Raw genomic sequence first — 53,087 nt, 5'->3', positions numbered from 1 at the left:
CTCGACAATCCAAAAATAATTGAGAGGCTAGGACTTTTGTCCCAGCCTCTTTTGTGAGGAACAGCAAGTAACAAAAGGAAGAGACTGAAAATAGATGTTCGGAAATCAAGCGTTTTCCAATAAAATTGTAAGAGTTTACAGGAAAATATTGAAGTAAAACCGAAAAAATAGTAAAATGGAAGAGCTGATTTCAGCAATCAACTGTTCTGCGTTCTCTTTTTTGGAGAAGTGTCCTACATTAGAAAATGGAGTATTCTATGAAGAAAAAAATTATCTTGAAAAGCAGTATCCTAGCGGTCGCTGCGGGTCTTAGTGTTTTTGCGATCAATAGCGTTTTTGCAGACGAATTGCCCGTGCAGTTCATGGGCATCAATGACTTCCACGGTGCCTTGGAACAAACAGGGACAGCTCGTTTAGAAGGCGAAACTGTGAAAAATGCAGGAACAGCCCCACTTTTGGCAACCTACTTGAACGATTCACAAAAAGACTTTGAAACGGAGAATGCCGGAACGCCAAATGCCAGCATCCGTGTGCAAGCGGGAGATATGGTCGGAGCTAGTCCAGCCAATTCTGCCCTCCTTCAAGATGAACCAACTGTAAAAGTCTTCAATGAAATGAACTTTGAATACGGAACTCTTGGTAATCACGAGTTTGACGAAGGACTTGGTGAATTCAACCGGATCATGAAGGGGGAAGCCCCAACACCTGGTCAATTCAACAAGATCGTCGATGAGTATCCTCATGAGGCTTCTAAACAAGAAGTCGTAATTGCCAACTTGGTTGACAAAGATACCAACAAAATCCCATTTGACTGGAAACCTTATACCATCAAAGAAATCCCAGTCAATGACAAGACAGTTAAGGTCGGATTTATCGGGGTTGTTACGACAGAATTCCCAAATCTTGTCTTGCGCAAAAATCATGAACAATACCGGGTTTTGGATGAAGCAGAATCGATTGCTAAATATGCGCGTGAATTAAATGACCAAGGGGTTCATGCGATTGCTGTCTTGGCTCACGTTGCTGCCACTAGTAAGAATGGTGTAGCAGAAGGTCCGGCTGCAGACATGATCAAAAAATTAAACCAAATCTATCCTGAAAACTCAGTGGATATCGTCTTTGCAGGCCACAACCACCAATATACAAACGGGATGGTTGGAAATACCTTGATCGTTCAAGGTACGTCTCAAGGGAAAGCCTACTCGGATGTCCGTGGAGTCCTAGATACAGATACAGCTGACTTTGTTAAAGCTCCAACTGCTAAAATTATTGCAGTAGATCCATCTAAAGGCAAATCAAAAGATGCCAAGGTTCAAGCGATCATCGATGATGCCAATGCGACGGTTAAAAAAGTAACAGAAGCAAAAATCGGTACAGCAGAGAAGGCTGAAAATATTACCCGTGAATTGAATGCACAAAAAGAAAGTGCTGTTGGAGATTTGGTCACAGCAGCGCAACTAGATATTGCCAAAAAATCAGGTTATCCAGATGTTGACTTTGCCTTCACCAACAATGGAGGAATCCGTGCAGACCTCGTGGTGAAACCAGACGGAACAGTAACTTGGGGTGCAGCTCAAGCGGTGCAACCATTTGGAAATATCCTCCAAGTAGTAGAAATCACTGGGGATCAAATCTACAAAGCTTTGGACCAACAGTATGATGAGAAAGAACTCTACTTCTTGCAAATGGCAGGGATCAAGTACACCTATACGAAACCAGCCGATGCAACAGAAGAAAATCCTTATAAGGTCGTGAAAGCTTACAAGGCAGATGGAACTGAAATTGATCGTAACAAGACCTACAAGGCGATTATCAACGACTTCTTGTATGGTGGCGGAGATGGTTTCTCAGTCTTCCGTGATACAAAATTGATCGGTGCGATTAATCCGGATACTGAAGTCTTTATCCAATACATCGAAGATGTGAATAAGGCAGGGAAAAAGTTGTCTGCTTCAATCTTGGGCAACAAGACCTTTGTGGAAAAAGTGGAAGAAGAAACACCGACTCCAGAACCACAACCAACACCTCAACCAACTCCAGAACCACAACCACAGCCAGCGCCAGTTGATCCAGTAAGTCCTGTAAATCCAGTTCATCCTGTAGCTCCAGTAACTCCGGCTACCCCAACTCCTCAACCTGAAAGCCCAGTAACTCCAGCTCAACCAGCTGCAAGCGAAACAAAAGAAGTGGCAACAAACAAACCAGTCGCTGTCACTTATCATACGGGTGGTCAAGCTGAAGTAGTTGCTACACCAGCAACTGGTCTTCCAAAAACAGGTCAAGAAGAATTGGCTTCGACCGTCCTTAGCCTCTTTGGCATGACCTCACTAGCTTTAGCAGGATTTGTAGCCAGCAAAAAACGTGAAGGCTAAGTCGTTCATCCGTTAACTTACTCCAAAAAAACGTCCGTTCTATAAAGAAACGGACGTTTTTGATCTTAGGCTGTTTTCTCTACCCAGACACTGCGGACAAAGAAGAGGCTGATCAGAGCTAGTGCTAGAAAGGCAACTCCAAGGTAATAATAGGGTTGATCCATTGTAGTAGATCGACCAGAGAGGTTGACAATCCCTCGGTAGAGGGCCCCGGCTGTGAGCGTAGCCACTCCTGAATTCCAAAGATTGAGGCTCAGGCGAGAGAAGCCTTTCACCATCAACTGTAGAAGCACTAGTAAGGCGCCACCGATCAAAGGAATCAAGAGGAGGTAGTGCATGAAGGCAGAGGTTTCGCCAAAACTAAAGTGTTCGTAGATGCGACTTCCGACAAAGAAGAAAGCCGAGATAAGAATGTACCATAGGATGGTCTTTTTCAACCGTTGTTTAATAGGATTAGTAACCGATGTAGACAATGTCACTCACCGCCCTTTCTGAGATAGTACCATTTGTTGTTGGTTTATTAATAACTTGGCCATTGAAGTAAAGGGTAGAAGATCCACCCCCGTCCAGGTTGTAGGCTGTTTTAACGCCATAAGACTTCATCACTTCTGCTAATTGGTAGAGAGACAGGCCTTGGCTTTCTGAAGTCCGTCCGTCTGACACGACGATAATGTAGTGGTTTTCATCGATGATCCCAATCGCTGTCCGTGGATTTGACGCCATAGATTGCCCGACCTCTGAGTTGGTATCGACAGTTATTTCCCCATTTTCAACTAAGGAAGGACCGAAAGCGAGGAGATTGACGACCCCGTCTTTGACCAATTGATCCGCAGAGATCTCATCTTCATAGATAATTTTGAAGGATCCATCCTTGTAAATGGCTAGGTCACCATTGCTTGAATCTTCCCGAACGGTATCGCGGTAGACCACTCCATTTCGGATGACGTATCCTGTACTGTTAGCCCCGTAATAGTCACCATTCACTGCCAGAATGGCACTGTTGTTGGCAGCTGTGACAGAGGTCTTAGCAGTCACGTTGGTTCCGTATGTGTTTTGTGCAAAGGCTGTTTTGAGGTAGTCAGATGAGCTGACTGTGATATCTGCGATGTAAACCTGGGTATTTTCAACCGTTTTTTCTGTTAGGCTCACCTGGATATTGTCATCTGAATAGCTAGTATCAGTCGTTGTAGCCGATGCAGCTGCTTTTTTGGCTGCCTTGGTGTCCGTAGTCGTAGCTTTTACGGTTTGGATGGCATCGGATAATACAAAGGTTTTGAGCATCGAGTAGCTAAAACTGCTGGTCAAAAGAAGGCCAAAGCAGGCAGCATAGGTATATGATTTTTTAAAGAATTTCATGGTGGGTAGCAGTCCTTTCTTTGAAGATCACTTTTTTCTGGATCACCCATGAGACCAGAAAGAGGAGGAAGCCGACGACAATCTTACTGATCAGGAGATTGAGCCCGAAAGCAGTATAGAAGAGTCGAATCAAGAGCGTATCGAGAATAAAGAGGCCGAGGGCTAGGCCGAAGTAACCACTCCCGGTTTTAGCGACGCTGTCCTTATTCTTAAAGACCAGGTGCTTATTGGTCGAGTAGTTAAAGATGGAACTCGTCACACGAGCGATCCCATTCGCTAGGAGAATGCGAAGACTAATGGGCACGGCCATCATCACGAAAAGGAAGAAGGCGTAGACCAGATAGTCAACGATAAAACTACTCAGAGAGGAGAGGGCAAACTTGAACATGTCCTTGTAGATCATGAGGCCGTCTCGAATAGGTCGGAAGTGGGAGCCTTCGTTGTCATTGATGTAGACCGTCTCGATGGGAACTTCCACGATGGGGAAGGACTTGCTTGCTGCGAGGAGCACATTCATTTCGTACTCATACCGTTGTCCTTCAACCTTAAGCATGAAAGGCAAGAGATTCGTAGTGAAAGCCCGTAAGCCCGTTTGGGTATCGCTGACTGCCACTCCGGTTTGTTGTTTGAAGAGAAAGCGGGTCAATTTATTCCCGAAAGCAGAACGCAAAGGAACTTTTCCAGAGAAGGCGCGTGCTCCTAGAATAAGTGTTCCAGGATGCTCTTGAGATTGGTTAACAACCCTGAAAATATCCCAAATTTTGTGCTGACCGTCTGCATCAGCTGTAACAATGCTTCCATAGGTGCCTCTTTCTAGGATGTAGGCATAAGCAGTCTTGAGAGCTTGCCCTTTTCCTTGGTTGTGCTCATGGGTCAGAACTGTCGCAAGACCCTCTAATTTGTCAAAAATCACTTTCTTGTCAGCGTCACTCCCATCGTCGACCACGATGATGTGGAGATCGCTCTTAGCGTGGACCAAGCGAACCAGTTTAACAAGATTCAGATCCGGTTGATAGGCGGGGATGATAAGATAATTCATAATCGTTCCTCGTTTCTTGAGATTTGTTGTAGCTAGTATAAAGACTCAAGCTTAAAGCTAACTGATATCAGTTTTCTTTAAGGAAAGGAGAGGAAGAAGGGGAGTAGTTTCTACTATAAAATGTCATTTTTTTGGGATGTTTCTTTCCTCTCGAAGGGGACGTCCAGAATCATTTTTTAAATCCTAAAGATAATTCTTGCCTTTGTTCGAGAAGTCTGGTATAATAGTTTCTTGTGAGTAAACCTCACTTACCCCTTGCAAAGACAGGGGGTCATTAGTCCAAAAGGAGGAACATTATCAATGGCTAAATACGAAATTCTTTATATTATTCGTCCAAACATTGAAGAAGAAGCTAAAAACGCTTTGGTAGCACGTTTCGATTCTATCTTGACTGACAACGGTGCAACTGTTGTTGAATCAAAAGATTGGGAAAAACGTCGTCTTGCATACGAAATCCAAGATTTCCGTGAAGGACTTTACCACATCGTGAACGTTGAAGCGAACGACGCTGTAGCTCTTAACGAGTTCGACCGTCTTTCAAAAATCAACGGTGACATTCTTCGTCACATGATCGTAAAAGTTGACGCGTAAGAAATCATCAGAGGTGACTTATGATTAACAATGTTGTACTTGTCGGTCGTATGACCCGTGATGCTGAACTTCGTTACACTCCAAGCAATCAAGCAGTTGCTACTTTCAGCCTAGCTGTCAACCGCAACTTCAAGAGTCAGAATGGAGAGCGCGAAGCCGATTTCATCAACTGTGTGATCTGGCGTCAGCAAGCAGAAAACTTAGCCAACTGGGCTAAGAAAGGTGCTTTGATTGGGATTACCGGTCGCATTCAAACACGTAATTACGAAAACCAGCAAGGTCAACGTGTTTATGTCACTGAAGTCGTAGCAGACAGCTTCCAACTATTGGAAAGCCGTGCAGCACGCGAAGGGCATGCAGCTGGTGGCTATTCATCAGGCAACGGTGGTTTTGCTGGAAATGCAGCCCCAAGCTTTGGTGGATCTGAACCAAGCAATGCAGCGCTAAACTTTGGTCGTGAAGAAAATCCATTTGGAGCTAATCCAATGGACATCTCAGACGACGATCTTCCATTCTAAGAATGGGTTTAACGAATTAAAACTATAAAGGAGAATTAAACATGGCTCAACAACGTCGTGGCGGATTCAAACGCCGTAAAAAAGTTGATTACATCGCAGCAAACAAAATTGAATATGTTGATTACAAAGATACTGAGCTTCTTAGCCGTTTCGTTTCAGAACGTGGGAAAATCCTTCCTCGTCGTGTAACTGGAACTTCAGCCAAGAACCAACGTAAAGTAACAACAGCTATCAAACGCGCTCGCGTAATGGCTTTGATGCCTTTCGTAAACGAAGATTAAAAAAAGACCCACTCGGGTCTTTTTTTCAGGTCCGGTGGACCTCTTTTTTTTACGAGCCTGGAAATATAAGAGTGAGTTGAGGTCTGGTGGACCTCTTTGACCTTTCCCTAGCTCTAATCGTGTTATAATGTGGGAAGAAATGTATCAAGGAGGGAACTATGAAGGAAGGTGTAATCATCAGGAGGATGATAAAGGCAGATATTGAGCACATCTCTCAAGCCTTTATCCACCAAGGGTGGCCGGGTAGAAAGGATATCTTGACCAGCTATTTTCAGGATCAGGATAATGGAGAAAGGGACGTATTAGTAGCTGAGTCGGATGGATTTGTGGCAGGCTATATCACTATATTGCCTGCTGCCAAGCACGGACCTTTCGTGGGAGTCTATCCTGAACTATCTGATTTTAATGTTTTTGAGCCATTTAGAAATCGAGGGATTGGGAATCAACTCTTAGAGGAGGCAGAAAAAAGAGTCTGGCTACTATCAGAGATTGTTACTTTAGGGGTTGGTTTACACTCGGGTTATGGCCCAGCTCAAAGACTGTATGTTAAACGAGGCTATATCCCAGATGGATCTGGGGTTTGGTTTAGGGATCAGCCCTTGGCCCCTTACAGTTCTTGTGAAAACAATGATGACTTAGTCCTCTATTTTTCAAAAAGGTTGAACAGGGAAATACAGTAAAACAAAAACGGATGAAAACTTCATCCGTTTCTTTTTAGCGACGAGTTGCAGGTGCTGTGCTCGAACTTTTAATATTAAAGCGTTTCTTGAGGTAGAAGCGAAGGACAAGCGCTAGAGCTCCTAAAACGATGGCAAAAACATCTGGAATAGTTGGGTTGAGGACTTGTGGAAGTAAGGAGGTAAAGGACAAGACGATGACCCAAAGGAACATGACTCCGACAAGAATCGGCATGGATTTCCAAAGAGAAGGACGCTCACTGCGATCTTTTGTGCCATCCATATACTGATAGAAGAAGTAGTACATGAGATACAAGAGCAGAGCCCCTGTCAAACTTCCAAGGATCAAGGTGATCAACCCATAGCCAGTACGACGCGGTGCGACCAAGTTCATAAAGGCGCTAATCGCAGCAAAGACACCAAAGATAAAGAGGAAGGAATCCAAAATCATAAGAGAGGGAGCATCGTTTAATTTCGGATGCTCTTTTTCATAGCGTTCTTTCTCGCTGAAAGAATTCGCCCAAACAGTTGGAGCTCCAAAAAGAGTCCGTGCCGGAATCCCTTTTCCTTGGTTTTCATGGATAGCTGGAAGGATTTCTTGGATGAGGCTTTCTGCTTCTTCCTCTGATTTCCCGTTTTCAAGCAATTGGTGTTTGGCGATGCGGATAAATTCGTGGTTTTTCTTGCTGAGTTGATTCAAATCAAATTGAGACATAAATACTCCTTAGTGTTATTAGTAGGTGTTAGAACCATTTTTTATGAATGAGGTAGACGACAAGAGACCCAGTCAGGGCAAAGGCGATGAAAATAATCAGCCAGAAGGCATGGGGCTCGCCGTTGAGTGGAAGCTCATTGTCCTTGAAGTTCATCCCGTAGGCCGAAAAGATCATGGTCGGAATGGACATGACAATGGTAACGAGAGCCAGAGTTTTCATGATGTTGTTCTGGTTGTTGGAGATAATCGATGCGAAGGTATCGGTCATGGAGTGCAGGATATTTCCATAAATATCTGCCATCTCGATGGCCTGCTGGGTTTCGATCAAGGTATCTTCCAACAGATCCTCGTCTTCTAAGTATTTCTTGATGTTACTTGTAGCGCTGGTCAATTTCTTGATCACGCGCTCATTGGTTTTTAGAGAGGCCTTAAAGTAGACGATGGTTTTCTCCAGCTCCATCAACTCAATCAGCTCTTCATTACGCGTTGATTTGTGCAATTGACTTTCAATCTGCTCGCTTTTGCGATCCAAGGTACGAAGTGCAGACAAGTAGAGTTCAGCGTTGCGATAGAGGATCTGAAAGATAAAGCGTGACCTCATAAAGGTATAGAAATTCCGCAAGCGTCGGTTGATAAAGATATCGAGAAGCGGCAATTTCTCCAAGCAAGTCGTGATGATAGCCTCTTCTGTTAGGATGATTCCCAAAGGGATGGTGACATAGTAGGTCTGATTGTTCCGCTCTTCCTTGATGGGAACGTCGACGATGATCAAGGTATACTCATCTTCGATGGTCATACGGGACATTTCTTCCGCATCGAGTGGTGCCCGCAAGTCTGCAATATCAATATTAAAGGCAGAGGCGATTTCCATCGATTCACTTTGAGAAGGGTTGACAAGGTTGATCCAGCTACCAGGTTCCAGCGTCTCTATTTCTTTAAATTCAGTCGTTGTCGATAAAAAGACCTGTTTCATGGTGCCTCCCCTTGTTTTTTTACACCTTAACATTATATCAGAAAAAGGACAGTTTTGGATAAAAGAATACTAAAAAATTTGTTATAATGGAGGTTAACAAAAAGGTGATTAGAGTAAGAACATGCAAGATAAAATTGTCATTCATGGGGCACGCGCCCATAATTTAAAAAATATAGACGTGGAAATTCCACGGGACAAATTAGTCGTGGTGACGGGGTTGTCTGGTTCTGGAAAGTCCAGTCTGGCCTTTGATACCCTCTATGCAGAAGGTCAGCGCCGCTACGTGGAGAGCTTATCGGCCTATGCCCGTCAGTTCTTGGGAAATATGGAAAAACCAGATGTGGACTCCATTGACGGCTTGAGTCCAGCCATTTCCATCGACCAAAAAACGACCAGTAAAAACCCCCGTTCTACAGTGGGGACGGCAACAGAGATCAATGACTACCTGCGCTTGCTCTATGCGCGTGTAGGGACGCCTTATTGTATCAATGGGCATGGAGCGATTACCGCTTCTTCGGTTGAGCAAATTGTCGATCAAGTCTTAGAATTACCAGAGCGCCAACGCCTGCAAATTCTAGCTCCTATTATTCGCAAGAAAAAAGGCCAGCACAAGAATATCATTGAAAAGGTGCAAAAAGACGGCTATGTCCGGGTGCGGGTCGATGGTGAGATCTATGATGTGACAGAGGTTCCAGAACTATCTAAAAGCAAGCAGCACACGATTGAAGTGGTTGTGGACCGAATCGTGATCAAAGAGGGCATTCGCTCGCGGCTCTTTGATTCGATTGAAGCAGCTCTTCGGATTGCGGATGGTTATGTGGTGATTGATACCATGGACGGCAAGGAGCTACTCTTTTCTGAGCATTATGCTTGCCCAGTCTGTGGCTTTACCGTTCCTGAATTAGAGCCCCGCCTCTTTTCTTTCAATGCACCTTTCGGATCTTGTCCAGACTGTGATGGGCTGGGTATTAAGCTAGAGGTGGACTTGGATTTGGTGGTGCCAGATGATCGCTTAACCCTTCGCGAAGGAGCACTTGCTCCTTGGAATCCGATCTCCTCCAACTACTATCCACAGATGTTAGAACAGGCCATGATCCACTTTGGCGTTGATATGGACCAGCCTTTTTCCAATCTTTCTCAAGAAGAAAAGGACTTGGTCCTCTATGGTTCAAATGGCAAGGAATTCCACTTCCACTATGAAAATGAGTTTGGTGGGGTTCGAGATATTGAGATTCCTTTTGAAGGGGTCGTAAACAATATTCACCGTCGTTTCCGTGAGACCAATAGTGATTTCACCCGCAACCAAATGCGCTCTTATATGAACGAATTGACCTGTGCGACCTGCCATGGCTACCGTCTCAATGACCAAGCTCTTTCTGTTCGTGTCGGAGGAGAAAAGGGGATGCATATCGGGGAAGTGTCAGATCTATCGATTGCGGACCACTTAAAAGCCGTGGATCAGTTGGTCTTAACAGACAATGAAGCCACGATTGCAAGACCGATCTTAAAAGAGATTAAGGATCGATTGACCTTCTTAAACAATGTGGGTCTCAATTACTTGACCCTGTCACGATCGGCTGGGACCTTATCAGGTGGAGAAAGCCAGCGCATTCGTTTGGCAACCCAGATCGGTTCCAACCTCTCTGGTGTCCTTTATATTTTGGATGAGCCGTCTATCGGCCTCCACCAAAGGGACAATGACCGCCTGATCGCCAGTCTCAAGAAGATGCGCGATTTAGGCAACACCTTGATCGTCGTCGAACATGATGAAGATACCATGAGAGAGGCAGACTACCTGATCGACGTCGGCCCAGGTGCCGGTGTCTTTGGGGGAGAGATCGTTGCAGCAGGAACTCCAAAGCAGGTAGCACGCAGCAGCAAATCCATCACTGGCCAGTATTTGTCCGGCAAGCGCAAGATTCCGGTTCCGACAGAGCGTCGTTCGGGGAATGGTCGCTATATTGAAATAACAGGAGCCAGTGAGAATAACTTACAAGACATCGCAGCGCGCTTTCCTCTGGGCAAATTTATCGCAGTCACTGGAGTTTCCGGTTCTGGGAAATCGACCTTGATTAATGGCATCTTGAAAAAAGCCATCGCTCAAAAGCTCAACCGCAATTCGGAAAAACCAGGGAAATACAAGACGATTCAGGGGATTGAGCATATCGATCGCTTGATCGACATTGATCAAAGCCCGATTGGCCGGACTCCTCGTTCCAATCCAGCGACCTATACAGGCGTCTTCGATGACATTCGTGATCTCTTTGCTCAGACCAATGAAGCCAAAATTCGGGGCTATAAAAAAGGCCGCTTTAGTTTCAATGTCAAGGGCGGGCGTTGTGAAGCCTGCTCAGGAGATGGGATCATCAAGATTGAAATGCACTTCTTGCCAGATGTCTTCGTTCCTTGTGAGGTCTGCCATGGACGTCGTTACAATAGTGAGACCCTTGAAGTCCACTACAAGGAAAAAAATATTGCAGAAGTGCTGGATATGACGGTCAACAAGGCAGTTGAATTCTTCAAGCACATTCCAAAAATTGAACGCAAACTCAAGACCATCCAAGATGTGGGCTTGGGCTATGTAACGCTGGGGCAACCAGCGACCACCCTTTCAGGTGGGGAAGCGCAGCGGATGAAGTTGGCTTCTGAATTGCACAAGCGCTCTACAGGGAAATCCTTCTATATCTTGGATGAACCAACGACCGGACTCCATACCGAAGACATTTCTCGCTTGATCAAAGTCTTAGAGCGATTTGTGGATGATGGCAATACGGTCCTTGTGATTGAGCACAATTTGGATGTCATTAAGACAGCAGATCATATCATCGATTTAGGACCCGAAGGCGGTGTCGGTGGCGGAACTATTATTGCGACCGGAACACCAGAAGAAGTAGCAACAAATCCTGCTAGCTACACAGGACAATATTTGAAAGGAAAATTACAATGAATCAACGGATCAGCAACTTAAGAAACAAAATGAAAGCCCAAAACCTCAAAGCGGTATTGATTAACAATTTGAAAAATGTTTATTATTTGACCAATTTCTGGGGTTCAAACGGGACTGCTTTGGTGACAGAAGAACGCGTGGTCCTCTTTACGGATTCGCGCTACACCATCCATGCTCATGCGACTTGTTTCCCCTTTGTAGAGATTGTGGAAACTCGCGATGAGTTGACTACAGCTGCAGAGATCGTTAAGGATCTTGGAATCAAAGAACTTGGTTTTGAGGACGAAGTGACGGTAGCCTACCATGCCCGTATGGCTTCTGTTTTCAGTGGCATCAGCCTTCAATCCCTAGCGAACTTTGTCATGGAATTGCGCTTGATTAAGGATGAAACTGAGATTGCGGCCATTAAAAAAGCTTGTAGCATCTCTGACCAAGCCTTCCATGATATTTTAGACTATATTAAGGTAGGGAAAACGACAGAGTTGGAAGCAGCGACTTTCCTCGATTTTAGAATGCGGGAGTTGGGATCTTCTGGTGTATCTTTCGATATTATTTCAGCAGCTGGTGAACGTTCTGCGATGCCTCACGCGACTCCAAGTGATCGAGTGATTTCAGCAGGAGATGCCTTGACCCTTGATTTTGGTTGCTTGTATGACCACTATGTCAGCGATATGACACGGACTATCTATGCGGGTCATGTCAGCGACAAGGAAAGAGAAATTTACGAAACGGTTTTGAAAGCCAATCAAGCCTTGATTGCTGCTGCTAAAGATGGACTTGGCTTCCGTGATTTTGATAAAATCCCACGTGATGTGATCGAAAGAGCCGGCTATGGTCAATACTTTACTCATGGAATCGGTCATGGAATTGGGCTAGATATCCACGAAGAACCATATTTCAGCCAAACGTCTAAAGAAGCGATTCAAGCAGGGATGGTCTTAACAGATGAGCCAGGTATTTATATCGAAGGCCTCTCTGGTGTGCGGATCGAAGATGACCTCTTGATCACAGAAACTGGCTGTGAAGTCTTGACTCTTGCTCCTAAAGAATTGATTGTCCTATAAAATAGACAGTATTTTCTTAACCCCTGTGTAACAAACAAAGATAAGAAAAGAGGCCTATGAAAAAACGAAGTGTAATTGTTGGAATTCTTCTAGTAGTCCTGCTGTTTGTATTTGTTCCTTCTGCCCATGCAGGTGTCGGTAATACAGATAGTGGTGGCAGTAGCTTGATTGATTCAGGTGGCGGTAGCAGTTGGTCCGATAGTGGCAGTAGCTGGTCCGATGGCGGAAGTAGTTGGTCTGGTGGCAGCAGCTGGTCTGGTGGATCCAGTAGCTACAGTTCTAGTTCTGGAACAGACTCTGGTGGTGTAGTGGCAGTTTTTGCTATCGTTGGATTGATTGGATTTATCTATAATATTGCAAAAGAGGCTAATGATAGTGATGAATCATTCTCTTCAAATAGTGGTCCAAAACGGACAACCGAAGAGCGGGCCGGTCGACCAATTGAAAACAACTATGAAGCGATTCGCCGCATCCGTAAACTGGATCCAATGTTTGATGAAGACCGCTTCTTGTCGCAAGTCAAGCTGGTTTATCTTCAATTGCAGTCTGCTTGGACAGAAAAAGATTGGAATTCCGTACGGAATTTAGAAAGTACGAGTCTTTATGAGCAGCACTTGACGCAGTTACAAGAACATATTCGTGCCAAAACAACCAATGTTCTAGAGCGCGTGCGTGTGGAAGATTCCAAGATCAAAGACTTTATCGAAAATCCAGAAGGCAATGACCGCATCGAAGTCATTCTGTCATCGACGATGAGAGATTACATCCGAAATGATGAAACGGGTCGTGTGATCGAAGGGGATCCAACCAAAGATCTCTTTACCGTTTACCGCATGGTCTTCCTCCGTGAACATGGAGCGCAGACAGAGATCATTAAGAATTCAGAAGTCGTTAGTGATCATTGTCCGAACTGTGGTGCGCCATTGACGATTGATTCAATCGACAAGTGTGAATATTGCCAAGCATCCTTGAAGCACAATCCAAAAGATTGGGTCTTGGATGTCTACGAAGTTGTGGATGAAATTGAATTCTACAGATAGGAGAATGTATGGGATTTATTAAAGCAGCCCTTTCAGCGGGCATTTCAAGTTTTCAAGATAGTAAATTTAAGGAAGCCATTACCTTGCCAGAAGCTGTTCCAGCAACAGCTTTGGCCATTAAGGGACAGCTCTTGACCAAAGATCCAGATGGGCGCTCTCGCCAGAGCAACCAAAATACAGGTCTATTGACAGATGGATCTGTTGTCATTGTTCCTCAAGGCTATGTTGCTCTCTTGGTCAATAATGGAACGTTTCTAGGAGACCTTCTAGAAGCAGGGAGCCACGAATGGCAAGCCGGTGAAAATGCCTGGTTGTTTGAAAAGGGTGGTGTGAAAGGAACGTGGGATCAGTTCAAGAATCGTTTCTCATTTGGAGGCCAAGTGGTCACCCAACAAGAAATTATTTTTGTGCGGATGCAACCTTTTACAGGAAATAAATTTGGCACTCAAAATCCAGTCGAGTATTTTAGCGACCGTTACCAACAACTTCTTAGCATTCGTTTTTATGGTCTTTATGATGTTAAAGTAGCAGATCCTGTACTCTTTTACATCAGTGCAGTCAGTCGCCAAATCACTGCAGATAAGCCGTTTACCTTGGAAGATGTGGCTCAGGGAACCTTGCGCCAAAATCTGGCACCAAAAATTGCAGTGGCCATTTCAAAATATACAGCAGAAAATAAAGCAGACATTTACAATATCAATGCGGACCAAGATGTCTTCAATGAAGTTGCAAAACGCGAAGTCAATAAAACTTGGACAGAATTATATGGTATCGAATTAACCAATGTCCTCATCGAAGATTTGAGCTACGATGCAGACAGTATGGCCAAGGTCAATAAACTGGACAGTGAATTGGCAGCGATGAAGTACAATACCATTGAAATCGAAGAACGTCGTGCTCGCAATGAGGCCTTGGTGGCAGCTGCTAAAAATGAAGGTGGCAATGGCATGAACATGATTATGGGGATGAACTTGGGTCAAGCCCTTGGCAATGACCTTCAAAAACAAGCCTCTCCAGCGCAAGACAAGCCTCATACCTTCTACATCGAAGTAGATGGAAAATATGTCCATGTCACCAAAGATGCTGATGGCAATATTGTGCCTGTGGACCAATAAGGAATAGTGAAGATGGAGTTGGAGTTATAGAGATTCTAAGGACTCGTTCCTGCAATCGCTCTCCACCTTCTAGCCTTCCTAAAAAGAGAAAATTGCTGTTTGAGAAAAATCAAATAGTGTGTTACAATAAAGAGTAATCTATTTTTAAAAAAGAGGTAATAAAACATGATCGAAGCAAGTAAATTGAAAGCTGGTATGACTTTTGAAACAGCTGACGGAAAATTGATCCGCGTTTTGGAAGCTAGCCACCACAAACCAGGTAAAGGAAACACTATCATGCGTATGAAATTGCGTGATGTCCGTACTGGTTCAACATTTGATACTAGCTACCGTCCAGAAGAAAAATTTGAACAAGCGATTATCGAAACTGTTCCAGCTCAATACTTGTACAAAATGGATGATACAGCCTACTTCATGAACACGGAAACATATGACCAATATGAAATTCCAGTTGTGAACGTAGAACAAGAATTGCTTTACATCCTTGAAAACTCAGAAGTAAAAATTCAATTCTACGGAAGCGAAGTCATCGGTGTAACAGTTCCTACAACTGTTGAATTAACTGTTGCAGAAACTCAACCATCTATCAAAGGTGCTACAGTGACTGGTTCTGGTAAACCTGCTACAATGGAAACTGGTTTGGTCGTAAACGTTCCTGATTTCATCGAAGCTGGACAAAAATTGGTCATTAACACTACTGAAGGAACTTACGTTTCTCGTGCATAAGAGACATCTCAGGGTGTCAAATAGAAAGGAACTTCTATGGCAACTGAACAATTTGGTGACATCGTTATTGCACCACGTGTATTAGAAAAAATTATTGCGATTGCGACAGCAAAAGTAGAGGGTGTCTATTCGCTTGAAAACAAGAGTGTTTCAGATAGCTTATCCAAACGCTCCCTTGGACGTGGCGTCTACCTTCATACAGAAGAAGATGGTCAAGTTTCAGTAGACATCTATCTCTATTTAGAATACGGAGTGGCTGTACCATCTGTCGCTGTAGCCATTCAAAAAGCGGTCAAGTCTGCAGTTTATGATATGGCAGATGTAACCTTGGATGCTGTCAACATTCACGTTGTTGGTATCGCAACGGAAAAATCTCCAAAACCAGACTTGAAAGATTTGTTTAATGAGGACTTCCTCAATGACTGATGAAATTTTATTAGAATCACGTCGAGATTTGCGTGAGCGCGCCTTCCAAGCCTTGATGGCCTTGGAATACGATGGAGACATTGTTGAAGCTTGTCGCTTTGCTTATTTACATGATAAGGACCTAGCAGAAGACAAAGAAGTCGATCTTCCTGCCTTTCTCATGAATCTCGTGACGGGCGTCTACCAATCCAAAGATCAACTGGACCAACAAATCGGTCAACATTTGAAAACCGGCTGGACTGTTGAGCGCTTGACCTTGGTAGAGAAAAACATCCTTCGTCTGGGAATTTATGAAATAACAGAGTTTGATACACCACAGATCGTCGCAGTCAATGAAGCGGTGGAATTGGCCAAGGCCTTTTCAGATGAAACCTCTTCACGATTTGTCAACGGTGTCCTCAGTCAATTTGTGACAGAAGAATAAGTAAAAAGGGAGTGGGAAAGAACTCCAACTAGTTGAAAGAGTTCGTTTTCCCACCCCCGCACAGTTGATTAGGTCATCTTTGGAGCTTAAAAGGCGAACAAAGATGCCAATCAACCACTGCGTCATACAGTTATTTCTATTAAATATAAAAGGCTAGACAGTTTTTGCCCAGCCTTTTTTTGACGAATAACAACCCCTACAGTAATAGAACTGTAGGGGTTGTTTTAGACACTTTTTCCAGAGTGGAGACTAACGGGCAAGAAATAACCGGTAGTTGCTACTTTTTTTCCTTCTATCTTTTGGAGTAAAAGATCCACCATGAGGATAGCAATGTCTTCGAGGGGTTGTTGGATGGTTGTCAGTTCAGGTGTATAGGTCTCGATGAACTGGGTTCCATCATAACCAATCACTTTCAAATCCTGAGGAATCTGAATATCTAATTCTCTAGCGACTTTCATGATCAAGATCGCCGTCAAATCATCGGATGCAAAAATAGCATCTGGTTTTTGCTGGGTTAAAATCTGTTTGATTTCCATTTCTTTGCGAATAGGGGAGAAATCACTGGAAACATTGATGATCATGGACTCAGGTAGAACTGATGCAAATCCCGCATGACGCAAGCCAGTTGGGGAGTTGGAGTTGTCATTACCTGTGATCATGATGATCTTTTTAGCACCACTTTTGACCAGGGTTTCTGCTGCTAGCACTCCACCAGCGTAGTTGTCTGAAGAGACAACCGGAATTTCTGGGGAGAGGTTGCGGTCAAAAGCAATGATAGGAGCAGTTACCCGGTTGTAATCTTCAATGCCCAAATTATGACTTCCTGAAATGATGCCATCTACCTGGTTAGCCTCCAACATCTCAATATATTCGCGCTCTTTCTCGGAGTCGTGCTCACTATTGCAGATGATGGTTTTATAGCCATGTTTGAAGAGTTGGTGCTCTAGTTTGTCGATTAATTCAGCATAGAAAACATTGCTGATGTTGGGAAAGATCAAGCCGACTAACTTGGCTGATTTTCCTTGGAGGCTACGAGCAACATTGTTAGGTTTATAGCCCAATTCTCGCATGGCTTCTTGGACTTTTTGGATTGTTTTTTCAGACAGGTATCCTTTTTTATTGATAACCCGTGAGACAGTAGTAGGGCTGACACCGGCGAGTTTAGCGACATCAGTTAGCTTTGCGACCATAATCAAGTTCGTAGTAAGTTCCAGTAGGGGTTCCAGACTTGATCAAGATTCCATTTTGATCTGCATGTGGGTAGACCCGACCAGAAAATACTTTTTCTCCTTTATTAATAAAGATTTCAAAAATCGAATTGTCAATGAAAATATTAGCGGTTGTCGCTTGGTTAGCGATTGGGCAGCTACGGCTCGTACCGAATTCTTGGGCATATTGCTCACCAACCTGGCTACGATCCACTGTGACCAATCCTTTAGCCAGATCAAATGTGAGAACTAAGCCCTTTCCTTCTGCGTCTGCAAAGAGGACGATTTCGTTCTGGCTATCCTTTTCAAACTGCAATTCCAATTCATAGCAGTTATTGGTTTGTGCCTTGTTGGCAAATGCCTCACTCTCAGCGCGCAAGTCCTTAACGGCTTCAACTGGGTATTGGTAGAGCTTGCCATCTTTGATGGTTAATTCTTTGACCAGTGAGAGAGCTCCTTGGTAGTCATAGGAATCTGTTGGATAAGAAACATCAGGAAGACCTAGCCAGCTAACAGCATAGGCACTTCCATCGGGTGCATTAAATCCTTGAGTCGCATAGGCTTCAAAACCATAGTCGAGATTATGCAATTCGGATACATCGACCATTTCGGCCTTTTCTGGGTCAAAGCTTGCCCCGATCTTGTACATATTTGGATAGATATTGTCATAATCGAGGACCGATTTATCTAAGCCTTGAGGACAGTAGAGGAGAACGGGTTGATCTCCAACAAAGACTAGGTTGGGACATTCCATCATATAAGCTGTCCGATCGTTTGCAAAATCCAAGTCACCGACTGCAACCCAGTTGGTATAGTCGTTATCTACAGCCTTATAGAGACGGATGAATCCTTTCTTCTCAAGGTCTTGACCACCGACGATAGTGTAGTATTGCCCCTTAAAGTTAAAAATCTGTGGGTCACGGAAGTGATCAGTAGAATCAGCCGGTTGATCAATCAAAATTTTGTCAATTTTTTCAATCTTTCCGTCTTTGTCCATCAAAGCACCGACTTGGTAAGGATGACGAACCCATTCTGCATCACGAACATTTCCAGTGTAGAATAAGAATAGTTTGTCACCAAACTGCATGGCTGATCCGGAATAAGCGCCATGGCTATCCAGATCTGTGTCTGGAAGAAGCGTTACACCAGTTTCTTTGAAATGAACCAAGTCTTCACTTTCTGTTTGTACCCATGATTTTAATCCATGAGCTGCTCCAAATGGAAAATTTTGGTAAAACAAGATCCATTTCCCATCAAAGTAGGAAAAACCGTTAGGATCATTTAAGAGACCAGCCTTTGGCTCTACATGGTAGTGTGTATGCCAAGGAGATTTCGCCATGTTTTCTTGGATCGCTTGCTTTTCCTCTGTTGTCCAGTCTTCGTAACGTCGGTAACGACGTTCAGTTGTCCATTCCATTTTAGTCCTCCGAATTTTTTCTTACTTCCATAGTAACGATTTCCCATTAAAAATGCAAGCATTAAATGAAAAAAATGGCAAAAAATGTCAAACGATTGACATCTGATTTACCCCCTATTTAAAATAGGGAGGTGTGAAAATTTATGAAAAAATGAAAGAAAATGAAAATGCCGGATCTGTATAAAGTGCATAAGGGCGTAATATATAAACATATTGGAATGAAAATAGTTTCATGCTGTCAAAAGGTGTCAAAAAGTCTAAAAAAGTTTCAAAAAAATCCTGCAAAACGGTTGACATATTTTTAATACGTGGTACAATTGAAAACGTAGAGACGGTTGAACCGTTTACATTACAAAATATAAGGAGATTTACTTTATGGATTACAATAAAGTAGCCAAAGAGGTTATCGAAGCAGTCGGTAAAGATAACCTTGTTGCGGCAGCACACTGTGCGACACGTCTACGTTTGGTATTGAAAGACGATAGCAAAGTTGATCAAGCTGCACTTGATAACAATGCAGATGTCAAAGGAACCTTCAAATCAGATGGTCAATACCAAGTCATCATCGGACCTGGTGATGTAAACTTTGTTTATGAAGAATTGATCAAAGCGACTGGTTTGAAAGAAGTCTCAACAGATGATTTGAAACAAATCGCTGCAAAAGATAAGAAATTCAACCCATTGATGGCCTTGATCAAACTCTTGTCTGATATCTTCGTTCCAATTATTCCTGCCTTGGTTGCAGGTGGTCTTTTGATGGCCCTTCGGAACTTCTTGACATCAGCAGGTTTGTTTGGACCAAAATCATTGGAAGAAATGTACCCAGCTATCAAGGGTCTTTCAGCAATGATCCAATTGATGTCTGCTGCACCATTTATGTTCTTGCCAATTTTGGTTGGTATTTCTGCAGCAAAACGCTTTGGAGCAAACATCTTCTTGGGTGCTGCGATCGGTATGATCATGACCACACCAGATCTTGGTGGGGCTACTAAATTCTGGGATATCTTTGGTTACAATGTAGCACAAACAAACTACGCCTACCAAGTTATTCCTGTCTTAGCAGCGATCTGGATCTTGGCACATTTGGAAAAATTCTTCCACAAGAAATTGCCATCTGCGGTTGACTTTACCTTTACTCCATTGCTTTCTGTGATGATTACTGGTTTCCTTACCTTTACAGTGGTTGGTCCAGTGATGCTTTTGGTATCAAACGGAATCACAGATGCTATTGTATGGTTATATAACACAACAAGCTTTATCGGTATGACAGTCTTTGGTGGAACTTACTCATTGATCGTTATGACAGGGCTTCACCAATCATTCCCAGCTATTGAAACACAATTGCTTTCAGCATGGCAAAAAGGTGCGGGTCATGGAGATTTCATCTTTGTCGTTGCATCAATGGCTAACGTAGCGCAAGGTGCTGCAACCTTTGCCATCTTGTTCTTGACGAAGAGCGAAAAAACCAAAGGTCTTGCATCTTCTGCAGGTGTATCAGCCCTTCTTGGGATCACCGAACCAGCCCTCTTCGGGGTAAACTTGAAATACAAATTCCCATTCTTCTGTGCCCTTATCGGTTCAGCAGTTGGTGCCCTCTTTGCGGGTCTTCTCCAAGTCGTTGCTGTTTCTCTCGGATCAGCAGGTTTCCTTGGTTTCCTTTCAATCAATGCAACGTCAATCCCATTCTATCTCTTGTGTGAAGTGATTGCCTTTGCGGTAGCCTTTGCCTTGACTTACTTCTACGGTAAAACAAAAGCAGCAGCAGTATTTGCAGCAGAAGGAAATGTAGCTGTAGCGGAAGCTTCTGAAAAAACAGAAGCAAAAGAAGTAGCAGCTGCTTCTGAAGAGGTTGAAGCGACTTTGGCAGATGAAGAGATTGTAACTCCTATCGTTGGTAGTGCTGTAGCGCTTGCTGATGTGAATGATCCTGTCTTCTCAAGTGGAGCGATGGGACAAGGGATTGCTATCAAACCAACTGAAGGCGTTGTCTATGCACCAGCAGATGCGGAAGTAACTATTGCTTTTGCGACTGGACATGCTTACGGTTTGAAAACAGCTAATGGTGCTGAAATCTTGATCCACGTTGGGATTGATACAGTATCAATGAATGGTGAAGGATTTGACCAAAAAGTAGCTCAAGGCGATAAAGTCAAAGCTGGTGAAGTCCTTGGTACATTTGATGCAGCGAAAATTGCCGCAGCTGGTCTTGAAGACACAACTATGGTGATCGTCACTAACACAGCTGACTTTGCTTCTGTCACACCTGTTGCAACTGGATCTGTTGCGAAGGGTGATGCGATCATCGAAGTCAAAGCTTAATCGAAAAATAAGTTCTCAAGGACTGGTCTATCATCTCCAGTCCTTGAATTTTATTTCTCAAAAAAAGTGTGTTTTTTCTTTAGAGAAGAGAAAAAGATTGACTACAAAATATGCTATAATAAATACAGGATATTTTTCATAATAAAAAAGGAGCCAACATGACAAAATTATATGGAAGTTTGGAAGCTGGCGGTACAAAATTTGTTTGTGCAGTTGGTGATGAAAACTATAATGTTGTGGAAAAAGTACAATTTCTAACAACCAAGCCAATTGAGACGATTGATAAGTGTATTGAATTTTTCTCAAAATTTGAGGATCTAGTTGGGCTTGCGATTGGATCATTTGGACCAATTGATATCGATCCAAATTCAAACACTTATGGTTTCATCACAACGACTCCAAAACCAAATTGGGCCAATGTAGATATTGTTGGAGCGATTCGTCGTGCTTTAAATGTACCCATCTATTTCACGACAGATGTGAATAGCTCTGCCTATGGAGAAGTGGTGGCACGTAATAATGCGGGTGCCCACATCGAAAACTTGGTTTACTATACCATCGGAACAGGGATCGGTGCTGGTGTTATCCAACGTGGTGAGTTTATCGGGGGTGCTGGACACCCAGAAATGGGACACTACTATGTTGCCCAACACCCAATGGATGTAGAAAAAGAATTCAAGGGTGTTTGTCCTTTCCACAATGGCTGTTTGGAAGGCTTTGCGGCTGGTCCAAGTCTCGAAGCTCGTACAGGTATTCGTGGGGAAAACATTGAACTCAACAGCAATGTATGGGATATTCAAGCCTACTACATCGCACAAGCTGCAGTGAATGCGACAGTTACCTTCCGGCCAGACATCATTGTCTTTGGAGGAGGAGTCATGGCTCAACAACATATGCTGGATCGTGTGCGGACGAAATTTACAGCTTTATTGAACGGTTACCTCCCTGTACCAGATGTGAGAGATTATATTGTGACACCTGCAGTTGCTGGCAATGGTTCAGCGACCTTGGGGAACTTTGTTCTTGCAAAAGAAGTGAGCGAGAAGCTTAAAAAATAAGTAGCAATTGTCTCTTAGAGGTTAGAAACAAGAGCGAGACCGAGACAGATTTGTCTCGGTTTCTTTCGTTTATCTATAAAGAAGAGAGGGAAGGAATGAAAAAGAATATTGTGAAGGATGTCTTATTCTTGGGTCAAAAGTCAGAAGAAGCGACACTTGAGGATCGCCCCTTGGCTTTTGATTTGCAGGATACCTTAAATGCTCATCTCCTTGAGTGTGTGGGTTTGGCGGCCAATATGATCGGAGTGAAAAAGCGGGCGATTATCATTCGAATGGGCAATGAAAATCTGGTCATGTTTAATCCTGTTCTCCTTGAAAAGAAAAAGCCTTATCAAACAGAGGAAGGATGTTTATCTTTAGTGGGGAGTCGGCCAACAACTCGTTATGAGGAGATGACAGTGGCCTATCGAGATGTGAATTGGAAAGCAAAAACGATTCATTTGTCAGGTTTTCCAGCCCAGATCTGTCAGCACGAAATGGATCATCTAGAAGGTATTATTATCTAAAGATGAAGGATGGAGTCGATTCGACTCCATTTTTTACTAGGAAAAAGTGATAGAAAAGTCGATTCTTGGAGACATAAAATTGATAAAAGCAAAAAAAGGAATAGCGGTTGTATAGAAAAAGAAGAAAGAAACAATAAAAAAGAAGCCTTGCTTGACAGGTTTTCTTAGGATCGCGTATACTAGTAGTACAAAAATGAGATGAAAGACAGGAGTGCCAACATGAAGCGTAACCTTCACGATTATCCAAAATTTTATCGTTGGCTAACCTTGCCTTTTACGAAAAAACCAAGTCGGATACAGGTCCTTAAACGGATGAATCGAATCTTGACGCTTGTGATGCCAGGCGTCTACGGAATGGTTTTTTGTTGGCTGTTTTTAAAGAAAACTTCGCTTGGAGGAATCTGGCCTTTTTTCTGGATTCCTGCTTCGGGCTTTGTCTTGTTTAGCATCTTTCGTCATTGGGTCAATGTTCCGAGACCTTATGAGAAGTGGGAGCTTCAACCATTATTAGAAAAGAATTCATCCGGACATTCCTTTCCTAGCCGACATGTATTTTCGGCGACCATTATTTCTATGTGTGTCTGTCAGTTGTCGCTTCCGTTTGGAATGTGCTCGATGCTCCTATCTCTTCTATTAGCCCTTGTCCGAGTTCTTGGAGGGGTTCATTATCCCAAGGACGTTCTCGTCGCTTGGGGATTGGGACTCGTCTGGGGAGGACTCTTTTTGCTGGTTTGAATGAACAAATTGCTGAAAATTGACCTTTGTCTAAGAGCGAGGGATAGTGTATACTGGAAAGTAGACTTAGAATAGGAGAGAAGATGAAGTACAGAAAAGCAGAAAAAGCAGATCTGGATCAGGTGGTTCGAGTAGCCAGTGCAGCCTTTGAGGACTATCTATTTTTAAAAGTTATCAAGGATTTGGTGCGTGATCCCAAGCAATACCCAGCCTTTGTTGAGGCAATGATGCGCATCCTGGTAAAGGTTTTTCTTAAGCACCATATTTGCCTTGTGGCAGAAAAAAATGATGAAATTTATGCAGTTGCCTTGTTGCAAAAGGGACCGATCCCTTTTCGGGCCTATCTCTTAAATGGGGGATTTGGCTTGCTCAAGTTTATTTCCTTGAAGAATATGTTGGCCTACTTTAAATTTATGGAGGACACGGATAAGGAATTGGAGCAAAATGTAGACTTTGATTGGTATTTGATGCTTCTCGCAGTCGCCCCTAAACACCAACGGCAGGGCTATGGCAGTCGCTTTATGACAGAAGGAATTGAGCCTTTCTTGGAAGAGAACCAAGGAAAAAAACTAGCCTTTTATACCAATACCAAAGGAAATGTCTATTTTTACACGAAAAATGGCTACAAGGAAGTCTACTCTAACGAGATTAGCTTTAACCATGTAGAAATGGGGAGCTGGTATTTCTTGAAGGAACTAAAAAAACACTAAGGTTGTAACCTTAGTGTTTTTTCATTGTAGTTGTGAAACTGCTTGAATGCCGAATTTTTCAAAGAAAGCAGTTCGTTCTTCTATGATAGCATTAGTCGGATGTTTGATATTCCGTAAGAGCTCAACAAGGTCTGGAGTGACTTCACGTAGCAGTTGTCCTAAAGACCAGATAGCCGTTGCAATATGGATCTGATTTTGTGAAGTTTCGATGATGTTCAGAAGTTTAGGGATGGCCGAACGGTCATTGGCATTGGCTAGTGCAATGATGGCATTGCGCTGGAGGATGTTCTTGCCTCGCCAACTTCCAGCAACATGTCCGAATTTTTCCTTAAATTGTCCGTTGGACAGCTCGATAAAAGGAATCAACTCTGGATGAGCCAGATCAGGATCGATTTCCGTTGCTAAGGGATTATCTAGCCCTTTGTTATAAGGGCAACTAATCTGACAAATATCACATCCATAGATGACCGTTTTAATTTTCTTGCGAAATTCTAGGTCCATCATGCCCTTGTCTTGGGTTTGGAAGGACAAACAGCGTTTGGCATTCATAGAGCCATCCCCGATTAAACAGGAGGTTGGGCAAGCATCTAAACAACGCCGACAGTCTCCACAACCATAGTCGACTGGCTGATCCGGTTCGATTTCGAGGTTGGTAATCAATTCGCCCAGAAACATGTAAGAACCGTATTCTTTTGAAATGACCAAGCCATTTTTTCCGATAAAGCCAATCCCTGCTCGTTGGGCGACAGCCGTATCAACCAGTGCTCCAGTATCGACCATGCCCTTATATTCAAAATCCTGCGTCATTTCTTCAATCCCAGCAGCTAAGCGGTTGAGCTTGTCTTGAAGAACATAATGGTAGTCTAATCCCCAACTGTTGGGCGTAAATTTTCCTCTTTTATAGGCTGTTTTTTGAGGTTGTTGCTTGAGTTTGTGGGGGTAGGCGACAGCGATTGAGATGATGGTCTTGGCAGAGGAGAGACTTAATTTGGGGTGGATGCGCTCTTCAATATTCTTATGCTCGAATCCAGAATTCCGTCCTTCCTCAACGGCCAAGCTGAGCGATTTTTCCAAATAAGCGAAGTCATCAGCAGTTGTAAAGCCAATTTTTGATATCCCAATAGAATGCGCCAGTTGGATAATGTTTTCTTTTAGTGTCATCCCTTTCATTATACACAAAAATGAAGTTTCTGGCGAGAGAGGAAAATAATGGAAAGGGCTTTCAAAAACTTTCTTTTTTTTGTATAATAGAAACATGAAATGCGAGGAGGATATTATGGGACAACCATTATTTTTACATTCAGTCATGCAGGAAAAAATTTGGGGAGGAACTCGTCTGAAAGAAGAATTTGGTTACGAAATTCCGAGCGACCATGTCGGGGAATTTTGGGCGATTTCGGCCCATCCGCATGGCGTTTCTAAAGTGGCCAATGGTCCATACGAAGGAATGGGATTGGACCAGCTCTATCAAGAACACCGGGAATTATTCGGTAATCGTAAAGAGCCTGTCTTTCCTTTATTAACAAAGATTTTGGATGCCAACGATTGGCTTAGTGTACAGGTGCACCCAGATGATACCTATGCGATGGAGCATGAAGGAGAACTTGGAAAAACCGAGTGTTGGTATGTGATTGCGGCTGATGAAGGATCAGAGATTATCTATGGGCACAATGCCAAGTCAAAAGAAGAACTCCGCCAGCAAATTGAGGACAAGAACTGGGATGCCTTGCTGACAAAGGTTCCTGTCAAGGCTGGAGATTTCTTCTATGTGCCAAGCGGGACCATGCACGCCATTGGTTCTGGAATTTTGATTCTTGAAACCCAACAGTCGAGTGATACCACCTACCGGGTTTATGATTTTGACCGTAAGGATGCTCAAGGAAACTTGCGGGAACTTCACTTGGAAAAATCGATTGATGTCTTGAACATTGGAGAGCCTGCCAATAGCCATCCAGATACAGTTGTGATCGATGATCTTCGTATGACCACCTTGGTTGCCAGTGATTTCTTCACTGTTTATAAGTGGGAACTGACTGGAAAAGCTGATTTTGAAAAGACCGCTGATTACAGCTTGTTGAGCGTCTTAGCCGGAGAAGGGAAATTGACGGTAGATGGGAAGGATTATCCTATTCAAAAAGGAAGTCACTTTATCCTACCGAGCGATGTTGAATCTTGGACTTTGGAAGGGCAAGGTTTAGAATTGATCGTGAGTCATCCATAAAAAAGAAAGGGTTTGAGTTAAAAGTTGTGAAACAACTCAAGCCTTTTTTATCTGAAAACTATTTTTATGTTAAGCCTTGACTCTGACCTAAGGGGAGGGGTTATACTATCCTTGTAAGGAGGAAATCATGTATCATATCAAAGAAGCTGCAGATCTGTCAGGTGTCTCTGTCAAGACCTTGCACCACTATGACAAGATAGGACTTCTCGTCCCTGTCAAATCTGAAAATGGCTATCGGACATACAGTCAAGAAGATTTAGAACGATTACAGGTGATTCTCTACTACAAGTATCTAGGATTTTCCTTAGACCAAATAGCAGAACTCTTAGCCGAAGAAAAATCTAACTTATTACCCCATTTAACCAAACAGTTGAACTATTTGACTCAAGAAAGACAACGTCTGGATACCTTGATTTCTACCTTGCAAAAAACCATTCAAGAACAAAAAGGAGAAAGAAAAATGACCATTGAGGAAAAATTTACTGGATTTAGCTACCAAGATACTCAAAAATACCAGCAAGAGGCGGTAGAGAAGTACGGTCAAGAAGTCATGGACCAAGCTCTCGAGCGCCAAAAGGGGCGTGAAGATGAGGCGACAAGAGCCTTTAATCAAGTCTTCAAAGTCTTGGCGAAAAACCTCCAAGCAGGTTTGCCAGTAACAGCATCGGAAAATCAAGAAGAAGCAGCCAAACTTTTAGACGCGATTCGAACGTATGGATTTGACTGCTCTATAGAGGTTTTTGGCCATATCGGCAAAGGCTATGTCTATAATCCAGAATTCAAGGAAAACATCGACAAGTTTGGAGTTGGCACAGCCCAGTACACTTCGGATGTCATTGCCTTTTATGTCGAAAATCAAGCAAAATAAAAAAGTGAGAGTGGGACAGAAATCGGTAATTCGTTAGAATTCGATTTCGTCGTCCCACCTCCGCACAGTTGAGTAGGGCTGTAAAAGCTGATGAAATCAGCGCAGTAGAGCCCACTCAACCACTGCGTCTTGCTCGACAATCCAAAAATAATTGAGAGGCTAGGATTTTTGTCCCAGCCTCGTTTTTTGCTTGGATCAATTTGAAAAGAAGCAGGCCGATCTAAAAGAGCTTGAATGGATGAACATAATGAAAACTTTATGAAAATTTCACAATTTCGGTTGACAGTCTTGAAAAAAAGGAGTAGAATAACCCCTGTTTTATGAAAAAGAGGCAGGGGATTCCCGGCCTCATGATCTTTTTTTCAAGGAGTTTTTTATGTTTTCAACATTGAAAAAATGGTTTATTGGCCGTCCGTTGAAATCTGGTGCAGAAGGTGAAGGAGGGCTGTTAGGGAAAATGCAGGCCTTGGCCATGCTCTCTAGTGACGCACTTTCTTCTATTGCCTATGGTCCAGAGCAAGTAATCCTGGTCTTGATGACCGTATCAGCAGGAGCCATTTGGTGGTCCATTCCAATTGGGATTGTGGTTCTAGTTCTCTTAGCCAGTTTAACGATTTCTTATCGCCAGGTCATTCATGCCTATCCTCAAGGGGGAGGGGCCTACATGGTGACTACGGAGAATTTGTCTCCGAAAGCGGGGTTGATCGCTGGTGGCAGTCTCTTGGTCGACTACATGCTGACAGTAGCAGTATCTGTTTCTTCCGGTGCAGATGCTATCACGTCGGCGATCCCTTCTCTTCATCCTTATAATCTTCACATTTCCATTTTGTTGGTCTTGGTCTTGATGCTGATGAACCTGAGGGGATTGCGCGAATCGGCGACATCGTTGATGATTCCGGTCTACCTTTTCATTGTCAGTACCATTGCCTTGATCGGCTATGGTGTGATCCAAATTTTGACTGGTCAATTGGCCTATAACGCGACTGCTCATGTGGGTCAAACCATTTCAGGGGTTAGTGTCATTCTCTTGTTGCGGGCCTTTACGAGTGGATCAGCTTCCCTAACAGGGGTTGAAGCTATCTCCAATTCGGTTCCTTTCTTTAAGAAACCAAAAGCAAAGAATGCAGCCTCTACCTTGACCATCATGGCTTTGATTTTAGGGATCATGTTTGCAGGGATTACCTTCCTCAATTACTGGGTGGGTGTTGTACCAGCAAAAGGGGTAACAACTCTAGCTCAAATGGCCCAAGCTATCTTAGGAAATTCTCCGGTCGGACAAGCCTTCTTCTACGTTTTCCAATTATCAACAGCCTTGATCCTGGCAGTTGCGGCGAATACTGGGTTCTCAGCCTTTCCAATGTTGGCCTTTAACATGGCTAAAAACAAATACATGCCACACATGTATATGGAAAAAGGGGATCGTCTGGGCTATTCCAATGGGATTTTGACCTTGGCGATTGGTGCCATCGTCTTGCTCTTGATCTTTGATGGGCAAACAGAAAGCTTGATTCCGCTTTATACCATTGGGGTCTTCATTCCTTTTGCCCTTTCTCAAACAGGGATGGTTATCCACTGGAAACGCCAATATCAAAAAGGATTTCTCAAGTATTCACTTGCCAATATCCTCGGGGCAGCCATCTGTTATGGGATTGTCTTGATCCTCTTGCTGTTCCGTCTGCGTGAGATCTGGCCCTTCTTCCCTATTATCGGTCTTTTGCTTTGGATGTTCTTGAGTATCCGTAATCACTATGATAAAGTTGCGGCTCAATTACGTTTAGGTGGTAAGATCGAAAAGACAAGTTATGCGGGCAATACCGTGATCGTCCTTGTCGGAAATGTCACTCAGGTAAGTGTGGGAGCGATGAGTTATGCCAATAGCCTCGGAAATGACGTCATAGCCATGCACGTCTCAACAGAAGAAACCAAGGTTAAAGATGCAGAGGTGGCAGAAGAATTTAAGCACTATTTCCCTCATATTCGCTTTGAAAATGTCATGACGAGCTACCGGGATATTATTCAACCAACAGTTGAATTTGTCTCCAAAGTAGCTGAGGAAGCTAAGGAAAAAGGCAATACCGTCACAGTATTAGTCCCTCAATTCATCCCTAAAAAACATTGGCAAAATATTCTCCATAACCAAATGAGTTTGAAATTGAAGTACGCACTTCGTTGGCATGAAGAAGTGGTTGTGGCAAGCTATTCTTACCATTTGTCTGAATAACTATCGCATATAGAAAAGATGTCTGCTTGAGCAGGCATCTTTTTGGATTTTCTCACACGAAAAAAACCACTCGAAAGTCTTGTAAGATACAGCCTTGATCTTGAAAAAATGTTAAAAAAATGCTAGAATAAAAAGAACATTTTAGATTTTGAAAAAATCAAAGTAAGGAAAAAAATGGCAAATTTAGTAAAAACAATTATTGAAAATGATCGAGGCGAAATCAAACGCCTTGAAAAAATGGCTGACAAGGTCTTTTCTTATGAAAACCAAATGGCAGCTTTGACGGATGACGAATTAAAAGCGAAAACAGTTGAGTTTAAGCAACGCTACCAAGATGGTGAGTCTTTGGATGATCTCTTGTACGAGGCTTTTGCAGTTGTTCGTGAAGGGGCAAAACGGGTCCTTGGTTTGTTCCCATATAAGGTTCAGGTCATGGGGGGGATCGTCCTTCACCATGGTGACGTTCCAGAGATGCGTACAGGGGAAGGGAAGACGTTGACAGCGACCATGCCTGTATACTTGAATGCCTTGTCTGGTAAAGGGGTACACGTTGTTACCGTCAATGAATACCTGACAGAGCGGGATGCGACAGAGATGGGAGAACTTTACTCATGGCTTGGCCTTTCAGTAGGGATCAACCTGGCAGCAAAATCTCCAGCTGAGAAAAAAGAAGCTTACCTCTGTGATATCACTTACTCAACCAACTCAGAGATCGGGTTTGACTACCTGCGTGACAACATGGTTGTTCGTGCAGAAAACATGGTTCAACGTCCATTGAACTACGCCTTGGTCGATGAGGTAGACTCGATCTTGATTGACGAAGCTCGTACTCCGTTGATCGTTTCTGGTCAGACAGCTTCTGATACGAGCCAGCTCTATCACATGGCGGATGCTTATGTGAAGACCTTAACAGAGGACGATTACATTATCGATGTCCCATCTAAAACCATCGGTTTGTCCGATTCAGGGATTGATAAGGCAGAAAGCTACTTTAATCTCGAAAACTTGTACGATATTGAAAACGTAGCCTTGACCCACTTTATCGACAACGCCCTTCGTGCCAACTACATCATGATTTTGGATATCGACTATGTGGTCAGCGAAGATCAAGAAATCTTGATCGTCGACCAATTTACTGGTCGGACCATGGAAGGTCGTCGTTATTCTGATGGGCTTCACCAAGCGATCGAAGCTAAAGAAGGTGTTCCAGTTCAAGAAGAAACCAAAACATCTGCGTCGATTACTTACCAAAACCTCTTCCGTATGTACAAGAAGTTGTCAGGGATGACAGGGACAGGGAAAACCGAAGAAGAAGAATTCCGTGAAATTTATAACATTCGCGTGATTCCAATTCCAACTAACCGTCCGATTGCCCGTATTGACCATCCAGACCTTCTCTACCCAAGCTTGAAATCAAAATTCAAGGCTGTTGTGGAAGATGTCAAGTCTCGTCATGAAAAAGGACAACCAGTCCTTGTTGGTACTGTTGCCGTTGAAACCAGTGATTACCTTTCTCAATTGTTGGTGCAAGCAGGTGTTCCTCACGAAGTCTTGAATGCGAAAAACCACTACAAAGAAGCGCAAATCATTATGAATGCTGGTCAACGTGGTGCCGTTACCATCGCGACCAACATGGCTGGACGTGGTACCGATATCAAGCTCGGTGAAGGGGTTCGCGAACTCGGTGGCCTTTGTGTCATCGGGACCGAACGTCACGAAAGTCGTCGGATCGATAACCAGCTTCGTGGACGTTCCGGACGTCAAGGGGATCCAGGTGAATCTCAATTCTACTTGTCTCTTGAAGATGAGTTGATGCGTCGTTTTGGTTCAGAACGGATCAAAGCAGTGCTCGACCGCTTCAAGTTGAGTGAAGAAGAATCGGTTATTCGTTCAAACATGTTTACCCGCCAAGTAGAGGGAGCACAAAAACGGGTTGAAGGAAACAACTACGATACTCGTAAGCAAGTCCTTCAATACGACGACGTGATGCGGGAACAACGGGAGATCATCTATGCAGAACGCTATGATGTGATCACAGCTAACCGCGACTTGGCTCCTGAAATCATGGCTATGATTAAACGGACCATCAAACGGATTGTCGAAGGAGCTAGCCACTCAAGCAAGGAAGAACGCATTGAAGCGATTCTGAACTTTGCCAAATACAATTTGGTTCCGGAAGATACGATTTCTGAAAGTGATATTGAAGGAAAATCAGACAAGGAAGTCATCGACTACTTGTATGGACGGGCAGAAGAAATCTATGCCAGTCAAGTAGCAAAATTGCGTGACGAAGAGTCTGTGCAAGAGTTCCAAAAGGTATTGATCCTTCGAGTGGTGGACAGCAAGTGGACAGACCACATCGATGCTTTGGATCAATTGCGAAATGCAGTTGGACTTCGTGGGTATGCGCAAAATAACCCAGTGGTGGAATACCAATCAGAAAGTTTCCGTATGTTTAACGATATGATTGGATCAATTGAATTTGATGTCACTCGTCTCATGATGAAAGCCCAAATTCACGAACAAGAACGTCCACGTACAGAACACAGCATTTCAACAACTGCTACTCGCAATATTGCAGCACAACAACAAGATATTCCAGCGGAAATTGATTTGTCACAAGTGAAACGCAATGATTTGTGCCCTTGTGGTTCAGGTAAGAAATTTAAAAACTGTCACGGACGTAAAGGTTAAGATCTTCTCTTAAACATAGAGAGGAAGGGGCTAGGTAGTAGAAGGGGGCCGTATGGTATTCGTTAGGAAGAGCAATAAGATTGATGAGCAAGAGATCACTTCGCTGTACCGCTTGGAAGGTTCAGCCTTGGAGCGTAAAGAAGCGCGTGATCGAGAGTTAGAGGCGATTATCAAAGGAGAAGACCAACGGATCCTTCTTGTGATTGGGCCTTGTTCTTCTGATAATGAAGAAGCGGTGATGGAGTATGCCCGTCGCTTGGCAGACCTGCAAGAGCAAGTGAAAGATCAGATTTTTATTGTGATGCGGGTCTATACGGCTAAGCCTCGGACCAATGGGGATGGCTACAAAGGCTTGATGCACCAACCAGATACACAGGCCGCACCAAGCTTTGTCGATGGCTTAAAAGCTGTTCGGCATCTTCACTATCGTGTGATTACAGAAACTGGTTTAACGACTGCGGACGAATTGCTTTATCCAGGCAGTCTTCCTTATGTCGAAGATTTGATCTCCTACCACGCGATTGGAGCGCGCTCAGTCGAAGACCAGGAGCACCGCTTTGTATCAAGTGGAATCTCTGCTCCAACAGGCATGAAGAATCCAACATCAGGAAATCTTTCTGTCATGTTTAATGCGATTTATGCGGCCCAACATCCCCAAAATTTCTTATTCAATGCCCAAACAGTGGAAACATCAGGAAATCCTTTGGCCCATGCGATCCTTCGCGGAGGCTTGGATGCAAGTGGTAAGAATATTCCAAATTACCATTATGAAGATTTGCTAGCGGCATCAAAACGCTATAGCGAAATGGGTTTGCAACATCCCTTCATCCTGGTGGATACCAACCATGATAATTCTGGAAAGCAATTTAAAGAGCAAGTACGCATCGTGAGAGAAACCATGATGAACCGTGCTTGGAATAAAGATTTAGCATCCTTAGTTCGTGGTTTCATGATTGAGTCTTACTTAGAAGATGGCCGTCAAAATGAACCGGTGGTTTATGGTCAATCGATCACAGACCCTTGCCTGGGTTGGGAAAAAACACAGGCCTTGGTCAAAGAAATTGCAACGATGAATAAATAAAAGGCAGGGGCGGAAGGAGTGATTCTTTGGCCCCTTCTCTTTTGTCAGTAAAGAGATATTGAGACAACAAATAAGGATAAAACAAGATGATCAAAGGACATGGGATCGATATTGAATCGATCACTGCGATTGAAAAAGCCTATCAAAAGAATGCACGATTTGTAGAAAAAGTTTTAACTGAGGCTGAGCGGGCGCGCTTTGAGGAATTGTCCGGAAAGCGGAAAATGGAATATTTAACGGGTCGATGGTCTGCTAAAGAAGCCTTTTCAAAGGCAATGGGAACAGGGATTGGACCGGTTGGCTTTCAAGATTTAGAAATTTTAAATGATGCCCACGGAGCTCCTTATTTTTCCAAGTCTCCTTTTTCTGGGAAGGTATGGATTTCGATCAGTCACAAGGGAGACTTAGTCTCGACCAGTGTCATTTTGGAGGAAGAAAATGAAAGCAAGTAAACATAGACCAACTGTTGCAAGAGTCGATTTGGATGCCATTGCCTTTAATGTGCAACAACTCAGTGAACATATTCCGAGTCAAGCTTTGAAATATGCAGTCGTCAAGGCTAACGCCTATGGTCATGGGGTTGTTGCAGTGACGAAGAAATTGGCGTCTCAGGTAGATGGTTTTTGTGTTTCCAATATGGATGAAGCCCTCGAAATCCGTGAGGTAGGCTTGCAACACCCTATTTTGATTTTGGGAGTGGTACCAAGCGAAACAGTGAGTCTGGCCAAAGAGCATGACATCCGCTTAACGGTGGCTAGTCTTGCTTGGTTGGATCAATTGCTTGGAGAAGAAGCAGATCTTTCAGGATTGAAGATCCATATCAAGGTGGATTCTGGAATGGGGCGGATTGGATTCCGAACTATCGAAGAGATCAAAGAGGCTGAACGCCTTCTCTTAGTAGCTGGTGCTGAAATTGAGGGAATCTTTACTCATTTTGCGACGGCAGATGAAGCAGATGATCGAAAATTTCAAGCGCAATATCATTTTTTCAAAGAAGTATTGGCTGCTCTTGAAATCCTTCCTCCGATTGTTCATGCGAGTAATTCAGCCACCTCTTTGTGGCATGCAGATACGATTTTCACAGCTGTTCGTCTGGGAGATGTCATGTATGGCTTGAATCCAAGTGGTTCGGTGCTAGCCTTGCCTTATGAAATCAAGCCAGCCTTGAGTTTGGTGAGCGAATTGGTTCATATCAAACAGTTAGAAGCCGGACAAGATATTGGCTACGGGGCAACCTATACGACGGAAGATGCCCAATGGATTGGAACGATTCCCATTGGCTATGCGGATGGTTGGATCCGAGAGATGCAAAATTTCCATGTGCTAATTAAGGGTGAGTATTGTCCCATTGTTGGGCGAGTTTCGATGGACCAGATTACTGTTCGCCTTCCAGAAGAATTACCTCTGGGAACCAAGGTTACCCTGATTGGCCGAGACGGCGAGAAAGAAATTACGGCAACAGAGATTGCGGACTACCGTGGTACCATTAATTATGAAGTAGTCTGTCTCTTGAGTGATCGGATTCCTCGTGACTATGCAGGTGAAGAATAAAAAAAGCAGGTGGGTTTTCCCTGAAGGACCTGCTTTTTTATAAAAGAAAGGAGGAACAATGAATTTACACCAACCCTTATCCGTACTGCCTGGCGTCGGTCCAAAATCGGCGGAAAAATTTAAAAAATTAGGGATTGAAACCTTAGAAGATCTACTCTTGTATTTCCCCTTTCGGTATGAAGACTTCAAAACCCGCAATGTTTTAGAGTTAGAAGATGGGGAAAAAGCAGTCATCTCTGGGGTGGTAGCAACACCAGCCAATGTCCAATATTATGATTACAAACGAAATCGCTTGCGTTTTTCGATCAAACAGGGAGACCAAGTGATTGCGGTTAATTTTTTCAATCAACCCTATTTGGCTGATAAAATCGAAGTCCAGCAGACGGTAGCGATTTTTGGGAAATGGGACAAGGCAAAAGGCAGTTTGACAGGAATGAAGCTCCTGGCTCAAGTGGAAGATGATTTGCAGCCAGTCTATCGGGTGACGCAAGGAGTCAGCCAAAACAGCCTGGTGAAATTGATCAAAATAGCATTCGATCAGGGCTTGGATCAGCTTTTAGAAGAGAATTTGCCCCAAGTTTTGCGGGAGCGTTATCAACTCTTGTCACGCTCTCAAGCAGTGCAGGCTATGCATTTTCCTAAGGATCTAGCAGAGTACAAGCAAGCCCTTCGCCGGGTGAAATTTGAAGAACTCCTCTTTTTCCAGCTACAGCTCCAAGTGCTAAAAGAAGAAAATCACGAAGCCAGCCAAGGAATTTCCCTGGCCTGGGATCCAGAAAAATTAGCAGAACGAAAAAAACAGCTTCCTTTTGAGCTAACGCAAGCTCAAGAAAACAGCTTGAATGAAATCTTGATAGATATGGCTTCTCCTTATCATATGAACCGCTTGCTTCAAGGGGATGTGGGAAGCGGGAAGACAGTCGTGGCTGGTCTTGCCATGTATGCAGCTCTAAGCGCTGGTAAGCAAGCAGCCTTGATGGTTCCAACGGAGATTTTGGCAGAGCAACACAAGGAAAGCTTGCAAAATCTTTTTCCGGATTTGCCAATTGCTCTTCTAACGGGAGGATTAAAGGCAGCTGAGAAACGAGAAGTCTTAGAGGAGATCGCCTCAGGAACAGCTCAACTGATTGTGGGGACACATGCCTTGATTCAAGAGGGAGTTCACTACCAAGATCTAGGCTTGGTCATTATTGATGAGCAACACCGTTTTGGGGTTTCCCAACGTCGTATTCTTCGAGAAAAGGGACAAAATCCAGACGTTCTGATGATGACGGCAACCCCCATTCCCCGGACCTTGGCCATCACGGCTTTTGGAGATATGGATGTGTCCATCATTGATCAGATGCCTGCGGGACGCAAGGAAATCATCACGCGTTGGGTCAAGCATGAGCAGTTAGAAGTGGTCCTCGACTGGTTGGTAAAAGAGCTCGCAAAAGGTTCTCAAGCCTACTTTATCTCTCCCTTGATTGAGGAGTCAGAAGCACTAGATCTGAAAAATGCCCTTGCCCTCCAGGAGGAGTTAGAAGCCTTCTTTGGTCAGCGGGCGCGTGTTTCTCTTCTTCACGGGAAGATGAAAAGTGAAGAAAAAGAGACCATCATGCAGGCCTTTAAAGAGCACCAAGTCGATGTTTTGGTATCCACAACCGTTATTGAAGTAGGAGTCAATGTGCCCAATGCGACTGTCATGGTCATCATGGATGCAGATCGGTTTGGCCTTAGTCAACTGCATCAGCTTCGAGGCCGGGTTGGTCGGGGAAATAAGCAATCCTATGCTATTCTAGTGGCCAATCCTAAAACAGATAGTGGCAAACAGCGCATGAAAATCATGACAGAGACGACAAACGGATTTGTCCTTGCTGAAGAAGATTTGAAAATGCGGGGTTCAGGTGAAATCTTTGGCACCCGTCAATCGGGGATTCCAGAATTTCAAGTAGCCGATCTAGTTGAAGATTATCCCATTCTTGAAGAAGCAAGGAAAGTTGCTAGCCAGATCGTAACTACGCCAAATTGGCGAGAACACCCAGACTGGCATTTGCTCTCTCTTTATCTGGAGAAGCAAGAACATTTAGATTAGATCATAAAAAGTGAGTAGAGTGGAATTCTTTGGTTTCCACTCTACTCACTTTTAAGATGGCATTTTACGGGCTTTGTATCTTAGTAAATGAACACGGGCTGCGGATTGTGTCAAAAAGATGAATCCTCCTAGAATCTAATGATTCTGCGTCGAATTCCCTATTTTGACTGTATCCGCTACGCCCTTTGTATCTTATGCTACCCTTCGATATATTCTTTGAGTTCTTGTCCTTTTAGGCCGGCATTGAGGGCGATGAGAAGTTTGATGCGAGCTTTGGGGGCATTTAATTCTTTGATGAAAAAGACACCGGCTTGATGGAGTTGGACGCCACCGCCTTCATACGCGTAAACTGGTTCTGCGATCCCGTTGAAGCAGCGGGATACTAAAGCGATTGGAAGTCCGGCATCTATGAATTCTTGGAGTTTATGGGCAGTCTCTTTAGGGATGTTTCCTGCTCCAAAGGCTTCAATAATGAGGCCATCAATTTTTGAGTGATCCAGTAGATCTAGCAGATCAGTTTTCATACCAGCATAAGTAGCGATAATGGGAACGAAACCTTCAATTTTATCGAGATCAAAGCGCACTCGTGGCTCAGCTGTTTTAAAGAAGAGGATTTCCTTTTTCATGACCAACCCCAGAGGACCGTGGGTTGGTGTCTGAAAGGTACTGACATTGGTGGTGTGGGTTTTGGTGACGTACTTAGCTGCATGAATTTCGTCGTTCATTACGACTAAGACACCCTTATCGCGTGCTTTTGGATCGGCTGCCACTCGGAGGGCTGTTAAGAAATTATAGACACCGTCACTTCCAAGTTCGTTGGAACTTCTCATGGCTCCAGTAATCACCACGGAGATTTCAGGTAACTCCATGGTATCCAAGAAATAAGCTGTTTCTTCCAGTGTATCGGTTCCGTGTGTAATGACGATCCCATCGAAGTGGCTGGCTGCCTCTTTGATTCTTTGATATAGAGCTAACATGTGATGCGGTGTCATTTGTGGACTTGGTAGATTGAAGATATCCTCAGAGGTGACTTCAATTCCTTCAATTGGAGAAATAACTTGGGTCATGGGATTGATTTCATTAGTAATTACTGCCCCAGAGTCATCTGCAGCCATGGAAATGGTCCCTCCTGTATGAAGTGCTAAAATTTTTTTAAACATGTGAAGCTCCTTGGAATATGTGATATAATTTATTTTATCATAAAAAGAAAGAAACAGTAGACATGGAAATAAAAGCAGTCTTTTTTGATATCGATGGGACCCTGGTCAATGATAGTCGAGCGGTCTTAAAATCAACAGAAAAAGCTATTCAATCTTTGAAGGAAGAAGGAATCTATGTAGGCCTTGCGACAGGGCGGGGACCTGCCTTTGTCAAACCCTTTATGGAACGCTATGGCTTTGACTTTGCAGTAACCTATAATGGTCAATATATTTTGACCAAGGACCGCGTACTGTTTACCAGCCCAATCGACAAAAAGAGCCTGCACCAGCTGATCGACTATGCTCGAGAACACCGTAAGGAAATTGCTCTTGGTACAAAGGATGGAGTATTTGGTTCTCGGATCATGAGTTTTGGGATGAGTCCTATTTCAACCTGGTCCAGTCGCTTTGTGCCTCGCAAAATGGCCCGAACAGTCAGTCGAGGATTTAACAAAGTGGTCAGCAAGGTCGTCCCACAAGATCAGGACACCCTCTATGCACTAGCGCAGGAACCAATCTACCAAGTACTGATCTTATCGAGTCCGGAAGAGACTGCAAAAATTGAAAAAGAGTTTCCGCATCTGAAATTTACACGTTCCAGCCCCTTTGCAGCAGACGTCCTCAACCCAGGCATTTCTAAGCTAGAAGGGATCCGCATCGTTGGTCAGGAATTTGGCTTTGACATCGATGAAGTGATGGCTTTTGGGGATTCGGATAATGATTTAGAAATGCTTTCGGGAGTTGGCTTGTCCATTGCGATGGGGAATGGGACGACTAGTGTCAAAGCGATTGCCAAGCATACCACGACTAGTAATGGCAAGGATGGCATTCAAAAAGCCCTGCAACACTTTGGTATTCTCTCAGAGAAAGAACTCTTTCTTTCTAAGGATGATCACTTCAATAAGGTCAAAACCTTCCATGGTGTAATGGATGGGGAAACCCAGGAGAAACCAGTGGTCTGGCAACCTCAAGATGCCCTTTATCGGACCATGTTCAAGCAAGAGGAACTGGTGGAATTTGTTCGAGCAGCTAGCTCAAGTGAGGAAGAATTCGATCGCTCGGTAGCGGCCCTTCACGAAACTTTGGATAAGGCTGCAGATAAGGTGCGTAGCAAGCATCCGGCTGAGATTTCCATGGTGGGACAGGTTGATGCCTTGATCGATACCCTCTATCTGACTTATGGTAGCTTTGTTCTAATGGGAGTGGATCCAGAAGAGGTCTTTGAGATTGTTCATCGGGCAAATATGGGTAAGATTTTCCCAGATGGAAGAGCGCACTTTGATCCAGTGACTCACAAGATTTTGAAGCCAGATGATTGGGAAGAAAAATATGCCCCAGAACCAGCTATCCAAAAAGAACTCGATCGCCAGCTCAAGGCCTACGAAAAACACGCGAAACAAAAAGAAGCAAAAAAAGACAACTAAAAAAGAGAGTGGGACAGAAATCGGTAATTCGTTAGAATTCGATTTCGTCGTCCCACCTCCGCACAGTTGAGTAGGGCTGTAAAAGCTGATGAAATCAGCGTAGTAGAGCCCACTCAACCACTGCGTCTTGCTCGACAATCCAAAGACAATTGAGAGGCTAGGACTTTTGTCCCAGCCTCTTTTTCTTTCTTACATGGTTTTATCCTTATCGCGCACCACTAGTAAGTCTACTTTGGCGTGGCGAAGGATGTATTCTGAGGAGGATCCGACCATTAAGCGTTCGAATGCATTGAGTCCAGTAGCCCCGACCATTATGAGGTCAACCCCTTCTTTACTTGGGATATCATTGGCCAAGAGGACTTTTGGATTTCCCATTTCTACAACAGTCGCAATATTTTGAACCCCGACTTTTTCAGCACGTTCCTTGTAGCCTTTGAGCAATTCATTGGCTTCTTTTTGCAATTCTTCGTAGACTTCAGCATCAAAGGTTGAGACACTTTGAAGGGCACGGGTATCGATGACGTGGACAATAGTCAATTTAGAGCCGTTGCGAAGAGAAACATTAACCCCTTTTTCAAAGGCTAATTCTGCTTCATGGGAACCGTCGACGGCGACCATGATGTTTTCGTATTTTTGAGACATAACCCTACCTCCTTATAGCTTGAAAACATGGATAGAACAGAAGTTCTTCTATTCTTTATACACTTATATTTTATTCCTTTTAAGCTAGAATGTAAAGGTAAAGTCTCACTTTTCTGGTATATTTTTGCAGAATTTATAAAGTCCTCAATTTGTACTCTATTTGAACTAGTGGTATAATAGAGATAATTTCGTGAATCGAGGCAGAATATGAAGGAATATAATAAATCAAGCAAACTCGAACATGTCGCTTACGATATTCGTGGTCCAGTCTTGGAAGAAGCCATGCGCATGCGAGCAAATGGAGAAAAAATTCTTCGTTTGAATACAGGGAATCCTGCTGAATTTGGCTTTACAGCTCCAGATGAAGTTATCCATGATTTGATCATGAATGCGCGTGATAGTGAAGGCTATTCGGATTCAAAAGGGATCTTTTCAGCCCGCAAGGCCATCATGCAGTACTGCCAGTTGAAAAAAATTCCAAATGTGGATATTGATGATATTTACCTTGGAAATGGAGTGAGTGAGCTGATCGTCATGTCCATGCAAGGACTGCTCGACAATGGCGATGAAGTCTTGGTTCCTATGCCGGACTATCCTCTTTGGACAGCAGCTGTCAGCCTAGCTGGTGGGAATGCGGTTCACTATCTTTGTGATGAAGAAGCAAACTGGTATCCAGATATTGAGGATATCAAGTCGAAAATCACCTCAAACACCAAGGCTATCGTTGTCATCAACCCGAATAACCCAACAGGTGCCCTCTATCCGGATGAGATCCTACTTGAGATTGTGGAGATCGCTCGCCAAAATAACTTGATCATCTTTGCGGATGAAATCTACGATCGCTTGGTCATGGATGGCGAAAAACACACGGCTATTGCAAGCTTAGCGCCGGATCTTTTCTGTGTGAGTATGAATGGCTTGTCAAAATCTCACCGGATTGCAGGTTTCCGTGTTGGTTGGATGGTTCTGTCTGGTCCGAAGCATCATGTGAAGGGCTATATCGAAGGCTTGAACATGTTGTCCAATATGCGTCTTTGCTCAAATGTTTTATCTCAACATGTTGTGCAAACCTCTCTTGGAGGTTACCAATCTGTGGATGAACTCTTGCTTCCAGGTGGTCGAATCTACGAACAACGGAACTTTATTTACAAAGCCATCAATGAGATTCCGGGCCTCTCAGCTGTTAAGCCAAAGGCTGGATTGTATATCTTCCCTAAGATTGATCGGGATATGTACCGCGTGGATGACGATGAACAATTTGTTTTAGAATTCTTGAAGCAAGAAAAGATTCTTTTGGTTCATGGCCGTGGTTTTAACTGGAAGGACCCAGATCACTTCCGGATCGTTTACCTCCCACGTGTGGATGAATTGGCTCAAATTCAAGAAAAAATGACTCGTTTCTTGAAACAATACAAACGCTAATTAGCTAAAGGATTGAAGATGAAGGTCTTCAATCTTTTTTTGTTTCATTTTATAAAATCCATGTTATCTCATCGCCATTTTTCTGAATTGTGCATAATTGTAGAAAAAATAAATAATTTTCAGATAATTTGATTGAAATTCCCACACTTATATGATATACTTTAGCTGACAATATGCGAGGTTTATTATGGCAAACTTATTAGAAAAGACACGTAAAATTACATCTATCTTGAAACGGACAGATGAACAGTTGCAGGCTGAGATGCCTTACAATGATATTGCCCAGCAATTGGCGGATATTATTCACTGTAATGCCTGTATCATTAACAGTAAGGGAACTCTTCTTGGTTATTTCATGCGTTACAAGACCAACAATGACCGGGTAGAAGCTTTCTTTCAAAATAAAAAATTACCAGAAGATTATGCCAAGGCGGCTAGTTTGGTCTACGATACAGAAGCTAATTTAGATGTGGACCATGATTTGAGTATCTTTCCGGTTGAAACCAAGTCTGAATTTCCTGATGGCTTGACCACCATTGCGCCTATTCATGTTTCTGGGATTCGGTTGGGTTCCTTAATCATTTGGCGCAATGATAAACAGTTTGCGGATGATGATTTGATCTTGGTTGAGATTGCTAGTACTGTGGTAGGGATTCAAATGTTGAACTACCAACGCGAGGAGGACGAGAAGAATATTCGTCGTCGCACAGCGGTGAATATGGCTGTCAATACCTTGTCTTACTCCGAATTGCGTGCCGTATCTGCCATCCTTAGTGAATTGAAAGGCAATGAAGGTCAGTTGACCGCTTCTATCATCGCAGATCGTATTGGTATTACTCGTTCTGTGATTGTCAATGCACTTCGGAAATTGGAATCTGCTGGTATTATTGAAAGTCGTTCACTCGGAATGAAGGGAACTTATCTCAAAGTGTTGATACCAGATATTTTTGAAGAAATTAAGAAAAGAGACTACTAATGGCTAAAGCATTAATTTCGATTGACTACACTGTTGATTTTGTAGCGGATGAAGGTAAGCTAACGGCAGGGGCTCCCGCCCAAGCTATTTCTGAGAGCATTGCTCAGGTGACCCAATTGGCCTTTGACCAAGGAGCCTATGTCTTTTTTGCCATTGATGCGCATGATGTAGACGATCCTTTTCATCCTGAAAGCAAGCTCTTCCCACCCCATAATATCATTGGGACTAGTGGACGTGATTTGTACGGCCCTTTGGCAGACTTTTATCGGGACCACAAAGCGGATCCGCGCGTCTTTTGGATGGACAAACGTCATTATTCTGCTTTTTCAGGGACGGATCTAGATATCCGCCTTCGTGAACGTCATGTGGATACCGTTATTTTGACGGGTGTCTTGACTGATATCTGTGTCCTTCATACAGCGGTTGATGCCTACAATCTGGGTTATCAGATCGAAGTTGTGGAACCTGCAGTGGCGTCGCTCACTCCTGAAAATCACCAGTTTGCTTTGAATCACTTCAAACATGTCTTAGGGGCAAGTTTGGTAGACGATACACTAGCTGTATTAGACCAAAAATAAGAAACCGATGTAAAAGAGGTCATAGACACTTGTCTAGGCCTCTTTTTTGGGGCTTAGAAATTGTTTTCCTCACTTGAAAATGGTATTCTAATGAAAGAAAAAAGGGGAAGTTATGAGTAAAAAAGCTGTCGTGTTTTCAGCCAATCTATCTTATATGGAGAAGTTGGAAACCGCTATGAAGTCACTGTGTGCCCATCAGGACCAGTTGAAAATTTATGTCTTAAATGAAGATCTACCAACTGAGTGGTTTACTATCATGAATCAGCGCTTGCGCCAGTTGGATTCAGAAGTGATCAATTGTCGGATGTCTCCCGAGCAATTCCAGTCCTTTTCGCTTCCAAGTGACCATATTCACTATGCAACCTATTTCCGTTACGCTATTCCAGAGATTGTGGAAGAAGAGCGAATCCTCTATCTGGATTGTGATATGATCTTTACACAGGATTTATCGCCTTTATTTGAGGTCGATCTAAAAGGTTATGGACTGGGTGCAGTGGTAGATAAGCCGACGACGACAGATGGTTTTAATGCTGGACTTTTGGTGATTGATAAGGCTTGGTGGCAAGAGCACCAAGTGACAGAGGCTCTTTTTGACCTCACTCGCGAGCACCATCAGCATGTCTACGGAGATCAAGGAATTTTGAATTTGTATTTCAAAGATGCTTGGTATCCATTACCTTGGACCTATAATCTACAAGTAGGGTCTGATAAGGATCAATATCTCTATGGTGATTTGGACTGGTATGATGCCTTCCAAGGGATCCCAGCAGTCGTTCACTACACCTCTCATAATAAACCATGGACCTCCAAACGCTTCAATCGTTTTCGTGAATTATGGTGGTTTTATTATGCCCTCTCTTGGGAGGAAATTTTGCTTCGAAAACCGATTTTGAAGCAAACCTATCAAGATCTAGTGGGAGAATTTCCTTATCATGCTGCCATTTATACCCATACAGCAGATATCCACGAGTTGGAGACGTTGTTAAAAGAGTTGCCAGATGTCGCGATTCATGTTCTTGCCCATAGTCATTTTGGTTTTAACTTGCTGCGATTGGAACGCTACCCTAACCTCTTTCTTTATCCCTCTTTTGATCCTTTGACCAGTCGAAAAGTCCTAGAAAAATTGGATTTTTATCTGGATATCAATCCCTATGATGAGGTCGATCAGATCACGCAAACGATCAGTCAACAAGGTCTCCCTATTTTTTCTTTTGAAGGAACCAATCATGTGGAGAATGGTGAGAATCAGGTGTTTAGGGATGATCAGGTGCAGGAGATGGTGGCAGCGATTCGCGATTATTTAAAGAGAAATGAGAAGAAGCATGGAAACAAATGAAGTAGTGAGTATCATCATTCCCATCTATAATGTAGAAGCTTATTTGAGACAATGTTTGGAAACGGTTATCCATCAGACCTACCCTCATTTGGAAATTATCCTGGTCAATGATGGTTCGCCTGACCAGTCAGAAGAGATCTGTAAAGAATTTTTTAGGAAGGATGCGCGCATCCGCTACGTCCGCCAAGAAAATGGGGGCTTATCTGCTGCTCGAAATACAGGGATTGAGCTAGCGACTGGTGATTACATTACCTTTATTGATCCAGATGACTGGGTGACGGAGGATTATGTAGAAGTGCTCTATCGTCAACTGAAGAAGTATGATGCGGATGTTTCCGTAGCCAACTATAACCTCTATGATGACAGTAGTAGCAAATACTTGATCAAGGTAACAGACGACGATTATTCAGAGACCCTTTATGAGGGGCGAGCAATTATGGACCACGATGCCATTCAGGAAACTAGAGATATGGCCTGGGCTTGTGCCATGATGAAGCTCTATAAGCGTAGCTTATTTGAAGGGCTTCGTTTTCCAGTCGGAAAAAATGTCGAAGACAACTTCCTCATGTACAAGCTCTTCTTAAAAGCCCATCGGGTAGTTCATACGGAGAAATGTATTTATTGGTATCGCGTGGGCCGTGCAGATACTCTGTCCCAGGTTTGGACAGAAAAGCGAGTCGTCGATGAGATGGAAGCTAAGCAGGAGAAGTTGGCTCTACTGGGGATGTTGGGCTATGATTTGACCTGGCATCGCTATATCTATAAAACGCGCTTGAAACGGGCCCTTGAAAAATTAGAGGAAGCAGGCTTGCAAGGGACAGAAACCTATGAGCGCGTAGTGACCAACCTCCGTTTTATTGAAACGATGGACTAACCCCTTATTGATGAGAAAGGATCAGCATGTTCATTATTGCACCAGAGCGGACCAGAGAGCTGGATCGTTTGCAAAAATACTTGGATAAACTTGGCCAGCCCTACCGGGTATTTGTGACCAATCTGGAAACAGATTTGGACCAACAGACAGAGAGTCTTGCGACCTTTTTTACCCAAAAAGACCCAGCATCAAAAGTGGGAAAACCTTTATTTTTCAATGATCTAGCAGTTCCAGAATTATGGGAATGTTGGACACTAGGGATCACGACCTATCTTTTTGATGGGGAGGAACGTCGTGCCAACGTAGTTTTGCGAGAGGATATCTTGTCACGAACGGTTGACAGAGTGGAATGGTTTGGTCAGGGAGAAGAGATCGTATCCATTGATGTCTACAACCGCTATGGCTGGAGAAGCAAACGGAGTCTCCTGACGGAAGCTGGTCAATCCTATTTAGACATTTATTTGAACCCTCAGCAAGAAGAAGTCTTGCTTCACTTTGTCTCACAAGGAACCTTTTTACTTCAAACTCCTAAGGGACGGGATCGCCTGTATGCCAATAAGAAAGAGCTGCAAAGAGCTGTCCTAGAACAAGTCTTGCCGGAAGATGAAGCCGTTCTTTTGATGGACAAGGCATTGCTAGATGTTGTGAAAGAGAAACCAAAGGAAAGACTCGCCTACTGTGCCAGTGACGCGCATGATCTAGACGAGATCAAAGAACAAGTCAGTCAGATTTTGTTGGTAGAAGATGGTCTGTTGAGTGAGAAAATAGACGGAATCACAGTCTTGTCAGGGCTGGTAGATGTGGAGCAGGAAAGTTTTCAACCAGAAGCCATGGTTATGACGGCTTCTCAAGAGGTCGAAGGCCTATCTAGCCTGGTCCATCAATTCCCACAAGTCACCTTTCACATTGCTGCTTTGACGGCTATGGGGCCGAAATTAACAGACTTAGCGACTCGCTCCAATGTGCGCCTCTATCCAGGGATTTCGCTGGACAAATATGAGGACTTGTTATCCAGCTGCTCTATTTATCTGGATTGCAACCAGGGAGAAGAAGTGTGGAGTAGTAGTCTTCATGCTCTTGAAAATGGGCAAGTCTTATTTGGTTTGAAGAGCACGGTTCATCAGGAAGCCTATAAAAACTTGAGCACAATCACAGATACAGTCGAAGAAATGAAACAGCAACTAGATACCTTGCTCCAGCAGCCAGAGACCCACAAAGAATTGGTAAGAGAGCAGGCACGAATCTTGAAATTGCCTGAAAAAGAAGCTTTGGAAGAGCTGTTTAAGCGATTAGAGGGAGGAACCGCATGACCATTTATACCTTTAATCTATTAGTGGGATTCGAACCTAATGGGGTTGATGTTGCACAAGCCTCTCGGGCAAAGATGCTCCGGAGACTAGGAGTGGCAGCGAAGTTTGTCTTTACCACTTGGCCCACACCAGAAAAATTAGCCTATTACCTCTCATTGGGTCACCGGGATGAGGAACTGCTTTTTGCCCATTTAGCTTTTACGGATCAACAGACTACGGTCCCTCAAAAGACGGTTGGGGCCTTGCAAATGGAGTTTCAACTGACACGTCTGGATGTTGTTGAAAAAATGGAAAGAGCCATTCGCTACCAATTTGCGGATGGAAACGCCCTGACCTTTCATCTGGATCCCTATCATCCAAACTGTGTCCGCTATGTAGACTATCTTTTGGCTGGAAATAGGATCAAGCGAGAGTATTATGGAGCTTGTAAACTTGTCACAGAGTATTTTCAGTATGGTAGTGTTGTCAGACGGACCTATCACCATCAAGATGGGACTATCGCTTTTGAAGAATCGAGGTTCGGTGGAAGCTGGCTCTATAAACTGGGGTCTGAGATTTTGACCAACCATACAGAAGTGATGAGACGTTTTTTGTCGCAGCTGTCGCTAAAAGAAGAAGATCTGATTCTGCTTGACCGGGCTTCGCGCATGGATTTTGCCCGTCCTTTGTTGGAGAAAGCTGCTCCTTCAAAGCTCGCCATGGTGTTTCATTCGGAGCATGAATTTGAAAATGGCCATCTCAATTATGAATATTATTATGTGTTCAAGTATGCCAAACGCTTCGATTATTTCATCACGGCAACGGATCTTCAAAAAGAAGTCTTGGAGCAGACACTTGCTAAACAAGGATGCCAAGGAATTCCAATCTATAGCATTCCAGTGGGGCATCTAGAAGAATTGACGGGATCACAAGGAGATAGACCTCCCTTTAGTGTGCTCACAGCTTCCCGTTTGGATCCAAGAAAACGCATCGATTTGGCTATTCGAGTAGTGGCTCAAGCACAGAAACGACTCCCAGCCCTTCAGCTTGATATTTATGGGAAAGGTGGCGAAGCGGACAACTTGCGACACCTGATTCAGGAGCTTGAAGCGCAAGACTTTATTCATCTACGTGGTCATGCGGATCTTAAGCAGATTTATCCTTGCTACCAAGCCTACCTCACCACTTCTCAGTGGGAGACCTTTGGATTGACCTTGATGGAGGCGGCTGGAGCAGGGTTAGCCTTGCTCGGCTTTGATGCTCGTTATGGCAATCCAACTTTTATAAAAGAGGGTGAAAATGGCTTTTTGGTACCTTATAGCGAGACAGTGCCCGAAGAACAATTGGTGAAAGAGTTGGCAGACAAGCTGGTCCATCTCTTTGAAAGAGACCTTGCACTATTTCATCAGGCTTCTTATGACTTGGCTTCTTGCTACCTCGCATCTCATGTCCAGGAAGTCTGGAAAGAAACTCTAATAGAGATGGGACAATTAGGCGAAAAAGCAATATAAAATGAAGAATCTGTAGCGACAAAAAAGTCCTACAGATTTTTTCTAAGGCAAGCAAATTGAGCTAAATTATGGTAAAATAGAGGGTATTGAAAAATCATCAATTCACGAAAGGAAGCAAGATGAAAATTACGCAAGAAGAGGTAACCCACGTTGCCAATCTTTCAAAATTGAAATTCTCTCCAGAAGAGACAGCTGAGTTTGCGACAACCTTGTCGAAGATTGTCGACATGGTGGAATTGTTGGAAGAAGTGGACACAACCGATGTGGCCCCAACAACAACCATGGCGGATCGTAAGACCGTATTGCGTCCGGATGTCGCTGAAAAAGGCACTGACCGCGACCGTTTGTTTAAAAATGTACCTGAAAAAGAAAATTACTACATCAAGGTGCCAGCTATCCTAGAAGATGGAGGAGATGCCTAATGTCATTCAACCATAAAACCATTGAAGAGTTGCACGACCTCCTTGTCTCTAAGGAAATTTCAGCAACCGAATTGACTCAAGCGACACTTGACGATATCAAGGCGCGTGAAGAAGCAGTCAATGCCTTTGTGACGGTGGCTGAAGAAGCAGCCCTTGCACAAGCCAAGGCCATTGATGAAAAAGGCATCGATGCAGATAATCTCTTATCAGGGATTCCACTCGCCGTCAAAGACAATATCTCAACAGATGGCATCTTGACAACTGCAGCTTCAAAAATGCTTTACAACTACGAGCCTATCTTTGATGCGACAGCGGTTGCTAACGCCAAAGCTAAAGGTATGATTGTCGTTGGTAAGACCAACATGGACGAGTTTGCCATGGGTGGATCTGGTGAGACTTCTTACTATGGACCAACCAAGAATGCTTGGGACCACAGCAAGGTGCCTGGTGGATCTTCAAGTGGTTCGGCAGCTTCTGTCGCTTCAGGACAAGTCCGTTTGTCTCTTGGTTCAGATACTGGTGGCTCCATCCGCCAGCCTGCTGCCTTCAATGGGATTGTTGGACTCAAGCCAACCTATGGAACAGTTTCTCGTTTCGGTCTCATTGCCTTTGGTAGCTCACTCGACCAAATTGGACCGTTTGCTCCAACCGTTAAGGAAAATGCGCAATTGCTCAATGTCATTGCCAGTGAAGATGCCAAAGATTCAACTTCTGCACCTGTTCGTGTAGCAGACTTTACTTCTAAGATTGGTCAAGACATCAAAGGGATGAAGATTGCCCTTCCGAAAGAATACCTTGGGGAAGGGATTGACCCAGAAGTCAAAGAAACGATTCTCAATGCAGCTAAGCACTTTGAAAAATTGGGAGCAACTGTCGAAGAAGTCAGTCTGCCTCATTCTAAATACGGGGTTGCTGTCTACTACATCATCGCTTCATCTGAAGCTTCTTCAAACTTGCAACGTTTTGACGGGATTCGTTATGGTTTCCGTGCGGAAGATGCTAAGAACTTGGATGATATCTACGTGAACACTCGTAGCCAAGGCTTTGGTGATGAAGTCAAACGTCGGATCATGCTGGGAACCTTCAGTTTGTCATCTGGTTACTACGATGCTTACTACAAGAAAGCCGGACAAGTTCGTACCCTCATTATCCAAGACTTCGAAAAAGTCTTTGCGGATTACGACCTCATCCTTGGTCCTACAGCTCCAAGCGTGGCCTTTGATTTGGATTCGCTTAACCATGATCCGGTTGCTATGTACTTGGCGGACCTCTTGACCATTCCAGTCAACTTGGCAGGTCTTCCAGGGATTTCGATTCCTGCAGGTTTTGCTCAAGGTCTTCCGGTTGGGTTGCAGTTGATCGGTCCTAAGTATTCTGAAGAAACCATCTACCAAGCTGCAGCTGCCTTTGAAGCAACGACGGATTACCATAAGCAACAACCCCTTATTTTCGGAGGTGACAATTAATGAACTTTGAAACAGTCATCGGACTTGAAGTCCACGTTGAATTGAATACAAACTCAAAAATTTTCTCACCAACCTCTGCTCACTTTGGGAACGAGCAAAATGCCAATACCAATGTGATTGACTGGTCTTTCCCAGGGGTGCTTCCTGTCTTGAACAAGGGTGTTGTGGATGCTGGTATCAAGGCTGCTTTGGCCTTGAATATGGATATCCACCAGCACATGCACTTTGACCGTAAGAACTATTTCTATCCTGATAATCCAAAAGCCTACCAAATCTCACAATTTGATGAGCCAATCGGTTACAACGGTTGGATTGAAGTGCAATTGGAAGACGGCTCAACGAAGAAAATCGGTATTGAACGGGCCCACTTGGAAGAAGATGCTGGTAAGAACACGCACGGAACAGATGGCTTCTCTTATGTAGACCTCAACCGTCAAGGGGTGCCATTGATCGAGATTGTATCTGAAGCAGATATGCGTTCTCCAGAAGAAGCCTATGCTTATTTGACAGCCCTCAAAGAAGTCATCCAGTACACAGGTATTTCTGACGTCAAGATGGAAGAAGGATCGATGCGGGTCGATGCCAATATTTCCCTTCGTCCATACGGTCAAGAGGAATTTGGTACCAAGACGGAGTTGAAAAACTTGAACTCCTTCTCCAACGTCCGTAAAGGTCTTGAATACGAAGTTGAGCGCCAAGCGAAAATCTTGCGTTCAGGTGGTGTCATTCGTCAAGAAACACGCCGTTATGATGAAGCCAACAAGAGCACGATTCTTATGCGTGTCAAAGAAGGAGCAGCGGATTACCGTTACTTCCCAGAACCAGACCTTCCTTTGTTTGAAATCTCAGATGAGTGGATTGAGGAAATGCGCACGGAGTTGCCAGAGTTTCCAAAAGACCGCCGTGCTCGCTATGTGGCAGAGCTTGGCTTGTCTGACTATGATGCCAGCCAATTGACAGCGACGAAAGTCACTTCTGACTTCTTTGAAGCAGCCGTAGCCCTTGGTGGAGATGCCAAGCAAGTGTCTAACTGGCTCCAAGGTGAAGTGGCGCAATTCATGAATGCAGAAGGCAAAACACTGGAAGAAATCCAATTAACACCAGAAAACTTAGTAGAAATGATTGCCATCATCGAAGATGGAACCATCTCTTCTAAGATTGCCAAGAAAGTCTTCGTTCATTTGGCGAAAAACGGTGGCGGTGCGCGTGAATACGTCGAAAAAGCCGGATTGGTACAGATTTCAGACCCTGAAGTCTTGATTCCAATCATCCACCAAGTCTTCGCAGACAATGAAGCAGCCGTAGCCGACTTCAAGTCAGGGAAACGGAATGCGGACAAGGCCTTCACAGGCTTCCTCATGAAAGCAACCAAAGGCCAAGCTAACCCACAAGTAGCCCTCAAGTTACTTGCTCAAGAATTGGCGAAGTTGAAAGAAGATTGATAGAAAAAGAACCAGCCGAGAGGTTGGTTTTTACTATCCATAAAATTGTGTTAGAATAGGAAAGACCATTACATATCAACTATCATTAGGAGGAGTCACATGAACAAATTTTTAAGAGTTTTATTTATCCTAGTCATTATCGCTATGTCTGGAGCGATTATCTTCCAACTATTCTTTCCATCCTATATGGGAAGTCATTCGGGATATGGTATTTCTGTCGGTTGGCAACGGGAGATTGGGATTTGGAATATGGCAGTCCTTGTGATCTTGATTGCCGTCAATCTCAAATACGATTGGTTTTATCTTCGGACGGTACTAGTGGCCTTGATCATTGGTGGGTTTGGAATTGGGACCAATCATCTTTTCAGTTATTTTCACTATCATCTGCCGGTCAATGGGATTGGTGCGCTTGAAAATTATCTCCTTGTCCTTGGTTGGATTGTTGGGTGGAGATTGGAATCTTCTCGGATCAAGAAGAAATAAGAAGGAGCAGTCAAAGGGCTGCTCTTTTTCATCTTCAGTTTTTCCTTGACAAACAAAAGGAAAACGTTTACAATTTTAAATATAAAGTTTCCTGAAAAGAAAACAAAAAAGGTGAAAACAAGGAGATCATCATATGGCTACTATGAAAGCAGCTCGCTGGCATGCAGCAAAAGACGTTCGTATCGAAGAAGTGGAAGTACCTGAAGTACAACCACATCAAGTAAAAGTGGCAGTTAAGTTCACAGGGATCTGTGGGACGGACTTGCATGAATATTTGGATGGACCGATCTTCATCCCAACTGAAGAACATGTGTATTCTGGTCAAAAAGCACCGGTTACTTTGGGACATGAATTCTCTGGTGAAATTGTAGAAGTCGGAAGTGATGTGACTCGTGTCAAAGTTGGGGATCGCGTGACGATTGAACCAATTTTGGCAAAACATAACCTAATCGGTGACTATAACCTTGATCCAAACTTGAACTTTGTCGGCCTCGCTGCAGATGGTGGTTTTGCCAAATATTGTGTCCTTGACGGTGACATTGTCCATGTGATTCCAGATGGCTTGAGCTATGAACAAGCTGCGCTTACAGAACCTGCAGCTGTGGCTGTTTATGCCGTTCGTCAATCTGCATTGAAAACTGGGGATACAGCCGTTATCTTTGGCTTGGGTCCAATCGGTCTTTTGATTGTTGAAGCCCTTCGTGCAGCAGGAGCATCAAAAATCTATGCGGTTGAATTATCTCCTGAACGCCAAGCGAAAGCGGAAGAATTGGGAGCAATCGTTGTTCGCCCAGAAGAAGGAGAAACAATCGTCGAAGCCATCCATCGCTTGACAGGTGGTGGAGCAGATGTTTCTTATGAAGTGACTGGAGTTCCAGTTGTTTTAGGTCAAGCCCTTGCAGCTGTTCATAAAGCTGGGGAATGTATGGTCGTATCTATCTGGGAACGTGAAGCTAGCATCAATCCAAATGAATTCGCTATCCAAGAAAAATCTCTCAAAGGAATTATTGCCTACCGTCATATTTTCCCTAAAGTATTGGAATTGATGGAACAAGGCTACTTCTCTGCTGAAAAATTGGTTACCAAGAAAATTAAA

Annotated in this window: 48 protein-coding genes (1 of these 48 running past the window's edge); 38 read left to right on the top strand and 10 right to left on the bottom strand. The window is 43.7% G+C overall.

What is annotated here, in order from left to right; translation table 11 throughout:
- The first annotated feature begins 257 nt into the window (after positions 1 to 257).
- Positions 258 to 2,372 carry a 5'-nucleotidase C-terminal domain-containing protein gene (locus O3626_RS04625; RefSeq protein WP_371495571.1) on the top strand — a complete coding sequence of 705 codons (2,115 nt, stop codon included), beginning with the start codon at positions 258 to 260 and terminating at the stop codon, positions 2,370 to 2,372.
- Between the two features lie 65 nt (positions 2,373 to 2,437).
- Here O3626_RS04625 and O3626_RS04620 read toward each other — a convergent pair whose 3' ends face one another.
- Genes O3626_RS04620 through O3626_RS04610 form a run of 3 tightly spaced genes read right to left on the bottom strand, consistent with a single transcriptional unit; the run spans position 2,438 to position 4,767 of the window.
- Positions 2,438 to 2,845 carry a hypothetical protein gene (locus O3626_RS04620; protein WP_371495576.1) on the bottom strand — a complete coding sequence of 136 codons (408 nt, stop codon included), beginning with the start codon at positions 2,843 to 2,845 and terminating at the stop codon, positions 2,438 to 2,440.
- A complete protein-coding gene (locus tag O3626_RS04615; RefSeq protein WP_024054851.1) occupies positions 2,826 to 3,728 on the bottom strand; it encodes a phosphodiester glycosidase family protein in 903 nt (300 codons plus the stop codon). The genes O3626_RS04620 and O3626_RS04615 overlap by 20 nt, the downstream gene beginning before the upstream one ends.
- The gene (locus tag O3626_RS04610; protein WP_371495569.1) at positions 3,715 to 4,767 is read right to left on the bottom strand and encodes a GtrA family protein; all 1,053 of its coding nucleotides are present in this window, start codon (positions 4,765 to 4,767) and stop codon (positions 3,715 to 3,717) included. The genes O3626_RS04615 and O3626_RS04610 overlap by 14 nt, the downstream gene beginning before the upstream one ends.
- A 300-nt stretch (positions 4,768 to 5,067) precedes the next feature.
- Here O3626_RS04610 and rpsF point away from each other — a divergent pair, with 300 nt between their 5' ends.
- The 4 genes from rpsF (at position 5,068) to O3626_RS04590 (ending at position 6,837) form a co-directional block, all read left to right on the top strand.
- Positions 5,068 to 5,358: a 30S ribosomal protein S6 gene (rpsF, locus tag O3626_RS04605; protein WP_003005040.1), complete on the top strand. Its 291-nt coding sequence runs from the start codon at positions 5,068 to 5,070 to the stop codon at positions 5,356 to 5,358.
- A 20-nt stretch (positions 5,359 to 5,378) separates the two neighbouring features.
- Positions 5,379 to 5,876 (top strand): single-stranded DNA-binding protein, encoded by a 498-nt coding sequence (locus O3626_RS04600; protein WP_371495567.1) that lies wholly within the window; start codon positions 5,379 to 5,381, stop codon positions 5,874 to 5,876.
- Positions 5,877 to 5,917: 41 nt separating this feature from the next.
- Entirely contained in the window at positions 5,918 to 6,157 is a 240-nt protein-coding gene (rpsR, locus tag O3626_RS04595; RefSeq protein WP_000068664.1) for a 30S ribosomal protein S18, read from the top strand.
- 158 nt (positions 6,158 to 6,315) lie between these two features.
- Positions 6,316 to 6,837, top strand: a complete 522-nt coding sequence (locus O3626_RS04590; protein WP_371495565.1) for a GNAT family N-acetyltransferase — start codon at positions 6,316 to 6,318, stop codon at positions 6,835 to 6,837.
- A 34-nt stretch (positions 6,838 to 6,871) separates the two neighbouring features.
- On the opposite strand, the gene O3626_RS04585 is transcribed toward O3626_RS04590, so the two are convergent.
- The gene (locus O3626_RS04585; RefSeq protein ID WP_371495563.1) at positions 6,872 to 7,549 is read right to left on the bottom strand and encodes a DUF1129 domain-containing protein; all 678 of its coding nucleotides are present in this window, start codon (positions 7,547 to 7,549) and stop codon (positions 6,872 to 6,874) included.
- Between the two features lie 28 nt (positions 7,550 to 7,577).
- Positions 7,578 to 8,522, bottom strand: a complete 945-nt coding sequence (locus tag O3626_RS04580; RefSeq protein ID WP_003005422.1) for a magnesium transporter CorA family protein — start codon at positions 8,520 to 8,522, stop codon at positions 7,578 to 7,580.
- A 121-nt stretch (positions 8,523 to 8,643) separates the two neighbouring features.
- Between O3626_RS04580 and uvrA the strand changes: the two genes are divergently transcribed.
- The 7 genes from uvrA (at position 8,644) to nusB (ending at position 16,264) form a co-directional block, all read left to right on the top strand.
- Entirely contained in the window at positions 8,644 to 11,469 is a 2,826-nt protein-coding gene (uvrA, locus tag O3626_RS04575) for an excinuclease ABC subunit UvrA (RefSeq protein ID WP_371495561.1), read from the top strand.
- On the top strand, positions 11,466 to 12,533 hold the full coding sequence (locus tag O3626_RS04570; RefSeq protein WP_371495559.1) for a M24 family metallopeptidase: 1,068 nt from the start codon (positions 11,466 to 11,468) through the stop codon (positions 12,531 to 12,533). Before uvrA ends, O3626_RS04570 begins: the two co-directional genes overlap by 4 nt.
- Positions 12,534 to 12,589: 56 nt before the next feature.
- Positions 12,590 to 13,573: a TIM44-like domain-containing protein gene (locus O3626_RS04565; RefSeq protein WP_371495557.1), complete on the top strand. Its 984-nt coding sequence runs from the start codon at positions 12,590 to 12,592 to the stop codon at positions 13,571 to 13,573.
- A gap of 8 nt (positions 13,574 to 13,581) precedes the next feature.
- The gene (locus O3626_RS04560; protein ID WP_003008607.1) at positions 13,582 to 14,688 is read left to right on the top strand and encodes an SPFH domain-containing protein; all 1,107 of its coding nucleotides are present in this window, start codon (positions 13,582 to 13,584) and stop codon (positions 14,686 to 14,688) included.
- Positions 14,689 to 14,853: 165 nt separating this feature from the next.
- Positions 14,854 to 15,414, top strand: coding sequence for an elongation factor P (efp, locus tag O3626_RS04555; RefSeq protein ID WP_003005479.1), 561 nt, complete (start codon positions 14,854 to 14,856; stop codon positions 15,412 to 15,414).
- 36 nt (positions 15,415 to 15,450) lie between these two features.
- A complete protein-coding gene (locus O3626_RS04550; RefSeq protein ID WP_003005404.1) occupies positions 15,451 to 15,840 on the top strand; it encodes an Asp23/Gls24 family envelope stress response protein in 390 nt (129 codons plus the stop codon).
- The gene (gene nusB, locus O3626_RS04545; protein WP_003013313.1) at positions 15,833 to 16,264 is read left to right on the top strand and encodes a transcription antitermination factor NusB; all 432 of its coding nucleotides are present in this window, start codon (positions 15,833 to 15,835) and stop codon (positions 16,262 to 16,264) included. Before O3626_RS04550 ends, nusB begins: the two co-directional genes overlap by 8 nt.
- Before the next feature lie 224 nt (positions 16,265 to 16,488).
- On the opposite strand, the gene O3626_RS04540 is transcribed toward nusB, so the two are convergent.
- Together O3626_RS04540 and O3626_RS04535 are read right to left on the bottom strand one after the other, a co-directional pair.
- On the bottom strand, positions 16,489 to 17,454 hold the full coding sequence (locus tag O3626_RS04540; protein WP_070665540.1) for a LacI family DNA-binding transcriptional regulator: 966 nt from the start codon (positions 17,452 to 17,454) through the stop codon (positions 16,489 to 16,491).
- Positions 17,435 to 18,889, bottom strand: a complete 1,455-nt coding sequence (locus O3626_RS04535; protein WP_371495555.1) for a sucrose-6-phosphate hydrolase — start codon at positions 18,887 to 18,889, stop codon at positions 17,435 to 17,437. Before O3626_RS04535 ends, O3626_RS04540 begins: the two co-directional genes overlap by 20 nt.
- Positions 18,890 to 19,264: 375 nt before the next feature.
- On the opposite strand from O3626_RS04535, the gene O3626_RS04530 reads away from it, so the two are divergent.
- The 5 genes from O3626_RS04530 (at position 19,265) to O3626_RS04510 (ending at position 24,217) form a co-directional block, all read left to right on the top strand.
- On the top strand, positions 19,265 to 21,208 hold the full coding sequence (locus tag O3626_RS04530; RefSeq protein ID WP_371495553.1) for a sucrose-specific PTS transporter subunit IIBC: 1,944 nt from the start codon (positions 19,265 to 19,267) through the stop codon (positions 21,206 to 21,208).
- Positions 21,209 to 21,366: 158 nt separating this feature from the next.
- Complete coding sequence (gene scrK / locus O3626_RS04525) at positions 21,367 to 22,266, top strand: fructokinase ScrK (protein WP_371495551.1); 900 nt, start codon at positions 21,367 to 21,369, stop codon at positions 22,264 to 22,266.
- A gap of 95 nt (positions 22,267 to 22,361) precedes the next feature.
- Positions 22,362 to 22,772 carry a peptide deformylase gene (locus tag O3626_RS04520; RefSeq protein ID WP_371475879.1) on the top strand — a complete coding sequence of 137 codons (411 nt, stop codon included), beginning with the start codon at positions 22,362 to 22,364 and terminating at the stop codon, positions 22,770 to 22,772.
- 219 nt (positions 22,773 to 22,991) lie between these two features.
- Positions 22,992 to 23,507, top strand: a complete 516-nt coding sequence (locus tag O3626_RS04515) for a phosphatase PAP2 family protein (protein ID WP_371495549.1) — start codon at positions 22,992 to 22,994, stop codon at positions 23,505 to 23,507.
- Positions 23,508 to 23,590: 83 nt separating this feature from the next.
- Positions 23,591 to 24,217: a GNAT family N-acetyltransferase gene (locus tag O3626_RS04510; RefSeq protein ID WP_371495547.1), complete on the top strand. Its 627-nt coding sequence runs from the start codon at positions 23,591 to 23,593 to the stop codon at positions 24,215 to 24,217.
- A gap of 21 nt (positions 24,218 to 24,238) precedes the next feature.
- Here the strand turns inward: O3626_RS04510 and queG are convergent, their stop codons facing one another.
- On the bottom strand, positions 24,239 to 25,378 hold the full coding sequence (gene queG, locus O3626_RS04505; protein ID WP_371495544.1) for a tRNA epoxyqueuosine(34) reductase QueG: 1,140 nt from the start codon (positions 25,376 to 25,378) through the stop codon (positions 24,239 to 24,241).
- A 115-nt stretch (positions 25,379 to 25,493) separates the two neighbouring features.
- Between queG and manA the strand changes: the two genes are divergently transcribed.
- From manA to recG, 8 genes are all read left to right on the top strand, one after another.
- Complete coding sequence (manA, locus tag O3626_RS04500; RefSeq protein WP_003005297.1) at positions 25,494 to 26,438, top strand: mannose-6-phosphate isomerase, class I; 945 nt, start codon at positions 25,494 to 25,496, stop codon at positions 26,436 to 26,438.
- A 127-nt stretch (positions 26,439 to 26,565) separates the two neighbouring features.
- Positions 26,566 to 27,306, top strand: coding sequence for a MerR family transcriptional regulator (locus tag O3626_RS04495; protein ID WP_310744366.1), 741 nt, complete (start codon positions 26,566 to 26,568; stop codon positions 27,304 to 27,306).
- 376 nt (positions 27,307 to 27,682) lie between these two features.
- Positions 27,683 to 29,527, top strand: a complete 1,845-nt coding sequence (locus O3626_RS04490; RefSeq protein WP_021153774.1) for an APC family permease — start codon at positions 27,683 to 27,685, stop codon at positions 29,525 to 29,527.
- A 174-nt stretch (positions 29,528 to 29,701) separates the two neighbouring features.
- Complete coding sequence (secA, locus tag O3626_RS04485) at positions 29,702 to 32,221, top strand: preprotein translocase subunit SecA (protein ID WP_371495541.1); 2,520 nt, start codon at positions 29,702 to 29,704, stop codon at positions 32,219 to 32,221.
- A 52-nt stretch (positions 32,222 to 32,273) separates the two neighbouring features.
- The gene (locus tag O3626_RS04480; protein WP_371495539.1) at positions 32,274 to 33,302 is read left to right on the top strand and encodes a 3-deoxy-7-phosphoheptulonate synthase; all 1,029 of its coding nucleotides are present in this window, start codon (positions 32,274 to 32,276) and stop codon (positions 33,300 to 33,302) included.
- 86 nt (positions 33,303 to 33,388) lie between these two features.
- Complete coding sequence (gene acpS / locus O3626_RS04475; protein ID WP_371495537.1) at positions 33,389 to 33,754, top strand: holo-ACP synthase; 366 nt, start codon at positions 33,389 to 33,391, stop codon at positions 33,752 to 33,754.
- Positions 33,741 to 34,853 carry an alanine racemase gene (gene alr / locus O3626_RS04470; RefSeq protein WP_371495535.1) on the top strand — a complete coding sequence of 371 codons (1,113 nt, stop codon included), beginning with the start codon at positions 33,741 to 33,743 and terminating at the stop codon, positions 34,851 to 34,853. Before acpS ends, alr begins: the two co-directional genes overlap by 14 nt.
- 58 nt (positions 34,854 to 34,911) lie before the next feature.
- Positions 34,912 to 36,927 (top strand): ATP-dependent DNA helicase RecG, encoded by a 2,016-nt coding sequence (recG, locus tag O3626_RS04465; protein WP_371495533.1) that lies wholly within the window; start codon positions 34,912 to 34,914, stop codon positions 36,925 to 36,927.
- A 197-nt stretch (positions 36,928 to 37,124) separates the two neighbouring features.
- Here recG and O3626_RS04460 read toward each other — a convergent pair whose 3' ends face one another.
- Positions 37,125 to 38,087, bottom strand: a complete 963-nt coding sequence (locus tag O3626_RS04460; RefSeq protein WP_371495531.1) for an asparaginase — start codon at positions 38,085 to 38,087, stop codon at positions 37,125 to 37,127.
- A 62-nt stretch (positions 38,088 to 38,149) separates the two neighbouring features.
- Here O3626_RS04460 and O3626_RS04455 point away from each other — a divergent pair, with 62 nt between their 5' ends.
- Positions 38,150 to 39,550, top strand: coding sequence for a Cof-type HAD-IIB family hydrolase (locus tag O3626_RS04455; RefSeq protein WP_371495529.1), 1,401 nt, complete (start codon positions 38,150 to 38,152; stop codon positions 39,548 to 39,550).
- 189 nt (positions 39,551 to 39,739) lie between these two features.
- Here O3626_RS04455 and O3626_RS04450 read toward each other — a convergent pair whose 3' ends face one another.
- The gene (locus O3626_RS04450; RefSeq protein WP_371495527.1) at positions 39,740 to 40,192 is read right to left on the bottom strand and encodes a universal stress protein; all 453 of its coding nucleotides are present in this window, start codon (positions 40,190 to 40,192) and stop codon (positions 39,740 to 39,742) included.
- Positions 40,193 to 40,399: 207 nt separating this feature from the next.
- On the opposite strand from O3626_RS04450, the gene O3626_RS04445 reads away from it, so the two are divergent.
- The 12 genes from O3626_RS04445 to O3626_RS04390 all read left to right on the top strand — a co-directional run.
- Positions 40,400 to 41,614 carry a pyridoxal phosphate-dependent aminotransferase gene (locus O3626_RS04445; protein ID WP_003008537.1) on the top strand — a complete coding sequence of 405 codons (1,215 nt, stop codon included), beginning with the start codon at positions 40,400 to 40,402 and terminating at the stop codon, positions 41,612 to 41,614.
- Between the two features lie 187 nt (positions 41,615 to 41,801).
- Positions 41,802 to 42,590 carry a GTP-sensing pleiotropic transcriptional regulator CodY gene (gene codY, locus O3626_RS04440; RefSeq protein ID WP_003005668.1) on the top strand — a complete coding sequence of 263 codons (789 nt, stop codon included), beginning with the start codon at positions 41,802 to 41,804 and terminating at the stop codon, positions 42,588 to 42,590.
- Positions 42,590 to 43,168 carry a cysteine hydrolase family protein gene (locus O3626_RS04435; RefSeq protein ID WP_371495525.1) on the top strand — a complete coding sequence of 193 codons (579 nt, stop codon included), beginning with the start codon at positions 42,590 to 42,592 and terminating at the stop codon, positions 43,166 to 43,168. Before codY ends, O3626_RS04435 begins: the two co-directional genes overlap by 1 nt.
- A 112-nt stretch (positions 43,169 to 43,280) precedes the next feature.
- Positions 43,281 to 44,504, top strand: a complete 1,224-nt coding sequence (locus O3626_RS04430; RefSeq protein ID WP_371495523.1) for a glycosyltransferase — start codon at positions 43,281 to 43,283, stop codon at positions 44,502 to 44,504.
- Positions 44,491 to 45,378 (top strand): glycosyltransferase family 2 protein, encoded by an 888-nt coding sequence (locus O3626_RS04425; RefSeq protein WP_349977328.1) that lies wholly within the window; start codon positions 44,491 to 44,493, stop codon positions 45,376 to 45,378. The genes O3626_RS04430 and O3626_RS04425 overlap by 14 nt, the downstream gene beginning before the upstream one ends.
- Before the next feature lie 26 nt (positions 45,379 to 45,404).
- Positions 45,405 to 46,688: an accessory Sec system glycosyltransferase GtfB gene (locus O3626_RS04420; RefSeq protein ID WP_371495521.1), complete on the top strand. Its 1,284-nt coding sequence runs from the start codon at positions 45,405 to 45,407 to the stop codon at positions 46,686 to 46,688.
- On the top strand, positions 46,685 to 48,178 hold the full coding sequence (locus O3626_RS04415) for a glycosyltransferase (protein ID WP_371495519.1): 1,494 nt from the start codon (positions 46,685 to 46,687) through the stop codon (positions 48,176 to 48,178). The genes O3626_RS04420 and O3626_RS04415 overlap by 4 nt, the downstream gene beginning before the upstream one ends.
- A 119-nt stretch (positions 48,179 to 48,297) precedes the next feature.
- Complete coding sequence (gatC, locus tag O3626_RS04410) at positions 48,298 to 48,600, top strand: Asp-tRNA(Asn)/Glu-tRNA(Gln) amidotransferase subunit GatC (RefSeq protein ID WP_298821145.1); 303 nt, start codon at positions 48,298 to 48,300, stop codon at positions 48,598 to 48,600.
- On the top strand, positions 48,600 to 50,066 hold the full coding sequence (gene gatA / locus O3626_RS04405; RefSeq protein WP_195487501.1) for an Asp-tRNA(Asn)/Glu-tRNA(Gln) amidotransferase subunit GatA: 1,467 nt from the start codon (positions 48,600 to 48,602) through the stop codon (positions 50,064 to 50,066). The genes gatC and gatA overlap by 1 nt, the downstream gene beginning before the upstream one ends.
- Positions 50,066 to 51,508, top strand: a complete 1,443-nt coding sequence (gene gatB, locus O3626_RS04400; protein WP_003013267.1) for an Asp-tRNA(Asn)/Glu-tRNA(Gln) amidotransferase subunit GatB — start codon at positions 50,066 to 50,068, stop codon at positions 51,506 to 51,508. Before gatA ends, gatB begins: the two co-directional genes overlap by 1 nt.
- A gap of 99 nt (positions 51,509 to 51,607) precedes the next feature.
- Positions 51,608 to 51,991: a hypothetical protein gene (locus tag O3626_RS04395; protein ID WP_070505222.1), complete on the top strand. Its 384-nt coding sequence runs from the start codon at positions 51,608 to 51,610 to the stop codon at positions 51,989 to 51,991.
- Between the two features lie 133 nt (positions 51,992 to 52,124).
- Positions 52,125 to 53,087, top strand: partial view of a 2,3-butanediol dehydrogenase gene (locus O3626_RS04390; RefSeq protein WP_070449886.1) — the 5' portion only. It continues 81 nt past the right edge of the window; only the first 963 of its 1,044 coding nucleotides appear in the window; it begins with the start codon at positions 52,125 to 52,127; its stop codon lies beyond the right edge, outside the window.

Source organism: Streptococcus sp. 20925_1_77, from assembly GCF_041432125.1.
Taxonomy (GTDB): domain Bacteria; phylum Bacillota; class Bacilli; order Lactobacillales; family Streptococcaceae; genus Streptococcus.
This window is presented reverse-complemented; position numbering and strand designations above follow the sequence as displayed.

Excerpts from the sequence above, each read along its gene's own strand:
- O3626_RS04430 (WP_371495523.1), top strand. The coding sequence starts at position 43,281 with ATGAGTAAAAAAGCTGTCGTGTTTTCAGCCAATCTATCTTATATGGAG.
- efp (WP_003005479.1), top strand. The coding sequence starts at position 14,854 with ATGATCGAAGCAAGTAAATTGAAAGCTGGTATGACTTTTGAAACAGCT.
- O3626_RS04445 (WP_003008537.1), top strand. The coding sequence starts at position 40,400 with ATGAAGGAATATAATAAATCAAGCAAACTCGAACATGTCGCTTACGAT.
- O3626_RS04615 (WP_024054851.1), bottom strand. The coding sequence starts at position 3,728 with ATGAAATTCTTTAAAAAATCATATACCTATGCTGCCTGCTTTGGCCTT.
- gatA (WP_195487501.1), top strand. The coding sequence starts at position 48,600 with ATGTCATTCAACCATAAAACCATTGAAGAGTTGCACGACCTCCTTGTC.
- queG (WP_371495544.1), bottom strand. The coding sequence starts at position 25,378 with ATGACACTAAAAGAAAACATTATCCAACTGGCGCATTCTATTGGGATA.
- O3626_RS04585 (WP_371495563.1), bottom strand. The coding sequence starts at position 7,549 with ATGTCTCAATTTGATTTGAATCAACTCAGCAAGAAAAACCACGAATTT.
- O3626_RS04460 (WP_371495531.1), bottom strand. The coding sequence starts at position 38,087 with ATGTTTAAAAAAATTTTAGCACTTCATACAGGAGGGACCATTTCCATG.
- O3626_RS04495 (WP_310744366.1), top strand. The coding sequence starts at position 26,566 with ATGTATCATATCAAAGAAGCTGCAGATCTGTCAGGTGTCTCTGTCAAG.
- O3626_RS04515 (WP_371495549.1), top strand. The coding sequence starts at position 22,992 with ATGAAGCGTAACCTTCACGATTATCCAAAATTTTATCGTTGGCTAACC.
- O3626_RS04420 (WP_371495521.1), top strand. The coding sequence starts at position 45,405 with ATGTTCATTATTGCACCAGAGCGGACCAGAGAGCTGGATCGTTTGCAA.
- O3626_RS04570 (WP_371495559.1), top strand. The coding sequence starts at position 11,466 with ATGAATCAACGGATCAGCAACTTAAGAAACAAAATGAAAGCCCAAAAC.
- recG (WP_371495533.1), top strand. The coding sequence starts at position 34,912 with ATGAATTTACACCAACCCTTATCCGTACTGCCTGGCGTCGGTCCAAAA.
- O3626_RS04490 (WP_021153774.1), top strand. The coding sequence starts at position 27,683 with ATGTTTTCAACATTGAAAAAATGGTTTATTGGCCGTCCGTTGAAATCT.
- alr (WP_371495535.1), top strand. The coding sequence starts at position 33,741 with ATGAAAGCAAGTAAACATAGACCAACTGTTGCAAGAGTCGATTTGGAT.
- acpS (WP_371495537.1), top strand. The coding sequence starts at position 33,389 with ATGATCAAAGGACATGGGATCGATATTGAATCGATCACTGCGATTGAA.
- nusB (WP_003013313.1), top strand. The coding sequence starts at position 15,833 with ATGACTGATGAAATTTTATTAGAATCACGTCGAGATTTGCGTGAGCGC.
- O3626_RS04600 (WP_371495567.1), top strand. The coding sequence starts at position 5,379 with ATGATTAACAATGTTGTACTTGTCGGTCGTATGACCCGTGATGCTGAA.
- secA (WP_371495541.1), top strand. The coding sequence starts at position 29,702 with ATGGCAAATTTAGTAAAAACAATTATTGAAAATGATCGAGGCGAAATC.
- O3626_RS04560 (WP_003008607.1), top strand. The coding sequence starts at position 13,582 with ATGGGATTTATTAAAGCAGCCCTTTCAGCGGGCATTTCAAGTTTTCAA.
- gatB (WP_003013267.1), top strand. The coding sequence starts at position 50,066 with ATGAACTTTGAAACAGTCATCGGACTTGAAGTCCACGTTGAATTGAAT.
- O3626_RS04580 (WP_003005422.1), bottom strand. The coding sequence starts at position 8,522 with ATGAAACAGGTCTTTTTATCGACAACGACTGAATTTAAAGAAATAGAG.
- codY (WP_003005668.1), top strand. The coding sequence starts at position 41,802 with ATGGCAAACTTATTAGAAAAGACACGTAAAATTACATCTATCTTGAAA.
- O3626_RS04590 (WP_371495565.1), top strand. The coding sequence starts at position 6,316 with ATGAAGGAAGGTGTAATCATCAGGAGGATGATAAAGGCAGATATTGAG.
- rpsR (WP_000068664.1), top strand. The coding sequence starts at position 5,918 with ATGGCTCAACAACGTCGTGGCGGATTCAAACGCCGTAAAAAAGTTGAT.
- O3626_RS04520 (WP_371475879.1), top strand. The coding sequence starts at position 22,362 with ATGAAAAAGAATATTGTGAAGGATGTCTTATTCTTGGGTCAAAAGTCA.
- manA (WP_003005297.1), top strand. The coding sequence starts at position 25,494 with ATGGGACAACCATTATTTTTACATTCAGTCATGCAGGAAAAAATTTGG.
- O3626_RS04625 (WP_371495571.1), top strand. The coding sequence starts at position 258 with ATGAAGAAAAAAATTATCTTGAAAAGCAGTATCCTAGCGGTCGCTGCG.
- O3626_RS04415 (WP_371495519.1), top strand. The coding sequence starts at position 46,685 with ATGACCATTTATACCTTTAATCTATTAGTGGGATTCGAACCTAATGGG.
- O3626_RS04540 (WP_070665540.1), bottom strand. The coding sequence starts at position 17,454 with ATGGTCGCAAAGCTAACTGATGTCGCTAAACTCGCCGGTGTCAGCCCT.
- scrK (WP_371495551.1), top strand. The coding sequence starts at position 21,367 with ATGACAAAATTATATGGAAGTTTGGAAGCTGGCGGTACAAAATTTGTT.
- O3626_RS04435 (WP_371495525.1), top strand. The coding sequence starts at position 42,590 with ATGGCTAAAGCATTAATTTCGATTGACTACACTGTTGATTTTGTAGCG.
- O3626_RS04480 (WP_371495539.1), top strand. The coding sequence starts at position 32,274 with ATGGTATTCGTTAGGAAGAGCAATAAGATTGATGAGCAAGAGATCACT.
- uvrA (WP_371495561.1), top strand. The coding sequence starts at position 8,644 with ATGCAAGATAAAATTGTCATTCATGGGGCACGCGCCCATAATTTAAAA.
- O3626_RS04530 (WP_371495553.1), top strand. The coding sequence starts at position 19,265 with ATGGATTACAATAAAGTAGCCAAAGAGGTTATCGAAGCAGTCGGTAAA.
- gatC (WP_298821145.1), top strand. The coding sequence starts at position 48,298 with ATGAAAATTACGCAAGAAGAGGTAACCCACGTTGCCAATCTTTCAAAA.
- O3626_RS04425 (WP_349977328.1), top strand. The coding sequence starts at position 44,491 with ATGGAAACAAATGAAGTAGTGAGTATCATCATTCCCATCTATAATGTA.
- rpsF (WP_003005040.1), top strand. The coding sequence starts at position 5,068 with ATGGCTAAATACGAAATTCTTTATATTATTCGTCCAAACATTGAAGAA.
- O3626_RS04455 (WP_371495529.1), top strand. The coding sequence starts at position 38,150 with ATGGAAATAAAAGCAGTCTTTTTTGATATCGATGGGACCCTGGTCAAT.
- O3626_RS04550 (WP_003005404.1), top strand. The coding sequence starts at position 15,451 with ATGGCAACTGAACAATTTGGTGACATCGTTATTGCACCACGTGTATTA.
- O3626_RS04565 (WP_371495557.1), top strand. The coding sequence starts at position 12,590 with ATGAAAAAACGAAGTGTAATTGTTGGAATTCTTCTAGTAGTCCTGCTG.
- O3626_RS04395 (WP_070505222.1), top strand. The coding sequence starts at position 51,608 with ATGAACAAATTTTTAAGAGTTTTATTTATCCTAGTCATTATCGCTATG.
- O3626_RS04535 (WP_371495555.1), bottom strand. The coding sequence starts at position 18,889 with ATGGAATGGACAACTGAACGTCGTTACCGACGTTACGAAGACTGGACA.
- O3626_RS04450 (WP_371495527.1), bottom strand. The coding sequence starts at position 40,192 with ATGTCTCAAAAATACGAAAACATCATGGTCGCCGTCGACGGTTCCCAT.
- O3626_RS04510 (WP_371495547.1), top strand. The coding sequence starts at position 23,591 with ATGAAGTACAGAAAAGCAGAAAAAGCAGATCTGGATCAGGTGGTTCGA.
- O3626_RS04610 (WP_371495569.1), bottom strand. The coding sequence starts at position 4,767 with ATGAATTATCTTATCATCCCCGCCTATCAACCGGATCTGAATCTTGTT.